Source organism: Dyella solisilvae, from assembly GCF_003351225.1.
In the GTDB taxonomy this organism is placed as follows: domain Bacteria; phylum Pseudomonadota; class Gammaproteobacteria; order Xanthomonadales; family Rhodanobacteraceae; genus Dyella; species Dyella solisilvae.
This window is the reverse complement of the sequence record NZ_QQSY01000009.1, coordinates 50,062-94,699: the sequence shown is the minus strand read 5'-3', so window position 1 is coordinate 94,699 and position 44,638 is coordinate 50,062. Positions and strand designations below refer to the sequence as shown.

Genomic DNA, 44,638 nt, shown 5'->3' with positions numbered 1-44,638 from the left:
GGCTTTATCCCTCAAACGCCTTCCCATCCGGGAAGGCGTTTGTCTTTGTGCGCGAGAAAAATCCGCGCATGCAAAGGCGCCCACATCACGCCTCTGCGCGCGCCGCGTCGCTCACCACGTGCGTCCACCAGGCGCACCGCGCGCTGTAGGAGCGCACCCTGCGCGCGAAACGCGCCTACCCCAGGGCAATCACTACCGCCGCACGCCAGATGGATCGCCTATGATGCGAAACTCATCTGATCGTAATTTCCGCGGAGCATCCATCCCGTGTTCGTCCACGTCGAAACTCGCCATCGCCAGCACGTGCAGTGGGCCACTGCGCTGCTGGTGGTCGTGTGCGTGATCAGTTTCGTGGGACTGGCGCTGATGCCCGGGCCCCAGCGGATGTCGATGTGGCTCGAATGGGGCACGGTGCCGGCGAACATCTTCGATGCCAAGCAGCCGATCCTTCCGCAGTTGCACGACCCGGCGCTGCTGCGCCTGTTCACCGCGCTTTTCATCCATCTGGCCTGGCTGCACCTGCTGGGCAACCTGCTGTTTTTGGTGATCTTCGGCATTCCCGCCGAGCGTGCACTCGGTTCGCTGCGTTTCCTGTCGCTGTTCCTGCTCGGCGGGATGATCGCCAACCTGGTCGGCGCCCTGTCGTTGGCCGGCGTGCGTTCCCCGATCATCGGTTGCAGCGGTGCGGTGTCGGCGGTGCTTGGCACCTATATCGCGCTGTTCCCGCGTGCGCGACTTGGACTGGTGGTGCCGCTGGGCTTGTACCTCGAATTCGTACGCATGCCGGCGTTCCTGTTGATCGGCATCTGGGTGTTGCTGCAATTGCTGTTCAGCTATGCCGGGCCGAGTTACGGCGCCGTGGTGTGGTGGACGCACATCGCCGGCTTCCTGTTCGGCGTCGTGTTTGCGCTTTTCTCGCGAGACGACATCGCGCGGCGCCTGCGGCGATAACATAATCCCCATGCGCAACAAGAAACTCTACAAAGTCACCTTCCTCCACCTGGGCAAATGCTACGAGCTGTACGCGCGGCATATCGCATCGAGCAGCCTGTGGGGTTTTACCGAAGTGGGCGAGCTGGTGTTCGAGCCTGCCGGAGAGGGCCTGCTGGTCGATCCGACCGAGGAGCGCCTGCGCGACGAATTCAAGGATACGCGCGTGCTGCATCTACCGATGCAATCGGTGGTTCGCATCGAAGAAGTAGAGAGCAAGGGCGCACTGGTCATCCGCGATGCCAGCGACGGCCAGAAGATCACGCCTTTCCCGATGCCGCCGCGCGGCCGCTGAGTCGCAGCCGACGGCGTCGCGGCTAGACGTGGTGCATCACCGCGAAGACGATCTCCACCACGATCAGGATGATGATCGCCAGTTCCAGCAGTTCGCCGCGCTTGCTTGAGGCTTCCTCATAGAGCGCGGCGTAGCTGTCGCGGATGATGGAAAGTTTCCGGTCGACCGCCTTGCTCACGTGCGGCACCCGGAACAGCTCCAGTGCCGAGGCATAGACGCGGGCCAGGTAAACGTCCTCGGTGACCTGCAGCGCGTTGTCGACTTTTTCAGTGACCTCGGTGACTTCAGCGACCAGCGTGTAAAGGTGTCGCGCGAGGTCGGCATAGCGGCGCGCCGCGAGGGGATTGGCCACGTTGTGGGTGGCCTCGACCAGGTCGTACATGCGCGGCAGTTCCGCGTCGAGCAGTTCGTCGTAATAGCGCATCTCGAGCAGCTGCGCGTTGGCGACCTCCAGGATGTCGACCACATCGGAGTCGTCGCCAGGCTCCATGATGAAGGCGCGGTCCCAGGTGAGGACGACCAGGTCGTCCGTGTAGTAGGTAAAGCGCTGTCGCAGCAGCTCCTGCCGCGCCTGCTCCGACAGGGCGCGTGACTCACCTGCCAGCAGCGGCACCAGGTCGAGTTCGTCGTGCAGGTTGGCGGTGCTGCTCACGCCTTCCAGCGCATGCACCAGGCCGAGTAGATAGTCCTCGTGCAGGGGTTCGAGGCTGGGGCGCCGCAGCGCAGGCCGCATGAGCTCCATGATCTGTTGGATCAGATCATTCCATGTCCTGGTTTCCGACGCGATTCCCAGCGCGGCATCCACCGCGTTGACCCGTCCGCTGAAAGCGGGCCAGGACAGGTCGTTGGCGGGCACGCTGATCGAGAAGGCGGCCACGCCGAATTCGTAGAGTCGCACTACCACGGAGGCCTGCAGCGGCTGGCCGTCCAGCTCGATGGTGAGCGGCGCAAGAGTCAGCTCCACCGGCGGTACACCGAAGCTCATCGCCTTGGGTGGCGCCGTGACCAGCCGGCCACGCGCGGCCATGGTGCGGGCGTGGCGCGCCCACAAAGCTTCGACAGCCGTCAGGTCGATCGAGTCGGCAATGTCGACCAGGCGCATGGCGATGACCGACGCCCGATGTACGTGTGGCCGTAACTTGTCCATGCTGCCCGTCCCTGCCGAGATGCGGTGCGTCGCAGGCCCATTCTAGATCGCCACGATGACAGCCGGCTCAGCCGGCGGCGAGCCCATGGTGGCGGGAGAATTGGCGGAACAACCGCCGCGCCAGCGGGGTCGGCGCCACCTGCCGGAAGGTGTGGTGCGGATCGAAGCCTTCGCGGCGCATGTCGTGGTGCTTGCGATCGATATAGGCGCGCATCACGTCGGCATTGAATTCCGGATGGAACTGGCTGCTCATGGCGTTGGCGCCGTAGCGCACGAGGTGGTGCGGATCCCGTGTGGAGGAAGCAAGCACGGTCGCTCCCGCGGGCAACTCGAGCACGCTTTGTTCGTGCGTGGCGTGAGCCTTGAACGTGGCGGGGAACTGGCTGGCCAAGGCGTCGCTCCTGGCAGCATCGAGCAGATCGATGGCGACCGTGCCGATTTCGCGACCGCCGGGCAGGTAGTCGACGCGACCACCCAGCGCATGCGCCATCAGCTGATGCCCGTAGCACACGCCAAACATCGGCAGCGCTTCGTCCATGGCGTCGCGAATCCAGCCCGCCGTGCGTTCGCTCCAGGGCGCGCGCTCCGTGACCATGGCCGCGGAGCCGGTGATCAGCGCGCCGGCGACCTCCCGTGGCGGGGGCAAGGTTTCCCCGGCTTCGACGTCCACCACGCGTACGCGCTCCGGCGAGAGTTTCGCGCCAAGGCGGAACCAATGCGGGAAATCACCGTGGCGGGCACGGATGGGGTCGGGAGCGCGACCGGTGCGGATGATCAGGACAGGTTTCATGCGATGGGACGACGATGGCATGGATCCGATGATGCTGATTCAGGCTGAACCGTGCTCGATCGGCGGTATCACGGTGAGCACTTCTTGCACCGTGGTGACGCCGCGCGCCACCTGCTCGGCGGCCGAGATGCGCAGTGGTCGCATGCCTTCGGCCAGCGCGGCGTGGCCGAAGTGGCCGAGATCCAGCTGGGCGGAGATCAGCCCCCGCAGGCGCGGCGACAGCTGCATCATCTCGTAGACGCCGGTGCGGCCCATGAAGCCGGTGTTGCGGCATTCCAGGCAGCCCACCGGCTTGAACACCTTCTCCGGCAACGGCAGCGACCATCCATGGGTCATCGCCGTCCATTCGTGCGGATCCTGCGTGGTTTCCGCCTTGCAGTGCGGGCACAGCGTGCGCACCAGGCGTTGCGCCACCACGCCGGTCAGCGTGGACTGGATCAGGTAGTGCGGCACGCCGAGATCGAGCAGACGCGTGACGGCGCTTGGTGCGTCGTTGGTGTGCAGCGTCGACAGCACCAGATGGCCGGTGAGCGAGGCCTGCACCGCCATCTGCGCGGTTTCGAGGTCGCGGATCTCACCCACCATGATGATGTCCGGGTCCTGGCGCAGCAGGGTGCGCACACCGGCGGCGAAGTCCAGGTCGATCGCCGGCTGGACCTGCATCTGGTTGAAGTCGCCGGAGACCATTTCGATAGGGTCTTCCACCGTGCACACATTGAGTTCGGGCGTGGCCAGGTGCTTGAGGGTGGAGTACAGCGTGGTGGTCTTGCCCGAACCGGTGGGGCCGGTCACCAGCACGATGCCGTGCGGACGCTCCACCATCGTGCGCCAGATCTCCGCCTCGCTGGCGGAGAAGCCCAGCTGCGAGAAATCCTTGGCCACGATGTCCGGGTCGAAGATGCGCATCACCACCTTCTCGCCGAACGCGGTGGGCATGGTGGAGATGCGCAGTTCCACTTCGCGCCCGCTGGCCGAGCGGGTTTTGATGCGGCCGTCCTGCGGGCGGCGCTTTTCGGCTACGTCCATGCGCGAGAGGATCTTGATGCGCGCCGTCACCGCGGTCATTACCGGCGGCGGCAGCTCGAACACCTTGTGCATCACGCCGTCGATGCGGAAGCGCAGCTGGCCCGCCTCGCGGCGCGGCTCGATGTGGATGTCCGAGGCGCGTTGCTCGAATGCGTACTGCAGCAGCCAGTCGACGATGTGCACGACATGCCGGTCGTCCGCGCCCACCTCGCCGGTCTTGCCCAGCTCCACCAACTGTTCGAAGTTGAGGATCGCGGAGGAGTCGTAGCCGGAGCCCTTGGCGTCCTGCGCCAACTGGATCGAGCGCTGGACGCCGTAGAACTCCAGCAGATAGCGGTTGATGTCCAGCGGATTGGCCACCACGCGCTTCACGTCCCGGCGCAGCATGTGCGAAAGATCGGCGGCCCAGGCGTGATCGAACGGCTCGCACGAGGCGAAGGTGACCTCGCCCGGCGCCACCGCCACCGGCAGGATGCGATGCCGCTCGGCGTAGGCGCGGCTGACCACCTGGGTCACCGCGGCCACGTTGATCTTCATCGGGTCGATCTTCAGGTACGGCAGCTGCGCGTGGCCGGCGAGCCACTCGGTCAGCACTTCCAGGCTCAGTGGTCGTCCCGGGTCGCGCTGGCTGGGCAGCTTGGCGTTGGCCACCAGCACCAGCGGGTGCAATTCCACCGTCGCGCGGCCGCTGCGGTTGCCCATCCGCACCTGCTTGGCGTCTTCGGCCAGCAGGAAGCCGTCCACCACCAGGGTGGCCAGCACTTCATCAAGGGCCAGCCGGGTGCGGCGCCCAAGCAACGAGACGGATTGCGGTGAAGCGGCCATGTACCGTGATCTCCCTGTTGAATTTCGCCGAAAATCCAGCGGCGAAAGCGGTCCCGGCTATACTAACCCGCTTTATTGAAGCCCACGGGAAGCCATGTCCGCGCGCACTTTCCAGGATGTGATCCAGACCCTTAACCGCTATTGGGCGGCGCAGGGTTGTGTCTTGCTGCAGCCACTCGATACCGAGGTTGGCGCCGGCACCTTCCACCCCGCCACCTTCCTGCGTGCGCTCGGCCCCGAGCCCTGGTCGGCGGCCTATGTGCAGCCCTCGCGCCGTCCCACCGACGGCCGCTACGGCGAAAACCCGAACCGCCTGCAGCATTACTACCAGTACCAGGTGGTGATGAAGCCTAACCCGGACAACATCCTGGACCTGTACATCGGCTCGCTGAAGGAGCTGGGCCTCGATCCGCTGGTGCACGACCTGCGCTTCGTCGAGGACAACTGGGAATCGCCCACGCTGGGCGCCTGGGGCCTGGGCTGGGAAGTGTGGCTCAACGGCATGGAAGTGACCCAGTTCACCTACTTCCAGCAGGCCGGCGGACTGGAGTGCCGTCCCGTCACCGGTGAGATCACCTACGGTCTCGAGCGCCTGGCGATGTACCTGCAGAACGTGGACAACGTCTACGACCTGGTGTGGACCGAGGGTCCGCACGGCAAGGTGACCTATGGCGACGTGTTCCACCAGAACGAAGTGGAGCAGAGCACCTACAACTTCGAGCACGCCAATGTGCCCGAACTGCTGCGCTGGTTCGACGTGTGCGAGGGCGAAGCCAACAAGCTGATCGCCGCCAACCTGCCGTTGCCTGCCTACGAGCAGGTGATGAAGGCGAGCCACACCTTCAACCTGCTCGATGCGCGTCGCGCCATCAGCGTCACCGAACGCCAGCGCTACATCCTGCGCGTGCGCACGCTGGCGCGCGCCGTGGCCGAGGCCTATGTGGCGCAACGCGAGAAGCTCGGTTTCCCGGGCCTGAAGAAGAACCAGAAGGAGCAGGCCGCATGAGCGCCGCCACCAAGCCGCTGCTGATCGAACTGGGCACGGAAGAGCTGCCGCCGAAGGCGCTTGATGAGCTTTCGCAGGCGTTCCTGCGTGGTGTGTGCGATGGCCTGGCCAAGCGCGGCGTGGAAGCGTCGCTGGATCACGCGGTGCGCTACGCATCGCCGCGTCGTTTGGCCGTCCATATTCCGTCGGTGGCGGTGAACCAGCCCGAGCAGAGCATCGAGCGTCGCGGTCCGGCGGTGAATGCCGCGCTGGACGCCAATGGCCAGCCGGGCAAGGCGCTGCAGGGCTTTGCGCAATCGTGCGGAGTCACCGTCGAGCAGCTGGAGAAGCTCGAAACCGACAAGGGCTCGTGGTTCGTGTTCCGCGCGGTCAAGCCTGGCCAGCCGGTCGCCGCGCTGCTGCCGGAGATCGTGGAAGAAGCGCTCAAGGGCCTGCCGATCCCCAAGCCGATGCGCTGGGGCGATCACGACTACAGCTTCGTGCGCCCCGCGCACTGGCTGGTGATCCTGCACGGCGCCGACATCATTGATGGCGAGGTGCTTGGCCTGAAGAGCGGCCGCAAGTCGCGTGGCCATCGCTTCATGCATCCGCATCCCGTGCACGTGGTCGATGCTGACAGCTGGCTCGACGCGATGCGCGCGGCAAAGGTGATGGCCGATCCGGCCGAACGTCGCCAGAAGATTCACGAGGAGATCGCGCGCGCGGCGAAGGAGACCGGCGGCGTGCCGCAGCTCCCCGATTCGCTGCTGGACGAGATCGCCAACCTCACCGAATGGCCGATGGCCATCGCCTGCCAGTTCGATCGTGAATTCCTCGCCGTGCCGCCCGAAGCGCTGGTCACCACCATGGAGACCAACCAGAAGTTCGTGCCGGTGTTCGACGCCGAGGGCAAGCTCACCGAGCACTTCATCGGCGTGGCCAACATCGAGAGCAAGCAGCCGTCGGAAATCCGCAAGGGCTACGAGCGCGTGATCCGTCCGCGCTTCGCCGACGCCAAGTTCTTCTGGGACGAAGACCTGAAGACGCCGCTGGCCGGTTACCAGGATCAACTGAAGAACGTAACCTACCAGCAGGCGCTGGGCAGCCTGTGGGACAAGAGCGTGCGCGTGGCCGAACTGGCGCGCATCATCGCCAACCGCGTCGACGTGGACGCCGGCGAAGCGACGCGCGCCGCGGCGCTGAGCAAGTGCGACCTGCTCACCCGCATGGTCGGTGAATTCCCCGAACTGCAGGGCGTGATGGGCCGCTACTACGCCGCTCATCATGGCGAGGCAAAGGAAGTGGCCAATGCGCTGGATAGCTACTATCAGCCGCGTTTTGCCGGCGACGCCATCGCAGGCGGCAAGGTGGGCCAGGTGCTCGCCGTGGCGGATCGCCTCGACACCCTGGCCGGCATCTTCGCCGTCGGCCTCAAGCCCAGCGGCAACAAGGATCCGTTCGCGCTGCGCCGCGCGGCGCTGGGCCTTGCCCGCACCCTCGTGGAAGGCGGCCTGGACCTGGACCTGCGCGGCAGCTTCGTCGAAGCACTGGAGCTGCTTCCCGAAGCGGCTCTCGCCGCGGGCCTGAAGCCCGGCAAGGACGGCAAGGCGCCGGTGCTCGATGCCGGCAAGCGCCGCGCGGCGCTGACGGACGAACTGGTCGACTTCGTGTTCGAGCGCCTGCGCGGCTATTACGCCGAGCAGGGCTTCAACGGCGAACAGTTCGAGGCGGTACTGGCGGTGGCGCCGGCCACCTTGGTGGATTTCGATCGCCGGCTGCGCGCCGTGGCCGAGTTCGGGCGTCGCCCGGAGGCGTTGAGCCTGGCGGCCGCCAACAAGCGCGTGGCCAACATCCTGCGCAAGCAGGCCGAGGAAGCTGGCGCGGCCCCAGTGGGCAGCCACGTCGACCCGGCGCACTTCGAAGCCGATGCCGAGCGCGCGCTGGCGGCGGCCCTGGACAGTGCCAAGGCGGACACGGCCTCGCCGTTGCAGCAGGGCGACTATGCCGCCGTACTGACGCGACTGGCGCAGTTGCAGGCGCCGGTCGACGCGTTCTTCGACAGCGTGCTGGTCAACGCGGAGAATCCGGCAGTGCGCGCCAACCGCCTGGCCCTGCTGGGCCAGCTCAAGGCGCAGTTCGGAGCCATCGCAGATATCGCCCGCCTGTAAGCCAAGGCGGGTGTCCCAACAAAAAACGGCAGCCGCGAGGCTGCCGTTTTTGTTTGCATGCGGTGGACGCGATGCTCAGCCGATGGTCTGGCGACCGCGCTTCACGCGCTCGTGCAGGCGCTGGTTGAACGACACCATGGCGGAGGCGTCGACGTCGGTGCCGCCCGGGCCGAGAATTTCGTACAGGTCGGCCAGCATGTCGGCGTTGTCGGCCAGGGTCAGGCGGCTTTCGGCCAGATCGAGCTCCGACTGCAGGATGCGCAGCGCCGTGTTCAGGCGGTGCGGATCCATCGCCATGCCAGTGGCGTTGAGCGTATCGGCCGCGGTGCGCAGCTTGGAACGATGGCGGTTGGCCGACATCTCGGCGTTCGGCAGTTCCTCACCCGAGGCGATGGCGTCAGTGGCCTGGATCTGGCCTTCGCCTGCCACCAGCCACACCAGCGAGATGCCCAGGGTCTTGGCCAGGGTGACGCAGCGCGCGCGGGAGGGGTCGGTATTGCCGTCGCGCCAGCTGCGCACGACGCCCTCGGAAAAGCCGCACATACGCGCGATCTCGGTGACGCTGCCCACGCGCTGGATCAGCACCTTGATGCGATCAGCGAAGGTGGTCGCGGGCTCATTCATCGTAATTTTTTGCATATTCATCGCAGTTTCCAGGCGGATGGCGACAAGTTGTAATGAGCGTGAACCGGGAATTGATGATTCAGCGTGACGCAAGCATAAAAGCAGCGTTGACTGCCGCACGATCTTTCGCAGTTTCGCATTTAATTGGAACCGGCTGCCCCCTCGGAGCAACTTCTGCCGCCTCCAGACAACGCAACTGCGCGAAATAGGTAACCACTCGCTCCGGGACTCGTTCAGCTGACAGACAGGAAATTTGCCCTGCTATGCCTTTCCAACCAGTCACATACGGCTGCGAACTGCCATCTCTGGCGCTGTTGCAGTTCAGCCAGCAAGCTTTTGTACCGTAAGATACCCTTCAATATTCTTACGAAATGCGCGCACGGACCATCCTCCGCAGGGCTTCACGGTTTCGGTTGCGTAGATCCCCGCGCGCCGCTGACGTAAGGCTTGCGCTGACATCGACCGGGCGCAGTGTGCTGCGAAACGCCGCTCCGAAACATTACGATCTGTTAATTCGCGCTGGCGGGCGGAAGTTGTCCGCCGGAGCAGGCCGAAGGCGTCATCCTGCGCCCCGTGGGGCGTGGCGCAGCGGCCTTGAGCATACGCAAGCGCATGGCGCGAACTTTTACAAGTCCTTGTCTTTGGACTATTCTGGGAGCTTCCCCCGAGGAGAGTCGAGGCGTGTTGGGCGCCTGATGGTTCTCGCGCTTAGCCCTGACAATCGATAGAGGTTTTCACATGCGCAGGTTGGTTTGGTCGCTGATGTCGGTCGCGGCACTGGCTCTTGCCGGTTGCGGCAATTCTTCCGAGTCGTCCCAGAACGCCACGCAGGGCGGAGAGACGGCCGCTACCACCGGTTCGGCTACCCCCGCCAAGGCCAATGCGATCACCGGTCAGGTGACGCTCCGCGACGCCGCCCAGGTGTCGGCTGACGCCAAACTGCAGCTCACTCTGATCGACGTGTCCACGCAGGACGGCGGTCCGCTGGCCACCAAGACGGTGACCCCGGCCAACACCTTCCCGCTGTCGTTCGAGCTGGAATTCAACCCTGCCGACGTCAATCCGGCCGGCCTGTACGTGCTGAAGGCCGACCTGGTCGACGGCGACCGTCATTACACGCCGCCGCTGCAGACCCAGGTGCTGACCAAGGGTGCGCCGATGCAGGTGAACATCCAGCTGGTGGCCGAGCAGACTGCCGGCGAGAAGGAACTGGCTGCCTTCACCGCCGTGCAGAAGCAGATCGGCGGCATGAAGATCACCCCGGGCACCAAGCTGGAAGACAAGGTCTCGCGCAGCTGGCAGCTGTTCCGTGAAGCCGGTGAAGTGAAGTTCATCCGCGAGCAGGTGGACTACGGCGACAAGGGCTTCACCAGCACGGATTACGCCTTCAAGGACGGCAAGCCGTGGGTGGTGGTGCAGCAGAAGAAGTCCAGCCAGGACGCCAAGCCGAGCTCGACCTCGCGCGCCGCCTGGGCTCAGGACGGTTCGCTGGTGCTGAAGACGGTCGAAGCCGGCGGCAAGACCAGCCCGCTGAGCGACGACGATGCCGCCAGCCTGCAGAAGCAGGCCCTGGCCATCCTGAACCTGGCGACGGGCGGCAAGGGCAAGTAAGCCTCCGCTGAAGTTGCCGAAAAAAGCCGCCCGCACCTGCAGGCGGCTTTTTTTATGGCCAGTATCCAGCCGTTCGTAACGCGTACCGCCTTTTGGTACTGCGGCCGATGCGTGACACAGCACGACGCGCAGGTTGTTGCAGGGCGTTCGCTCCCAACAAAAAGGCCGCCCGTTTGCACGGGCGGCCTGATCGTCTCGGCTGGCGATCGCCTTAGAAGGCGTACTTCACGCCGACGTTGAGGCTGTCGTACTTCTGGCTGCTGTCGCTGAAGCGACCATTGAAGCCCACCCAGCCGGACAGCGCCTGGTTGAACTGCGCGCTGAGGCCAAGATCGGCCGTGCCCCAGTTCTTGTCCGGGCTGAAGCCGACCAGGCTGAAGCTGCCCGGCATGCTGTTGAGGCCCGCCGTCACCAGGCGCGGATCGGCCTTGTCGTCGTGGTTCCAGGCCAGTTCGGCGTAGGGCGCCAGCATGACGTTGCCAGCCTGCCAGTGGCCCTCAAGGCGCCAGCCGAGGGTCGTCAGGAACTGGTCGCGCTGCTGGCGGCCGAACCACATGGCGCTGCTGTCGTTGCCGTTTTCGTTGTAGCCGTTGACCTTGACCGTCTGCCAGTCGATCGTGGCGAACGGGCCAGTGCGCAGGCTGGAGACGTCGAACCACCAACCGCCGGTGAAGCCGCCGCCCAGGTGGTTGCCGTCGGCCTTGCCGGTCTCGGTGCGGGTGTAGCTGCCCAGCTGGATGCGACGCTCGATATCCGAGAAGTTGTCCTGGCCGAAGTCGACGTAGCCGCCGATGTAGCCGCCACCCTGGTGGTAGAACAGGTAGCCCAGGCCCGACAGGTCCTGCAGCTTGTAGCCGCCGCCGCTCTGGTAGTCGGCGTTGTGCTGGCCGATGTTCAAGGACATGCCGGCGTTGAAGTTGTCGTTGACACGTACGTCCGTGCCCAGCGTCAGGTTGACGTTGTCGCTGGTGGTCCGCGGCGACTGGGTGGTGCCGTCGAAGCGCTGGTAGCCGTAATCGACAGCGGCGAACACGCGCGTGTCGCTACCCTGCGCGTCGGCCAGCATCTGGTTGCGGATGGTGCGGTTCTGCGCGTCGATCGACGAGAGCGGCGCCTCGGCCAGCAGCGAGGCGTAACCCGGGGCATTGATGATCGACATCACGTACTGGCCGAGCATGACGTCGGCTTGCGTCGTCGGGTGCACGCCGTCGGCGAACAGGTAGGTCTGCTGGGCGCCGGCCGGGTAGTGGTAGAGGAAGAGCCCGCTGGTGGCGCCTTGCGGACCGCACACCACCGAACTGGAGCCGGCGCCGCACGCCGGGTCGGTGACGTTGGTGAAGCCGAACGCGCCCGGGTTGGCCGCCACCTCATCGATCAGCAGGAAGGTGTTGGCCGGGATGATGTTGAGGCCATTGTTGCTGAGCTGCGAGATGCCGGTCTGCAGCACATTGTTGTAGACGATCGAAAGCTGGGTGGCGGCCGCCTGGGTGGCTGCGCCTGCGGCGATGCTCTCGGGCGTCTTGCCGATGTCCGGCAGGTTGTACACCACCACATACTTCGCGCCCGCTGCCTGCAGGTTGCCCAGCAGCTTCACTTCCGTCTGCGCCGCTGCGATCGCGCCGGCGGAGATCACGTTGGCGTCGGTGTACGCGCCGGTCAGATAGAAGATGTCGTTGGCGCCGCCCCACATCTGGTACAGCGTATGCGGGTCGGCCTTGCCACCGGTGATGCCGAAGTACTGCTGCATCTGCTGCGGAATGTTGAGGATCGGCAGCGTGGTGGCGTTGTTGACGAAGCCGGCGCCGCCGTAGGCGTAATCGGTGCCGCCCTGGATCGACGGCCCGGTGGGGAAGCCCAGGGCCTTGGCCACGTTCTCGGCGGCGGTGGAGCCGGGGTTGGTGGTGAAGCGCTGCGGCGTCTGCAGGCTGGGGTCCAGGATCAGCGAGACGTTGCCGGCATCGCTCAGGCTGTCACCGAAGACCACCACGTTATTGAAATTGTTGTTGGCCGCGAACGCATGAGAGCTGAAAAGCAGGGCGGCGGTGATGGCGCCGGCCATAAGACGAATACGGGGCATAGGGGAACGCTCCTGGGCAATAAGGCCAATTGTTACCTCATCGTTACGTTAATGCACACCGTACGTGGCCGCATGCTGCGGCGCATCGCGACTGGTCAGTACTGCGAGTGGGGTCACGCCTGAACGGGGAGGCGCACGCCCCCCGCGCGCCCGAAGGCCCTCATGCGAGGGCCCTGGCGCAGTGATGGCGTCGTTGTGCCGAGGTCGCGCACCCGGAGGTGCGCGCCCTGTGGGAGATGGTCCGGCTTAGCGCTTCATGGCGCGCGACAGCGCGTCGGCAAAGGCGCTGTTCGATGGCGCCGCCGCCGCGGCGGGCTTGGGCGCGCCGCCGCTCGGGCGCGGACCACGGCTGTCGCGCTGGCCGCCACGGGCATCGTTGCCGCCGGCCGGCCGGCCACCACGGGCCTGCTGGCCCGGCTCGTCGTCCAAGCGCATGGACAGGCCGATGCGCTGGCGCGGCAGGTCGACCTCCATCACCTTCACCTTGACGATGTCGCCGGCCTTCACCGCTTCACGCGGATCCTTCACGAAGGTGTGCGACAGCGCCGAGACGTGCACGAGGCCGTCCTGGTGCACGCCGATGTCGACGAAGGCGCCGAACGCAGCCACGTTGGTGACGCGGCCTTCCAGCACCATGCCGGGACGCAGATCCTTCAGGTCTTCCACGCCTTCGGCGAAGCTCGGCGCCACGAACTCCGGTCGCGGATCGCGCCCGGGCTTCTCCAGTTCCTTGAGGATGTCGCGCACCGTCGGCAGGCCGAAGGTCTCGTCAGTGAACTGCTCGGCCTTGAGGCCGCGCAGGAAGCTGGTGTCGCCGATGATGGAGCGCACCTCGCGACCGCACTGGGCGATGATGCGCTCAACCACCGGATAGGCTTCCGGATGCACCGCGCTGGCGTCGAGAGGGTTGTCGCCGCGGGGCACGCGCAGGAAGCCCGCGCATTGTTCGAACGCCTTGTCGCCCAGGCGCGGCACCTTGAGCAGCGCCTTGCGGTTGGCGAACGGGCCGTTGGCGTCGCGGTGCTTCACCACGTTATCCGCGACGCTGGCGCTCAGGCCCGCCACGCGCGAAAGCAGCGCGGCGGAGGCGGTATTCACGTCCACGCCCACCGCGTTCACGCAGTCCTCGACCTTGGCGTCGAGCGCACGGGCCAGCTTCACCTGGTTCACGTCGTGCTGGTACTGGCCCACGCCGATCGCCTTCGGCTCGATCTTCACCAGTTCCGCCAGCGGATCCTGCAGGCGGCGCGCTATCGACACGGCGCCGCGCAGGCTCACGTCGAGATCCGGGAATTCCTTGGCCGCGGTTTCGGACGCCGAATACACCGACGCGCCCGCTTCACTCACCACGATCTTCGACAGCTTGTGTTCCGGATGCGACTTGGCGAGCCCCTTGATCAGTTCGCCCGCTAGCTTGTCGGTTTCGCGCGAGGCCGTGCCGTTGCCGATCGCGATCAGGTCCACGCTGTGCTTCTGGCACAAGCGCGCCAGAGCGGCGAGCGATTCGTTCCACTGGCGGCGCGGCTCGTGCGGGTAGATGGTGTCGGTGGCCAGCAGCTTGCCGGTGGCGTCGACCACCGCGACCTTCACGCCGGTGCGGATGCCCGGGTCCAGGCCCATCACGCTCTTGGCGCCGGCCGGCGCGGCAAGCATGAGATCCTTGAGGTTGTCGCCGAATACGCGGATCGCTTCGTCCTCGGCGCCTTCGCGCACGCGGCCGAACAGGTCCAGCGTCAGGTGCAGGTGCAACTTCACGCGCCACGTCAGGCGCACCGTTTCGCGCAGCCATGCGTCAGCCGGACGGCCACGATCGAGGATGCCGGCGCGCGATGCGACGCGGCCTTCGCCTTCCAGATGGCCCTGCTCCATGTCGAGCGCAGGCGCCAGTTCGAGTTCAATCACGCCTTCGTTGCGTGCGCGCATCAGCGCGAGCAGGCGATGTGAAGGAATCTTGCCGATCGGTTCGACGTGGTCGAAGTAGTCGCGGAACTTCGCGCCTTCGTTCTCCTTGCCTTCCACCACCTTGGCGCGGATCTGGCCCTTGTCCCACAGCCAGTCGCGCAGTTCGCCGAGCAGCGAGGCATCTTCGGCGATGCTCTCCATCAGGATCGCGCGCGCGCCGTCGAGCGCGGCCCGCACGTCGGCCACGCCCTTTTCGGCGTCGACGAACGAGGCGGCAAAGGCTTCCGGCGACTTCGAGGGATCCTCGCGAAGACCGGTGGCGAGCGGCTCGAGCCCTGCTTCGCGCGCGATCTGCGCCTTGGTGCGACGCTTGGGCTTGTACGGCAGGTAGAGGTCTTCCAGGCGCGCCTTGGTGTCGGCGCTGAGGATGTCGCCCTTGAGCGCGTCGGTCATCTTGCCCTGTTCTTCGATGCTGGAGAGGATCGCGCTGCGGCGCTCTTCCAGCTCGCGCAGGTAGCGCAGGCGCTCTTCCAGCAGGCGCAGCTGGGTGTCGTCGAGACCGCCGGTGGCTTCCTTGCGGTAGCGCGCGATGAACGGCACGGTGGCGCCGCCGTCGAGCAGATCCACCGCGGCATGGACCTGATCCGGCTTGGCGGCGATGTCCTGGGCAATACGTTGTTCGATGCTGAGCATGAGGCTGAAGCGATTCCTGTGCGTTCGACGAGGCGGCGTGCCGACGTCGCGGCATGCCGAACTGTCGATCATAGCAAGTCGTTCCGGCGCTTATCCCCGGGTGACCGGCGCCTGGTCCGGACGCAGCGGGAGGTCGTCGTCGGCGCGCAGTTGATCGTCGCTGCCGCCGTATTCCGTGGCGACCCGATGGACGCGCGGCCAGTGCCGCGTGTGCAGCGGTCGCGGGTCACTGGCATGCGCGAACGGCATGAAGACGAGGGCGGGCCGCGGCGAGCTGCGAGGCGAGGTCAGGTGGGCGTCCGGTGCATGCCACAGGCTCATCGCCGCAAGCACCGCCACGATCATCACCAGAGTGATGGCGGCGGCCAGCCAGCGCACGGGGGCAGGCGGGCGCGGAATGGGAACAGTCGGCGTGTCGGCCGTCGTCTGGTCGGGGCTGATGTCTGGCGCATCGGGAGCTTCGGCGGGGGCCGGCGCTGGCGCCGCCGCGATGCGCCTCACGTCGCCAATGAAGCGATACCCGAGGCTGTGCACCGTGGCGATATAGCGGGGCGAGCCGGCGCAGTCGCCCAGGCTGCGGCGCAGTTGCGAAATCACGCGGGTCAGCACGCTGGGTGTGACGTGACGATGGCCCCAGGCGGCATCCAGCAGCTCGTCCTTGCCGACGACCTCGCCGGCCTGCTGCAAGAGCACCACCAGCACCGAGTACGCCTTCGGCTCGACCGAAAGCGCCACGCCGGCGCGTTCGAGGCGATGGGCTCGCGGCTCCACGACGATGTCGTCGCAGTGATAAATCCAGCCGCTGTCAGCGTGAATCTGGGCCATGACCTTGTCTGGTGCGGCCCCCCTGCAACGGGAAGCTTGCGCCCATAGGACACGACGCGCATCACCCATAGGTCATAACTGGCCTGCACGCGAACGCGCATCGCCGAGGGCATCAGCCTAGGTCACATGCCACAGGCGTCGCGACTGCCATTGGTCATCGGGACGATGACGTGATGCAGGAACGAACCAATGGACGACTGGATGCAATCATCCCGTTAACCTGGTGTTCCACACGCGTCACGCGCGTCGCGCGCAGCGTGCGAGACCGTCTCAGCGTGGGGTAACTCCTACGCCTTCTCACCGGGTCGCCAGGATGCGTGAAAACGCATCCCGGCGTTGATGAGCGCGCACGACGTCAGGCGCTGATTGAGCCGTGACGCTGGTTGTTGTTCGAGGCATTCGCCACTGTCTCGCCCGCACGGCCATTGAGCACCAGCGTCTGCGCGAGCATGTCGTGCAGGCCCTGTTTGCGCTGCGTCCAGGCCACCATCAGGAAGCCGATGCACATGATGAAGGCGCTGAGCAGCTTGCCGAAATAGCGACCGGTGGCGCGGCCGAAGCCAATGCGCTTGCCGTCAAGGTCGGTGACGCGGATGCCCAGCGCGCGCTTGCCCAGCGTGGCCTGCCACACGGAGCTTTCGCACAGCGCGAAGTACAGCCAGGTGAGCACGGTCTGCGCCAGCAGCGCCGGGCCAAGCGCCTGGAAATACGTATCGAACGCCTGCAGCGCGAGCTGCACATCATTGCCGGCGGCGAGCTTGGCCTGCAGATAGGTTTCCGCGGCCTGGTTCGCGCCGAACAGGCTGCTCAGCAGCATGTTGGGGACCCACAGCACGAGCGCATCGAGGATGTACGCGGCCACCCGCTTCCAGAAGCCGGCGTAGTCGGTCAGCACCGCCTCGCTGGCGAAAGGCGCCGCGGCGACGAACGACTCGTCGGGCGTCGGTGGGGTGAACGCAGGAGGCGCAGCGCGCACTTCGTCGGGAAACAGACTCGATAGCGGCTGCCAGTCGGTGAGGCCTTCGTGCCAGCCCAGGTCGTCGGGACTGACCTGGCCGCTGCGCAGCCATTGGCGCACGTCCACTTCCTTGTAGGGGCCGTGTCGCTCGCCGTCCCGACCGATCCAGAATTCCATGGTGCGCTCCCGAGTGTGCCAGCAAGCGCACATGATGCCATGCGCGCATGATTTCCGGCTGCGACGGCCGGGCGGGAGATCAGGCCGCGTCGCGACGCTTCAGGTGCACCAGCAGCAGCGAAATCGCTGCGGGCGTGACACCGCTGATGCGCGCCGCCTGGCCGATGGTTTCGGGCTGCACGCGCTTGAGCTTGAGCAGCACCTCGGCCGAAAGGCCGCGCACCTTGTCGTAGTCGAAGCCGTTGGGGATCGCGGTCTGCTCGTGGCGACGCTGGCGCTCGATCTCCTCGCGCTGGCGGTCGAGATAACCGGCGTACTTGGTCTGCACCTCGACCTGCGCAGCGACGTCATCGTCGCTGACCGCGGGGCCGATGCCTTCCACCGAGGTCAGCTTCGCGTAGTCGAGCTCGGGGCGGCGCAACAGGTCCAGCGCGTTGGTCTCGCGGCTGAGCGTGATCCCCAGCTGGCGCTCGACGTTGGCGCCCAGCCCGTTGCTCGGCGCAGCCCAGATGGCGCCGAGGCGCTGCGTTTCCTGCGCCACGGCGTCGCGCTTGGCGCGCAGGGCGTCATAGCGCGCTTGTGGCACGACGCCGAGGCGATGGCCGGTCTCGGTAAGGCGCAGGTCCGCGTTGTCCTCACGCAGGTGCAGGCGGTACTCGGCGCGCGAGGTGAACATGCGGTACGGCTCGATGGTGCCGTTGCTGGTCAGGTCATCGATCAGCACGCCGATGTAGGCCTCGTCGCGGCGCGGATACCACGGCGCCTCGCCCTTCACCGCGAGCGCCGCGTTGAGGCCGGCGATCAGGCCTTGCGCGCCTGCTTCCTCGTAGCCGGTGGTGCCATTGATCTGGCCGGCGAAGTACAGGCCCGGGATGGTCTTGGTTTCCAGCCACGGGTGCAGGCCGCGCGGGTCGAAGTAGTCGTATTCGATGGCGTAACCCGGCCGCGTGATGTGCGCGTGCTCGAAGCCCTTGATCGAGCGCACCAGCGCCAGCTGCACGTCGTAGGGCAGCGAGGTGGAGATGCCGTTGGGATACACCTCGAAGGTGTCCAGTCCTTCGGGCTCGATGAAGATCTGGTGCGAACTCTTCTCGGCGAAGCGCACCACCTTGTCCTCGATCGAGGGACAGTAGCGCGGGCCGATCCCCTCGATCTGGCCGCTGTAGAGAGGGGAGCGGTCCAGCGCTCCGCGGATCAGCTCATGAGTGTGCTCGCTGGTGTGGGTGATCCAGCAGCTGACCTGGCGCGGATGCTCGTCGCGCGAGCCCAGGTAGGAGAACACCGGCGCCGGATCGTCTCCCGGCTGCTCTTCCAGCCCGGTGAAGTCGATGCTGCGCAGGTCGATGCGGGGCGGCGTGCCGGTCTTGAGGCGGTCGGCGGCCACCGGCAGTTCGCGCAGCTTCTGAGCCAGCGTGCTGGCCGGTGGATCGCCCGCGCGGCCGCCGGCGTACTGCGCCTGGCCGATGTGGATCTTGCCTGCGAGGAAGGTGCCGGCGGTCAGCACCACCGCCCGGGCTTGGAACTTCAGGCCCATCTGGGTCACGACGCCGGTGACGCGGCCGCCCTCGAGGATCAGGTCGTCCACCGCCTGCTGGAACAGCTCCAGCTGTGGCTGGGTCTCCACGATCCGGCGGATCGCCGCCTTGTACAGGGCGCGGTCGGCCTGGCAGCGCGTGGCGCGCACGGCCGGGCCCTTGGAAGCATTCAGGGTTCGCCATTGGATGCCAGCCAGGTCCGCGGCGTGGGCCATGGCGCCGCCGAGGGCGTCGATCTCCTTCACCAGATGACCCTTGCCGATGCCGCCAATGGCCGGGTTGCAGCTCATCTGGCCGATCGTCTCGATGTTGTGGCTGAGCAGCAGGGTGCGCGCGCCGGTGCGGGCCGAAGCGAGCGCGGCCTCGGTGCCGGCATGGCCGCCGCCGATCACGATGACGTCGTAGGGGGTGGGATGAAACATGACAAGCTGCCCCGGAAGCGCAGGAGTGGACCAAAAACGACGCTAATGGTAACGCCACCGGGGTCGCCCCGCCGCTGGCATGCTTCCTGCTTTACCTGACGTGCACTTTCACGGGCAGACGCTGCGCGACAACGCGCGCCGAGATCGAACGACAGGGGTTCGATTGCGTGCCGGGAGAGGAAGCGAGACGGCGCCCCTCGGGGCGCCGTCGTTTTTTTCTGGCCCCGCTGCGCCGATGGCGCGCATTCGAGCCTGGATAAGATCTGGCGCCCGGCGGTCTCAGGAACAGGGGGAATCCAGGATGACCGTGTTGCCGGGCGCCAGAAACTGAAAATTCTGCGCCGATGCGGCGGTGCGTCTGCCGCGTCGTGGGTTGGATATTCAGGCCTTTCGCGTGAACGTGGAGTGACTAAAACGCTCGTTTGTGCCGGTTCACGGCACCTGCTGACGCGCAGCGTCATTCCGTGATCCATGCCCTTTTGGAGTGTGATGTGCATCACATTGCTGGCACGGGCGTTGCATTCCCTCGTTGGCCAACCGAAAGGCAACCGAGAGGGGGACTCACGTCATGGATCTGAGTTTTGATTTCGAGCCGGTTTACCACCACCACGACCTGCTGATCGAGCTGGGCCTCGTCGAGATGGCCATGGAGCATCTGGATGCGCGCAGCGAGAACGAGCGCCAGGTCTTACGCCCGCGGCTGATCTCGCGGATGAGCCGCCTGCGCGACGAGCTCAAGCGCCTCGAGGCGTGACGGCGCGCGCCATGGGCGCGACCGGTGATGTATTTGGATGTCCAGACGTCCGTTCGTAGTAAGGCGTCGTTGTACCCGGGCCAAAGCGCCCGGTTTCAGGGGTCATGGTCGAATCCGGCCACCCCTCCCGATCATGAGCTTACGCCCGGGTGCCCCGTCGTCGACGGGATGCACTCGGGCGCACTTCTTTGCGCGAACGAAGAGCGCTCCTGCAGGCGCCGCGCGTGGCCGGTGGCCACGCACGGCAGCTGAGCCGGTCCCTAGCCCTGAAGCATGCTCTGCACGATTTCGGTCAGGTTGCGCGACAGGCCGGGATGCGCAGCGAGTGCGGCGATGGCCGATCGCGCTGCGGCATGCCGAGTCGGTTCCAGGCGCTGCCAGCCGTTGAACGCGGTGGCCAGTCGCGCCGATACCTGAGGGTTGAGCGCATCGAGCTGGCGCAGCCGTTCGGCCAGTAACTGGTAACCGCTGCCATCCGGACGATGGAAGCCATCGGGGTTGCTGCGCGCCCACGCGCCGAACAGGGAGTTGACGCGGTTGGGGTTCTTCAGCGTGAACGCCGGATCGCTTTCCAGCTGGCGCACGCGTTCCAGCACCACGGCGCCCGGCAGCAGGGCCTGCACCGAGAACCACTTGTCCATCGCCAGCGGATTGTCGGCGTAGCGTTCGCGGAAGTGCGCCAGTGCGGCATGCGCCTGGGGGGCGTCGCCGCGCACCAGCACGGCGAGCGCGCCAAGGCGATCGGTCATGTTGGGGGCGTTGTCGTATTGCAGCGTGGCGAGGCCATGCGCGGCCCAAGGGTCGATGCGGGCAAGCAGCTCCAGCACCCGTCGCTTGAGGCGGCGTCGCGCCTGGCTGGCGGCATCGAGTTCGAGGCTGGTGTGCGCGGCCAGCGCGGTGTAGCGCTGTTCCAGGGTCTCGCGGCCGATGCGCAGTGCGAGGTGTTCCTGCAGCTGCTGGCGTAGCGCATGGACATGCGAGGGATTGACCTGGCGCTCGCGCTCGGACAACTCGATTTCGCCGGGCGGCGTAAGCAGGTCGGCAAGCAGCGCGGCATCCACCGAGGTATCGCCGAACAGCGCCGACAGCGCCTCGCACCAGGCATCCAGGGCGGCGGAGCTGTTGCCCTCGCGCAGGTTGTCGTACGCGCGCGCGGCGAGTTGCTGGCCGGCCTCCCAGCGGTTGAAGCCGTCCGGATCGTGGCGCAGCAGCAGCGCGAGATCCGCCGGCGCGTAGTCGCACTCGAGGATCACCGGGGCCGAGAAGCCGCGCAGTAGCGACGGCACCGGCGCCGCCTCGACCTGCTCGAACACGAACGATTGTTCCGCCTTGTCCACCACCAGCACGCGCTCGCTTGCCCCGGCATCGGCGCCGTTGCCGGCGAGATGCAACGGAACCATGCGGCCGCGGGGATCGAACAACGCCAGCTTCACCGGAATCGGCAGCGCCCGCTTGTGCGGTTGGCCGGGCGTGGGCGCGGTGTGCTGCGAAAGCGTGAGCGTATAGGTGCGATGCGCTGCGTCGTAGCGACCGCGTGCAGTCAGCCTCGGCGTGCCGGCTTGCGCATACCAGGCCAGGTAGGCGCCCAGGTCGATGCCGTTGGCGTCACCCAATGCGCCGAGAAAATCTTCCAGCGTCGCTGCCTGGCCGTCGTGGCGCGAAAAATACTGGTCCATGCCACGGCGGAATCCGTCACGACCCAGCCGCCCGGCCACCATGCGCACCAGCTCCGAGCCTTTCTCGTAGACGGTGGCGGTGTAGAAGTTGTTGATCTCGCTGTATTGCGCGGGGCGCACCGGATGCGCCAGCGGGCCGGCGTCCTCCGGAAACTGCGCGCGGCGCAGCAGGGCCACGTCCTCGATGCGCTTGAGCGCAGGCGAGTTCATGTCCGCCGAGAACTGCTGCTCGCGGAACACCGTGAGGCCTTCCTTCAGCGACAGCTGGAACCAGTCCCGGCAGGTGACGCGATTGCCGCTCCAGTTGTGGAAGTATTCGTGCGCGACCACCGCTTCGACCGCACGATATTCCTCGTCGGTGCTGGAGTCAGGGTCGGCCAGCAGGTATTTCGCGTTGAAGATGTTGAGGCCCTTGTTCTCCATCGCGCCCATGTTGAAGTCATGGGTGGCCACCACGTGGAACACGTCCAGGTCGTACTCGCGACCATAGGCCTGCTCGTCCCAGCGCATGGCGCGCTCGAGGGCATCCATCGCATAGCCGCAATGCCTGATCGCGTCGGCCTCGGCCCAGATCACCAGCTGCAACGGGCGGCCACTGCCAGTCACGTAGTCGCGCTCGATCTTCTGCAGGCGACCGGCCACCAGCGCGAACAGGTAGCTGGGCTTGGGGTGCGGATCAACGAAGCGCGCCCAGTGGCGGCCGTCGTCCAGTTCGCCATGGCCGTCGGGATTGCCGCCCGCCAGCAGCACGGGGAAGCGCTCGCGGTCGGCGCGCAGCGTCACCGTGTAACTGGCCAGCACGTCAGGGCGATCGAGGAAGAAGGTGATGTGGCGGAAGCCCTCGGCTTCGCACTGGGTGAGCAGGAAGCCGGTCTCGCGCGATCCGGACAGGTACAGGCCTTCCAGCGCGGTGTTGGCCGCCGGAGTCACCCGAACGCGCGTTTCCAGCACGCTGCCGTCGCGGGCGCCATCCACTTCGAGCACGTTGTCCTGATAGCGCCAGGCACTTTCGGGCAAGGGCTGGCCGTCGAGCTGGATGTCGAGCAGCGTCAGGCCCTCGCCATCCAGGCGCAGCGGCGCGGGGCCGGTCGGATCGCACGCCAGCTGCAGCCGCGAGGTGACCTCCGTGGCGTCGATGCCCAGGTCGAAGGTCAATTCCACGCGCGATACGCGCCAGGCCGGGGCCTGGTAGTCGCTGAGCCGGATCAGGGTGGGGGATGCGTCGCTACGGTTCGTCATGCCGGCAGCTGGGGCTTGGTCATTGGATCAGGCTAACATGCGGCCCTTTCCAGGCAGGACAAGTCGATGGCGCAGTTTCTTGCAGAACGCGGCCGGTTGGGGGCCCACGAGATCGTGGCGCTGGCCGACCCTGCACGCGGCCGCCGGCTGCGCATTGCGAGGCGTGGCGCGACTCTGCTGAGTTTCGACGTGGCGGTCGGCGAGGGCAGCCGCGATATCGCCGACGGCTATCGCGACGCGGGCGAGCTGGACACCAGGCCTAGTTCGCGTTTCGCCGTCATGGCGCCGTTCGCCAATCGCATCCATGACGCACGCTGCGTGTTTGATGGGGCGCCGCACGACTTTCAGCCGGGCGTGGAGGGTGCTTCGCGCGCCGCGCGCCACGGGTTCGTCCGTGGCGTTGATTTCGAGATCACCCAGCTCAGCGCCGACGACAGCGCCGCCCGCGTCACCTTCACCACGCAGGCGATCCGCCCCGGCGTGCACCCGGGTTATCCGTACGCGATCGACCTGTCGGTGACCTATACGCTGGATGCATCCGGCCTCACCCTGGAGGCCGTGATGCGCAACGTGGGGCAGCAGGCTGCGCCCTGCTTCTTCGGCTGGCATCCGTATTTCCGCCTCGGCGACGGCCCGATCGACCGCTGGGAGCTGCAGGTTCCCGCGGACACCGTGGTGCGCACCGACGCCGACTTCATCCCGCTGCCGGGTGACGCCGCGCGCGTGCCGATGGCGCAGGAGCCGTCGCTGGATTTCCGCCAGCTCCAGCCGATCGGCGCGCGCGAGCTCAATGTTGCCTACACCGACCTTGTCGCTGACGCCGATGGCCGCGCACGCACGCGCCTGCGTGATCCCGACAGCGGTCTGGCCATCGCGGTGTGGCAGCGGTCCGGCGTGATGCTCGCCTTCACCGCCGATACGGTGACGCGCGACGTGCGCCGCTCGGTGGCGCTGGAGCCGATGGAAAGCTGGGCCGACGCCTTCAATCGTCCTGACTGCGCCGCTGCGATCCGCCTCGAAGCGGGCGCGGAGCGGCGCTATACCTGTGGTGTGGAGATCGAAAGCCCATGAGCCAGCCTGTCCTTCACGCGGCGCTTCCCAGTTTTGCGAACGTGCAGGAGGCGGCGGCGCGCATCAAGCCGTATGCGGTGGTGACGCCGGTGCTGCGCAGCCAGGTGCTGAACGTGTTGAGCGGCGCCGAGCTGTCCTTCAAGTGCGAGAACCTGCAGCGCGGCGGCGCCTTCAAGTTTCGCGGCGCCTGCAATGCCGTGTGGTCGCTGGATGATGAGCAGGCCGCGCGCGGCGTGGTCACGCATTCCTCGGGCAACCATGGCAATGCGCTGGCGCTGGCGGCCGCAACGCGCGGCATTCCCGCGCACGTGATCGTGCCCGACGGCGCCGTGCGTACCAAGGTCGAGGCGATCGAGCGCGCCGGCGCGATTCTGCATCGCTGCGCGAACAACCAGGCCGCGCGCGAAGCCAAGGCCGAGGAAGTACGCGCGGCGACTGGCGCCGAACTCGTGCACCCCTACGCCGACGCGCGGGTGATGGCCGGGCAGGGCACCGCCGTGCTGGAACTGCTGCAGCAGGTCGGCGGCCTGGATGCGGTGATCACGCCGGTGGGCGGCGGCGGCCTCAATGCCGGCACCGCCATCGCGGCGCATGGCGTGTCGCCGCAGATCGCGGTGCACGGCGCGGAGCCGACTGGCGCCGACGACACGGCACGTTCGCTGGCGGCGGGCCAGCGCGTGGGCCCCTTCGTGCCCGACACCATCTGCGATGGCCTGCGCACGCTGGTCGGCGAGGCCAATTTTGAGGCGCTGCGCATGCATCGCGTCGAAGTGACCACCGTCACCGACGAAGAGGTCATCGCTGCGATGCGCTTGCTGTGGAACGAGCTGAAGATCGTGGTGGAAACCTCGAGCGCCACCGTGTTGGCCGCGGTGCTGAAGCGCCCGGAGCGCTTCAAGGGGCAGCAGGTGGGATTGATCCTCACGGGTGGCAATGTCGATATCGACGCGTTGCCTTGGTAAACATCGCCCTCAACACCTTCGTCATTCCCGCTTTGGCGGGGATGACGCAGGAAATAGGTCTTCCTGAATTGTGACGATGAGCCGCGCTCAGCCGCGTCGCAAACGCAGCCCACTCACCGCGACCAGTCCCGACAACACGAACGCAATCCCCAGCGTCTCCATCGCGCTCGGCCGTTCGTGCAGGATCACCCAGGCGAGCAGCACGCTGACGATCGGAACGCCAAGGCTGGCCAGCGTCGCCACTGCGGTGGGCAGGCGGTGCAACACCAACAGCCACAGGCCCCAGGCGATGCTGGAGGCCATCACCACGCTGTAGGCCAGTCCGCCCACGAAGGCCCAGTTCCATTCGATCGCGCGCTGCGGCACGCACAGGGCAATCACGACCAGCGCGAGCGAGCCCAGCAGCATCTGCCAGGCGGTCAGGTTGAGGGGCGTCGGGCCATGGCGCTGGAACATGCGCTTGCTGAGCACCGTGCCCATGGCCCACGCCGCGCCGCCGCCGATGGCCAGCAGCGTGCTGCCCGGATTACCCAGGCCATGCCAGGGTTCGATGATGCAGGTGAGGCCGATGGCGGCGAGGCCCAGGCCCAGCCAGCGACGCGGGGTGAGTCGTTCGTCGAGGATCACCCACGCCAATAACACAGCCCAGAACGGCATGGTGTAGGCGAGCAGGGCTACGCGGCCGGCGCCGCCGTTCACCAGCGCCCACTGGCCCAGGCCCTGGAACGCGGTGGTCTGGCACAAGCCGATCAGCGATGTGGGCAGCAGCGGCGGCGGACGCAGCGGCTGGCGCAGCACCAGCAGCGCGCCGAACAACACCAGCGCGCCGAGCACGTAGCGGATCGCGGCGAAGTCGAACGGCCCCGCATGCGCGAGCACCTGCTTCATCACCACCCAGCTGTAGGCCCAGATCAGGATGGTGGCCAGCAGCGCGAAGACGGCGCCGCGTGTGTGCGCTGAGGTGGTCATGGATGGTCCAGGTGACGGGGAAGCGCGCGCCGGGTCGGACCCTTGTTCCACACGCATGGGTGGGATAGCGTCGAGGCTTGCCTGGAAAACCGCAAGAGGATGGGCATGGCCGGTACGAGTTCATGGAACGCACCCGTGGCCTGCGCCGGATTGGCTGCCGTCATCGGCCTGCTGATCCGGTTCCCGCTGCTGTGGCGGATGACGGAGACCGGAGAAGTCTCCCTGCTCAAGGCGTTGCCTGTGGTGGTCGGCGCGCTGTCCTTGCTGATCGGCAGCCTTGCCTTGCTATGGCGCCGCCAGGGCTGGGGCAGGCTGTTCATGGTGGCCGCCATCGCGTTGCTGGCGGCTATGTTCGGTTTGACCGGCGTGCTGTTCTCGGTCTGGCTGTGGTTGGGGATGCTGGCCGCACTGGGCGGCGCGGCGATTGGCCTGCGCAGCAAGCCCGCACTGTGAAGGAATGACGCCATGGCATCGAAGGCCACCAGCAAGACACGCTGCCCCTGGGGCAACAGCCCGGACATGCACGACTACCACGACACCGAGTGGGGCGCGCCATTGCATGACGACCAGATGCTGTTCGAATTCCTCTGCCTGGAAGGCGCGCAGGCAGGGTTGTCGTGGCGAACCATCCTGCTCAAGCGCGAGCACTACCGCCGTCTGTTCCATGACTTCGAGATCGCCCGCGTCGCCGCGATGAAGGACCGCGAGCTGGAGAAGCTGCTGCTCGATCCCGGCATCGTGCGCAATCGCCTGAAGGTGTACGCCGCGCGCGACAACGCGATCGCCGCGCTGAAGGTGATCGACGAACACGGCAGCCTCGATGCTTACCTGTGGTCATTCGTCGACGGCAAGCCGATCCGCAATCGCTGGACCGGTCAGGGCGACGTGCCGGCAAGCACTCCGGTGTCGGATCGCATGAGCAAGGAACTGAAGAAGCGCGGCTTCCGCTTCGTGGGCACCACGATCTGCTACGCCTTCATGCAGGCGACCGGCATGGTCAACGACCATGTAGTGAGCTGCTTCCGCTACAAGCAGGTGTGATCAGTGATGCCGGCGTCCATCCATGGAATGCGGTAGCCGCTGCGGCTCGCGCGCGTAACGGTGGGCCTCCTCCAGCAGCCACTCGCGGAACGCGCGTAGCGCTGGGTGCTGCGCCGAGCGTGGCGGATAGACCAGGTAGTGCGCGTAGTCGGCGCGGAGCCGTCGCCGGCTGAGCAGCACCAGTTGCCCGGACTCCAGCAGCGGTCGCGCCATGGTGAGGCGGCCGAGCCCGATGCCCATACCTTCGACCGCGGCGTGGTGCAGCGTTTCGGTGTCGTCGAAGTGCGCCACGTAGCGCTCGGGCGGCGTGCCACCGAAGGTGCGGAACCATTTCGCCCAGACATTCTCCAGGTCGTTCAGCAGGGGCCACTCGGACAGGTGCTTCAGCGTCGGGCGTCCCAGTCGCGCGATGAGGTCGGGGCTGACGATCGGTGTGAGCCAGTCATCAAACAAGTGCTCGGCCCGGACACCGGGCCATTCGCCGGGACCAAAGCGCAAGGCGGCGTCGACCGATTCGCGCTCGAAGTCGACCAGCGCGGGACTCGACAGCAGGTTGAGCTGCAGATGCGGATGCGTGGCGATGAAGTCGCCGAGCCGCGGCACCAGCCAGCTCGAGGCAATCGATGGCATCACACTGACGGTGAGTTCATCGGCCGGCGGCGCGCTGAACTCCTGCAGCGCACGTTCGATCGACTCGAACTGCGGCCCCACCATTTCCAGCAGGCGCGTGCCCTCCGGCGTGAGGTCGACGCCCCGAGGTCCGCGCACGAACACGCGCTGGCCGAGCCGGTCCTCGAGCCCGCGAATCTGGTGGCTGAGCGCGCTGGTGGTGAGGTGCATGTGCCTCGCCGCGAGCGAGAGATTGCCGGTGCGGGCTGCGATGACGAAGCCCTGCAAGGCAGTGAGCGGCGGTCGACTCATGTTGAGGTCGCCTCATACCTGGATTGCGAAATTCTCGCTTTTTGCCAGTGTGCGGTGGGTCTAGTGTCAGGGCTGCCCAAAACACGGGTGTTGTCTGAGGAACACGATCATGTTGCTTATCGGCCTGCCCTTATCCAAAGCACCGGCGACGGCATCCGCCACGGCTCGTGTGGAGCCGCGCAGCGACCGCGCCACCACTGACAATCTAGTCCAGCAGCCATATAAAGAACGTCATGACTGGAGCGCGCCGGTCGATGGCCTGGGCCATTACATCGACAGCCGCCTGAGCGGCGAACTGTTCCGCATCGATTGACGGCGACGCGGTGCCGGCGGCGCGCAGCGCGCCCGCCGGCCGCGGCTTCAGCGGCGGCGCGATCCGCGCAGGCTGTTGAGCGAAAAACTGGCGATCTCGCCACCACCAGGCAGCCGGCGTGACTGCCCCGGCGGCGGCCCCCAGGCATGCGCGGTGACCACTTCCCAGGTAGCCGGAATGCGTCCGTCGACGCGCATTGTTTCGTAGGCGGCCAGCATGCGCTGGTAATGGCGCTTGCCGAGCAGGTGACGCTCGCGCTCGCGGTCGGCATTGGTGGCTCCCAGGCCTTGCAGCTCCTTGAGCAGCATGCGCGGCTCGCTGTAGGTGAGCGTGTAGCGATCCACGTCCAGCACCGGGTCGCGCAGGCCAGCGTTGATCATGGCGTCACCAAGGTCGTGCATGTCCAGGAAGCGGCTGACGTGGGGCTGCTGGTCGGCTTCCGCCCACGCCGCGCGTAATTCCTTCAGGGTGTCCGGACCAAAGGTGGAATACACCAGGAGGCCGCCCGGCTTGAGCACACGCACGCATTCACTGAACAGCGCGGTCAGGTCATCGACCCACTGGAAGCACAGGTTGGAATGCAGCACGTCCACGCTGTGGTCGGGCAGCGGCAGCGAGGTGGCTTCCGCGCACACGCGCTGGAACGGCTTGAGCCAGCTCGCGTGCTTCCTGGCCGCGCGCAGCATCGGCAGGGCGAGATCCATCGCCACCACCTGCGCCTTCGGATAGCGCTTGCGCAGCAGTGCGGTTCCGCGGCCGGTGCCGGCGCCCACGTCGATCACCCGCTCGGGCGTCTCCAGGTAGAAGCCGAGGCGATCCAGCAGCAAGGTCTGCACTTCGCGTTGCAGCGCGTCGTGCTGTTCGTAGGTGTTGGCGGCGCGGCCGAAGTTGCGGCGCACCTGGCGCTGGTCGAAATGCGATGAGCTCATGAAAGACTGTCCAGCAGCGGCGCCAGCCCTTCGGCGACTTCCGCAGCGTAACCAAAGAAGGGCGCGTGACCGGCGTGGGCGATTTCCACGAAGCGGCCGCGGGACTGCTCGGCCGACCACGCCATCGCCGCGGGCGGCACGATGCGGTCGCGGCGGCCGGCGATCCATGCGCTGGGCACGGCAAGGCCGGCCAGATCAGCGCGGCGATCGCTGGTTTCCAGAATGCGGATGCCTTCCTGCAGCACGCGCAGGTCGGGTTCGCCGCGGGTGAAGATCAGGCTGCGCAGGTGGCGCACCTCGGCCATCGGGTCGCGGCTGCCCATGGCCTCCAGCGCCATGAAGCGTTCCAGCGTGCCGTGGTAGTCGGTTTCCAGGTCATCGGCGAGCTGGCGCACCAGCTTGGGGTCGCTGCCATGCGGCCAGTCCTCGCTGCGAGAGAACTTCGGCGTACCGTCGATGACGCCCAGACCAAGCACGTTGTGCGGATGCTCCAGCGCGCCGGTCATCGCGATCAGGCCGCCGAGCGACCAGCCGATCCAGATCGCCGCCGGGGTGCGCTCGGCGATCGCCTGGGCGCAGGCGGAGGGCTCCAGCGGCAGCGTGCTGTCGCGCGAATAACCGTGGCCGGGCAGGTCGACCACGTGCAGCGTGCAGCGGTTGGCCAGCACCTCGCACAGCGGTTCCATCATGCCGCCGTGCATGGCCCAGCCATGCAGGAGCACCACGGGGATTTCGCCGTGGCCGTGGGTCTCGATGTGCAGGGTCAAAGTGCCTGCTCCCCGTCGGGGAGAAGGTGACCCGAAGGGGCGGATGAGCCCCCTGAAGGGGGTAAAGGGCGGGTGCTCGAGAAGGCGTCGCCAAGTGCAGGGCTTTCGCTAGGTTGGCCCCTCACCCCAGCCCTCTCCCCAGCGGGGAGAGGGAGCAGAGCGGCGGGCGCGAGGTTCTTGTCCAGCGCGCCGCGCTCGTCGAACACGAAGCAGTCGCCGCGCCAGTGCGCGCCGTCGGTTTCCTCGAAATATTTCAGGATGCCGCCTTCCAACTGGTACACGCGCTCCATGCCGATGTCCTGCATGTGCAGCGCCGCCTTTTCGCAACGAATGCCGCCTGTGCAGTAGGACACCACCGTCTTGCCCTCATAACGCGCGCGGTCGGCGGCGAGGGCGGCGGGGAGTTCGGTGAAGCTGGCGATGCGGTAGTCCACAGCATCGGCGAACAGGCCCACATCGGTCTCGTAGTCGTTGCGCGTATCCAGCAGCACGACTTCGCGGCCCTCGTCGTCACGGCCCTGTGCCAGCCAGCGCTGCAGCGTCACCGGCGCCACGACCGGCGCGCGCGAGCCTTCCGGCCGGATCGCCGGCATGCGCATGGTGATGATCTCTTTCTTCAGGCGCACGCGCATGCGGCCGAACGGTACGGCATCGGACACCGACACCTTCGGCTCCAGTCCGGCGAAGCGCGGGTCTTCGCGCAGCCAGTTCATGAAGGCGTCGATCGGCTCCTGCGCACCGGCGAGGAACAGGTTGATGCCCTCCGGCGCGAGCAGGATGGTGCCCTTCAGCGCCAGCGCTTCGCAGCGCGCGTGGATGCGTTCGCGCAGCGCCGGAAGGTCGTCCAGGCCGACGAATCGATAGGCGGAGAGATTGATGATGGACATGGGGGGATGGGTACGGCTGAAGAGGCCATTATACGGGGCGGGGCGCGGCGACCCGGGACAGGGCCTCCAGCAACCGGTCCACGTCCGCCTCCTCGTGGGCGGCCGACAGCGTGATACGCAGGCGCGACTTGCCCTGGGGCACCGTTGGCGGGCGGATCGCGGTGACCAGGAAACCCTGCTGCTCCAGCGCCTTGGAGGCATCGAGGGCGGTCTGCGCGTCGCCCAGCAGCAGCGGCTGGATGGCGGTGGGCGAGGGCATCAACGGCAGGCCCAGCTGGCTCGCGCCGTGGCGGAAGCGGGCGATCAACGCCTGCAGCTTCTCCCGTCGCCAGTCTTCGGTCAGGGTCAGTTTTACGGCCGCCAGGGTGGCGGCGGCCAGCGCTGGGGGCATCGCGGTCGTATAGATATAGGTGCGGGCCGACTGGACCAGGCCTTCGATCAGCGCCGCTGAGCCGGCCACGAAGGCGCCGCTGCAGCCCAGCGCCTTGCCTAGGGTGGCCATCAGCACCGGCACGTCGTCCTGGCCAAGGCCCGCCGTGGTGACGCTGCCTTCGCCTTGCGGCCCCAGTACGCCCAGTCCGTGCGCATCGTCCACCATGAAGGTGGCGCCTTCGCGGCGACAGAGGCCGGCAAGTTCGCCCAGCGGCGCGATGTCGCCGTCCATGCTGAACACGCCATCGGTGGCGAGCAGCGCGGCGGCGTCGCCCTGGCTGGCGAGCTGGCGCGCTGCGCCATCGACATCGGCATGCGGATAGCGACGTAGCGTGGCGCCGGCCAGCTGGGCGCCGTCGAGCAGGCAGGCATGGTTGAGCTTGTCCTGCACGCACAGGTCGTCGCGTTGCAGCAACGCCTGCATCACGCCGAGGTTGGCCATGTAGCCGGTGGAGAACAGCAGGGCGCGTTCGCGCCCGGTCCATTCGGCGAGCGCTTCTTCCAGCGCCGCGTGTTCGCGGCGATGGCCGCCGATCAGGTGGGCGGAGCCGCTGCCCACGCCCGACTCGTCGGCGGCCTTCTTCAGCGCGGCGACCAGCGTGGGATGCTGGGCGAGCCCGAGGTAGTCGTTGGTGCAGAAGGCCAGCAGCCGGCGACCCGCGCTATGCACCCAGGCGCCATCGGCATGGTCGATGGTGCGCAGGCGCCGCAGCAGGCCGGCTTGCGCTCGTTCGGCGCTGTGCCGGGCCAACCGTTCAGTAAGTGAGGGGCGCGTCATGGGCGTCGCAACAACGCCTCATTCCTCATCATCCCCGCTTCCGCGGGAATGACGGTTTGAGCGAAGTGTCTCGTATCCCGGCACCGCGTCTCACGCAGCCGCGCTGCAACCGCAGCCATGACCGCATCCGGCGCTATCGGCTTCCATGATGTCCGCATGCACGGTGTTGGCTTCCTCCACCACCTCCAGCGAATGCAGGTCCAGACGCTTGAACAGCGCGCGGTCATGCTCCACGTCCGGGTTGCCGGTCGTGAGCAGCTTCTCGCCGTAGAAGATCGAGTTGGCGCCGGCGAAGAAGCACAGCGCCTGCACGGCGTCGTCCATCTGCTGGCGGCCGGCGGACAGACGCACCATCGAGGCTGGCATCAGGATGCGCGCGACCGCAATGCTGCGCACGAACTCGAACGGATCCAGCGCCTGCACGCCGTTGAGCGGCGTGCCTTCCACCTGCACCAGCTGGTTGATCGGCACCGATTCCGGGTGCTCGGGAAGGTTGGCCAGCGTCTGCAGCAGGCCGGCGCGCTGCTCGCGCGTCTCGCCCATGCCGACAATACCGCCGCAGCAGGTCTTCAGGCCCGCTTCGCGCACGTGTTCGAGCGTGTCCAGACGATCCTGGTACTGGCGGGTGTGGATGATCTCGCCGTAGAACTCCGGCGCGGTGTCCAGGTTGTGGTTGTAGTAGTCCAGACCGGCCTGCTTGAGCGTTGCGGCCTGTTCGCCGTTGAGCATGCCCAGCGTGGCGCAGGTTTCCAGGCCCAGGCCCTTCACCGCACGCACGATCTCGGCCACCTTCAGCACGTCGCGGTCTTTCGGGCTACGCCACGCGGCGCCCATGCAGAAGCGGGAGGCGCCGGCGTCCTTGGCTGCCTGCGCGCGCGCCACCACGGCGTCCACGCTCATAAGCTTCTGCGCTTCCACGCCAGTGTCGTAGCGCGCGGCCTGCGGGCAGTAGGCGCAATCCTCGGGGCAGCCGCCGGTCTTGATCGAGAGCAGTGTGGACACCTGCACCGCGTTGGGATCGTGGTGCTCGCGGTGCACCGAATGCGCGCGATGCAGCAGTTCATTGAACGGCAGCGCGAACAGCGCGGCCACTTCGGCGCGGGTCCAGTCGTGGCGGATCGGTTGGGCCATGGCGACAGCTCTGGGGAAGGAATTTGCGACAGTGTGGCAGGGCATTCCGCTCTGTCAACTTTTGCGGCATTAGTGAAGTTTACGATGCGTCGGCGTATGGCTGGCGCTACCATCGATGCATTCACTCCACGGAGCCGCCGGCATGAGTGCAGGACAGGGCAGCGCGGGCAATGTGCTTGCCGCCATCTGCAGTTTGTTCATTCCCGGCCTGGGCCAGCTGGTGCAGGGCCGATTCTGGATCGCCCTGGTGATGTTCGTGCTGGCGGCGATCCTGTGGATTGTCTGGCTAGGCTGGATCATCCATCTGTGGTCGATCCTCGACGCGGCCATGTTCAAACCCAAGAGCTGAGCGGAGATCCGGCGCATGGAGGCGCTTTCCTGGTGGCGGCCCGCGGCGCATGCGCTGGGCCGCTTCGTACTTCCCCTGCATTGCCTGCTGTGCGGCGCGCCGGGCGACGATGGCCTGGACCTGTGCCGTGACTGCGCCGCCGAGCTGCCGCGAAATCGCAGTTGTTGCGCGCGTTGCGCCCTGCCGCTGGCCGAGCCCGCGGCGCTGTGCGGCCAGTGCCAGCGACGAACTCCGCCGTGGGACGCGGCCTGGGCGCCGTTCCGTTATGCATGGCCGCTGGATCGGCTGGAATCTCGCTTCAAGTTCGGCGCCGATCTGGCCGCCGGCCGGGTGCTGTCCACGCTGTGGTGGCGCGAACCGCTTCCGCTCGCGCTGCCGCAACTGATCGTGCCGGTACCCCTGCATCGTCAGCGCCTGCGCGAGCGCGGCTACAACCAGGCGTTGGAGTTGGCCCGTGCGTTGGCGCGTGGATGGCGCCTGCCGCTGCGTCACGATGTGCTGCAACGCATTCGACAGACCGATGCGCAGACCGAACTGGGCGCCATCGCGCGCCGGCGCAACGTGCGCGGGGCCTTCGCCGTCCGCGACGGAATTGCCTTGCCCCCGCATGTCGCGCTGCTCGACGACGTGTTCACCACCGGTGCGACCCTGGCCGAATGTGTGCGCGCGCTGAAGCGTGCCGGCGTCGCGCGGGTCGACGTCTGGGCATTGGCGCGCGCGCCGTCGAGTGTGGCCGGCTAACTGGGGTGAATCGAACGCAACAGCTCGGACAAACCGTTCCACAGCAGTTGCATGCCGATGCAGAAGATCACGAAGGCGAACAGCCGCATGGTGATCTTGGTGCCGATGTTGCCTAGCAGGCGTTCCAGGTCGCCGGCAAAGCGCACGCACACGTAAATGCTGGCGCACAGGATGACCAGCGCCGCCGCCACGCCGGCGAAGTGACCCGGCGCGGGGCCGCCGCGTGGGGAGCCGGTGCCCAGCGCGATCGCCACGGAGATCGAGCCCGGTCCCACCGTGAGCGGCATGGTCAACGGATAGAACGCCTTGGAGGCCAGCGAACCCGTATGGGGGCGCGCCTTGAGCTGGGCGGCTTCCTCGCTCTCGTCCTCATCGGGCTTCTGCAGCAGGTTCCAGCCGGCCGTGGCGATGATCACGCCGCCGGCCACGCGCAGCACCGGAATCGAAATGCCGAAGAACGACAGCACGTAGGCGCCGATCAACAATGATCCAAGCAGGATGGCGAAACTGTTGGTGGTGATGCGCCAGGCCAGCTCGGTGCGCTCGGCCGGCGTGGCGTCGGGGATCATGGTCAGCACGATCATCGCCGATGCTGGCGGATTGATGATCGGAAACAGGCCAGTCACCAGCAGCAGGAAGGTCTGCGTGAATTCCTGCAACATGGCTCAGGACCTCGCGGCTGTTGGTGCGGGCATGCGTCCATCGTCCATGGCGACTACAGCGAGGTGCTCGGCGAGGGAAGTTCCTCGCCAGATCCGCTGCAGGTGCGCGGCGCGTCACCCGCGAGCGTGAAAGTCGCGTCCTTCAGTCCCTTGCCCCAGAACTCGTTGCCCAGGTCGTCGGCATAGCGCGCGCCCGAGGCGGCCATGGCATGAGGCAAGACCAGCGTCTTGCCGCTGAAAGTGAGCGTCACCTGCTCCGCGGTGAAGTGTCCGGTCACCGCCAGCTCGCCGCACTGGTAGGCATACACGTGAACGGCCGGCGTAGTGGCGCCAGGCGTGGTGTCCGGCGCGGAGGTCGCCGCGGCCGGCGCCTTGGTGGTTGGCGCACTGGCGGCCGCGCGCTCGGACGGGTTGTCGTCAGGCGACTGGCAGCCGGCGAGCATCAGCAGCAGCGTGGCCGTCCACAGTCGGCGGGGGATGGGCATGGTCGATTCCTCGGCGAAGGGCCGGGGTGGCGCCGGCGTGCGTCACCGCAGGATCGTTCGCTTCAGGTGGCTGCCGCGTGAAGGACCCGTTAAGCCGCATGTGCCGGCTTTACGCCATTACCGGTATTTCTACGGTATTTCTTCACAGGGTTCGGGTGTCAAATGACCCTCTGGCCCACAGGCCGGATCCCCGTCGACCACGTCTCATCCCTAGCAGGGGGCGCCCATGTCCACCGTCGCTGAGCAGCAGGGTCCCAAGACCACCGAACAGAAGGCCGCGCGCCCTACGCGAAGCCGCAAGGCCAAGCCAAAGCAGGCGCCATCGGAGCTGTTGCCTTCGACCCCCAACTCGCAGGCGACGCTGCTGCGCCCGCCGGCCGAGCGGCAGGCCCTGGCCAAGACCCTGCGGGAACGCTGCCCGCGCAAGACGCTGGGGGGCTGGAAGGCGCCCGCCGACCGCCGCGACCCGGTCGATATCCTGATTGAAACCTCGCAAGGACGCGTGGAGTCGCTGGTGCCGATCCGCTACGCGCGCATGATGGCCTCGCCGTTCGCCTTCTATCGTGGCGCCGCCGCGTTGATGGCCAACGATCTGGCCAGCGCCGCGCGCACCGGCATCGACCTGCAGATCTGCGGCGACGCCCATCTGGTCAATTTCGGCGGCTTCGCCACGCCGGAACGCGAGCTGGTGTTCGACATCAATGACTTCGACGAAACCACGGTCGGCCCGTGGGAGTGGGACATCAAGCGCCTGTGCGCCAGCCTGGTGGTGGCCGCCCAGGCCAACGGCTTCACCACCAACGATGGGCGCGACATCGCCTGGGAGGCGGCCGCGGCCTATCGCGACCACATCGCGAACTACGCGCAGATGCCGTTGCTCGATGCCTGGTACGACCACATCGACTTGCAGGATGTGATCAGTCGCATGCAAGACGAGCAGATGAAGAAGCTCACCAACAAGATCGTGCGCAAGGCGGTCGAACAAACGGCCCATACCAAGGAGTTCGTGAAGTTCACGGTGGCCGGTGGCTCGCCGCCGCGGATTCTGGACCAGCCGCCGCTGATCTATCACGACGTATCGATCGACAACATCGTCAGCGCCGAAGATCGCGCCAAGGCATTCCACCATTATGGGCAATCGCTGCTACCGGAACGGCGCGTGCTTCTCGATCGCTTTGAAGTCGTCGATTCGGCCGTCAAGGTGGTGGGCGTGGGCAGTGTGGGAACCTACTGCGGCATCATCCTGTTGGTGTCGGGCAACGGCGACCCCTTGTTCCTGCAGTTCAAGGAAGCCCGCGCCTCGGTGATCGATCCGTTCATTGGCAAGAACGTCTATCCGCACCAGGGCCAACGCGTGGTGGCTGGCCAGCGCCTGATGCAGTCGGCCAGCGATTTGTTCCTGGGCTGGACCGAGGGGCCGCGCCGCCACTTCTACATTCGCCAGCTGCGTGACGCGAAGATTTCGCCCCAAGTCGAGCTGATGAGCGCCGCCAACCTGCGGCGCTACGGACGCCTGTGCGCCCATACGCTGGCGCGTGCGCATGCGCGCTCTGGCGATGCTGTGCTGCTGTCGGCCTACTTGGGCAAGAGTGACAGTTTCGCCGACGCCATCGCCTCGTTCTCCGTGGCCTACGCTGCACAGAACGAAAAGGACCACGCGGCGATGGTCAAGGCGGCACGCGAGGGACGCATCGACGTAGCGTCCTTGCACTGATCCCGTGCGACCCGCGCGCCTTCACCGAACGTGAAGGCGCGCGTGCACGCCGTCTGCCGAGTACTGCCCGCAGCCCTCGCGCGGATTCGGTTCGCGCCCAGGCGCGCACCTGAAGAACTTTTCCACCTGCCGTCCTGTCGATGATCGGGCGTGCCGAGCGGCCCGCCGGGCTGCGGCTCACCGAGGAGAAGGGCATGAAAAGGAAGCGATGGATAGGCAGGGGTTTCTTCTGCCTGGTGTTGGCGGTGGGCGCAGTGCATGCCGATGGAACAGGCAGCGTGGCCGTGCCCGAACGTATTCCCGACAGTTACGCACAAGCGGCCCAGCGGATCAGTGTGGCGCCGGGGCGCAAGCTCAACCTCCGTTGTGAAGGCAACAGAGGGCCGACGGTGTTGCTGGAGGCGGGCTCGCATGCCGACACCACCACCTGGTTCAGGTTGCAGCCGCTGTTGGCGGCATCGACGAAAGTGTGCTCGTACGATCGCGCCGGTTATGGCTTCAGCGACGAAGGTCCGCAGCCGCGTAGCCTCGATGCGGATGTGTCCGATCTTCATGCGCTCATCCATCACGCCGGGTTGGCGACGCCGCTGGTGCTGGTGGGGCATTCGCGTGGCAGCAATATCGTGCGGCTCTACGCCGAGCGCTATCCCGCTGACGTCGGTGCCCTGGTCCTGCTCGACCCGCCCGCGCAGGACATCGCGGCCTTTGCGCCCGATTGGGCCAAACAGGAGCAGGCGGTGAACGACGAACGCTACGCCTTCATCCGCCAATGCGCGACTGGCGCCGAGCATCATCAGCTGGCGTCCCCGCCGCCGCCGTTGCAGCGTTGCGTTGCCGCCGCCAATCCGCTCGCCAGCGACAAGGTCAACGCGGCCACGTTCGCCTACAAGAGCACTCCCGCCTTCTGGCGCACGCTGCTGTCCGAGCTGCAGGACAATGCGGTCGTGTTCGGTCAACCGGTGTCGTCGCAGGAGCACCACGGCGCCATGCCGCTGATGGTGCTGACGGCTTCCGACACCTATGCCGACCTGTCGTCCGACGTGCGCCCCTCCCTGGAGGCGGCCAGGGACAAGACCCAGGCGCAGATTGTGGCCACCTCCACACGCGGCCAGCGGGTGGTCGTCGACCAAAGCTCGCATGACATCCAGTTGGACCAGCCGCAGGCGGTCGTCGATGCGGTGGTGAGGGTGACGCAGCAAATGGGCGCTGCTGGCCGATGAGCTGGCGAGCGCCGCGTTCCGTGGCGCCCGTCACCGAATCGCTCGACGCAATGACGGCTACGCCGGCCAGAGCGATGGCGCGGACGTCACCGCGCGCCTATGCTCGCCGGATCGAACCCTGGAAGCGTCCACATGAAACACCGGCGATGGCTGTGCTTGTCACTGATGGTGGGCCTCACCGTGTCGGCGAACGGCGCGGCGTCGCCCGAGGCGCCCGTGCTCAAGTGCGAGGTGGGCCCGGTGAGCCGGCAGTTTGGTGACACGCCGTGGCTGGTCTACAGCTGCGAGGACGCCAAGTCGCTGGTGGTGGTCGCGGCGCCCGGCAATCCCGTCATGCCCTTCTTCTTCTTCCTCAAGCATTCGCAGAACGGCTACACGGTGCGTAGCGAAGGCACCGGCGACAAAAGCGTGACCGACGCGGCTGCGGCGGATCTGTCCCAGTTGAGCGATGAAGAGATTGCCGCGCTCATCGCGGAAACGCAGAAGGCAACGCTTCGCAAGTGAGTGCTGACGGGGCGACGTCAAGAAAACCGGAGCGACCCAATCGACGCGATCGCTCCGGACCGTCGTAGCAACCTGTTTGATGAGTTACTTCAGATCGAGCTCGCGCAGCAGCTGGGTGCCGAGGATCTCGCGCATCGACTCGCGATCCATCGCGCCCTTCTCGCGCTGATCCATCGAGCCCATGGTCTTGGCCATCACTGCATCGGTCTCGTCGCTGCGGTCCAGCGCCGCCATGTTGGCGAAGGTGACGGCCAGCACCAGGTCCGCGTCCTGCGGCGTACGCGGTTGCGCGCGGTAGACGGTGTAGCCGGTGATCAGGCCAGCCTTCTTCATCGCCTCCATGTTCGCCTTGTACGGTCCGTCAAGGAATTTCATGTAGTTGTTGAATTGGCCAGGCTTGATCCTGACGAAGGTCACTTCACGAACCGGGCCTTCCTTGTAGGGCCTCGCTTCCTGTGCTGTTGCCGGTCCCAGGATCGCGAGCATGAGCAGTGACGCGACGAGCAACGAGTGCCGTTTCATGGTCTTCCCCTTGGCTGGGCTGCGCGCATGTGCAGCGAGGGCGGACGCTACGCGCCACCATGGGTGGTGTCAACGAGAGCGCGGGCTACGATTTGAAGCGACAGCGTGGCGTCAACCACGCTGTATCAGCGTTGTTACAACTCGCGTTTGGACGTCCATAAGAATGGCTGTCAGGTGCAAGCTAATGGTCGGCGGACTGTGCGCTGTCGCGTGGCTTGCGCCGGGTGCGCGGGTCCTTCACGGCGCTTGCGCGATGCTTGCGCCGGGTGGCGTCGACGGCGACACGGCAGGGAATGCAGGTGAACCGACGGCCCGGCGCGCCTTGTCGTGACGGCGGCCGGCTGCGCAGCCTGACGCCTTCCCATCATCCGAGGAGGTGCCCCATGTTGAACTGGACCGAATATCTCAAGGAACTCCTGTCGCGCATTGGTGAAATCGGCAAGCTCAGCCCGGACACCGTGGGCGGCTATCAGATGCTCAGCAACGCCGGCAAGAAGACGGGGCATCTGGATGCCAAGACTCGAGAACTGATCTCGCTGGCGGTGGCGGTCACCACACGGTGCGACGGTTGCATCACGGTGCACTCCGCCGCGGCGCTCAAGCAGGGCGCCAGCAGGGAGGAAATCGCCGAAGCCCTTGGCGTGGCGGTGGCCATGAATGCGGGCGCGGCGTTGGTCTACTCCGCGCGTGTCATGGACGCGGTCGCGGCGCACGAGGGAAAGTCTTCGTCCTGATGGCCGTCGATGGGAAGATGGAAGGCCGGCGACATCGGTATTCCATGGAGACCCGCAGCCATGTTCCAACGCAGGGCCATCGAACGTCATCCCCTCGATGCCGATGGCATCAAGCTGTACACCATCGCCGCGACGGCGCGTCCGGTCGCGCTTTCGGCCTACCTGCCGCAGCTCGCGCGGATGAAGCAGGCCCGGCCGATCGACTGGCGTGCGACACCGGCTTTTGCGATCTGCCACGACGGAGCCAGCGCGCGTTATCTGGTGCTTGGCTGGTGGGGCAACGACAACGAGATGTTCGTGGCGGTCGCGGTTGAGCAGGAACGCGGCTGGATCGAGGACGCTGCGCGCTATTCCTTCTGCCTGTGGGACATGGAAGTGATGTGGCACGAGCGCAACGCGTTCGTGGAGCGCATGTATGGCGCCGAGCCGAGCCTGGCGGCATATCGGGCGAGCCACTTCGTGCAGGCTTGAGTGCGCCGGCCGGGCGGAGGCTACATCTGACCGCTGGCGATCGCGCTGGCCGCGGCGCGCTGCTGCATCAACTCGCGCTCGCGCACGTTCTGGGTGAGCGCGGCGGCGCGTTGGAATTCTTCTCTGGCCTCCGCATGGCGACCGAGCCTGCCCAGCAACTCGCCGCGCACGCTGGGCAGCAGGTGGTAGTGGCGTAGCCGGGGTTCGTCGACCAGCGCATCCACCAGGGCCAGGCCGGCTGCGGGGCCAAATGCCTGCGCGTGGGCCACCGCGCGATTGAGCGAGACCACCGGCGAAGGCATGCGAAGCGCCAGCGTGTCGTAGAGTGCGGCGATCCGCGCCCAGTCCGTTTCTTCGGCGAAGTGCGCACGCGCGTGGCAGGCGGCGATGGCCGCCTGCAGCGCATAGGGACCTTCGGCGCCGCCGAGAACCTCAGCGCGTTGCAGCGAGTCGAGGCCGCGGCGGATCAGCAACTGGTCCCAGCGCGCGCGATTCTGCTCGCCCAGCAGGATCGGTTCGCCGTTCGGGCCGCTGCGCGCTGCGGTGCGCGACGCCTGGATTTCCATCAGCGCAACCAAACCGTGCACTTCCGGCTCGCGTGGCGCCAGTCCAGCCAGCACGCGGCCCAGCCGCAAGGCCTCCTCGCACAGCACCGGGCGCATCCAGTCCTCGCCCGCGGTCGCCGCATAACCCTCGTTGAAGATCAGGTAGACCACTTCCAGCACCGAGGCCAGCCGCACGCTCAGCTCGTCGCCGCGCGGGACTTCGAATGGCACGTTGGCCTCGCGCAGGGTGCGTTTGGCGCGGACGATGCGTTGAGCCACCGTGGGTTCGGGCACGAGGAAGGCGCGGGCGATTTCAGGGGTGGAGAGGCCGCCGAGCAGCCGCAAGGTCAGCGCGACACGTGCCTCCGTGGCGAGCACCGGATGGCAGGCGGTGAACACCAGGCTCAACAAGTCATCGCCGATCGGATCGTCGAGCATGGCATCCGGGTCTCCCACGGTCTGCGTCAGCTGATCCTCGATATCCCGCGTGAGTTCGTCTTCCTTGCGTCGGTGCAGCGCATGCCGCCGCAGCTGGTCGATGGCGCGGTGCTTGGCCGTGGTCATCAGCCAGGCGCCGGGATTGCGCGGCACGCCGATGGTGGGCCACTGCTCCAGGGCTGCCACCAATGCATCCTGGGCCAGCTCTTCAGCCGTGCCGACATCGCGCACGATGCGGGCCAGCCCCGCGATCAACCGGGGAGACTCGATGCGCCACACGGCGTCGATGGTGCGATGGATGTCGGCGGCGCTCATGACATCCGATCACAACACCGCACCCCGTGTGGCGCAAGTGAGGTCTGTCGATGGCTTACTTCGCGGCGGCCATCACCATCCAGTTCACGCCGAAGCGGTCGCGCAGCATGCCGAAGCGGCTGGCGAAGAAGGTCTGGCTCAACGGCATGGTGACTTCGCCGCCGTCGGCGAGGGCGTTGAAGCTGCGCTCCGCCGAGGCGTCGTCCTTGGCCGTGAGCGACAGCGAGAAGCCCTGGAAATTGGGCTTGCCCCCGCATTCGCCGTCCGAGGCCATGACCACGGACTCGCCAATGCGCACGCTGGCGTGCATGACCTTCTCACCGTTGGGTTCGTTGGGGCCGCAGCCCTGGGCAGGCTCGGGGCTGTCCTTGAAGCGCATCAGCATCATGGTCTGGGCGCCGACTGCGTTGGCGTAGAAGGCAAGGGCCTCTTCACAACGGCCATCGAAGAACAGATAAGGTTGAATCAACATGGAATGTCCTCTGGTTGTGCTCAGTTCGATCCGGTGATCTGCGCACGCATGCGTGCTTCCTGCTCGCGAAGTTCCGGGGTGAACTCCGCGCCGAAATCCTCCGCTTCAAATACGCGGCGAATTTCGACTTCCGAGGGCATGCCCTCGAAGGGGTTGGGCGCACGCTTGAGCCACTCCACCGCCTCTTCCAGCGAGGCGCACTGCAGCAGCCAGAAGCCGGCGATCAGCTCCTTGGTTTCAGCGAACGGGCCGTCGATCACCGTGCGCTGGTTGCCCTCATAACGGATGCGCGCGCCGCGCACGCTCGGATGCAAGCCCTCGCCGGCCAGCATCACGCCGGCCTTGACCAGTTCTTCGTTGAAGCGGCCCATCTCCGTGAGCAGCTTCTCGCTGGGCATCTCGCCCGCTTCCGAGGCGCGGGTGGCCCGTACCATGGCTATGAATCGCATAGATCGTCACTCCTGTGGGGGTTGTGGCCGCCGGTAGGCGACCCTCTTCCTGACGACGAACCAGACCCGTCGATTTCGACAAGCTAGTGCGAACCCCTTCTACACGGCGTGGACGAAGGCGCACATGAGCGAGCGTGCGCAAAAGGCTTGCGTGGGGATGACGCCATGGAACTGCTGGTCGCGCGCCAGGTGCGCTTCCAACGTAGGCGTGGTGGCTTTAGCGCACGGCCAGCGCCAGCACGATGCCGATCCACAGCGCCATGCCGAGCCAGTTGTTGTTGCGGAACGCCCACAGGCAGGCGTCGCGATCGCGACCCTGGATACGCCACATCTGCCAGCCGAACAGCCCGGCGGCGGCCAGCAGGCTCAGCCAGTACGGCCAGCCCAGCGAGGCGCGCTGGCCCACGAACAGCATGGCCAGCAGGAAGGTGGCGATCAGGATGCCGAGGATCGGCAGGTCGGCGTCGCCAAACAGGATGGCGGTGGACTTGGCGCCCGCCTTGATGTCGTCGTCGCGATCCACCATCGCGTACTGGGTGTCATAGATCACCGACCAGACGATGTTGGCGATGAACAGCAGCCACCCCACGGCGGGCACCGAGTTGGACACGGCCGCGAACGCCATCGGGATCGACCAGCCGAATGCTGCGCCCAGCACCACCTGTGGCATGTGGGTGTAGCGCTTGGTGAACGGGTAGATCGCGGCCAGCGCCGCGCCGGCGAACGATAGCTGGATGGTGAGTCGGTTGGTGAACAGCACCAGCACGAACGAGAACACCAGCAGGCTGGCGAACACGCTCAGCGCCTCGCGCGGCGTGACTCGCCCGGCGGCGATCGGGCGGCCCGCGGTGCGTGCCACCTGGGGATCGAGCTTGCGGTCCGCGAAATCGTTGATGGCGCAGCCAGCGGCGCGCATGGAGAACACGCCCAGCGTGAAGATCACCAGCAGCTTCACCGGCGGGAAGTCCGCGGCGGCCAGCCACAGCGCCCACCAGGTCGGCCACAGCAGCAACAGGGCGCCGATCGGGCGGTCCATGCGGGTCAGCACGAGATAGTCTCGCGCCTTGCTGCGATAGGGCGCCGGCAGGCGCTCCAGCAACCAGTCCAGCACGCGGGTGGCGCGGGTGGAGCTGTCCGCAGGCTGCGCCGTGCCCGTTACTCGCGTCGCCACACCGGGGCGCAGGCGCGGGGCGCTGGTGATCGGCAGTTTGCGTTGCTGGCGCTTGCGGGATATGGGAGCCATCCGCCAAGTTTAGCGTGGCCGGGAGGCGGCAGTGGCGTGACGCAGCGCCGATTTATCCTGCGCAGGCTGTCGCAGCACGGACACACCGCGGCTTACACTGTGCGGACCCACTCGGACTGGACCGAGCCATGCCCCAGGCCCTGAGCCACATCGCGCTGATCGTCAGCAATCCCACGCGCAGCGCGCACCTGCTGACCGGCGTGTTCGACGACGCGCGCATCCTTCGCGAGGAAGACCCGAACGATTCGCATCCTGAAGTGATCGTCTGGTTGGCGGGGCTCGAGTTCGCGCTGATTCGTGGCCAAGGCCCCGCTGCGCGCAACGGTGACCACATCGCGTTCCGTGTGAGCAAGGCGGAGCAGTTAGCGTGTGCGGGTAGGCTGGATGCGCTGGCGCTGGATTATCAGATGGCGCGGCATGATACGGCGCTGTACTTCAGCGACTACGACAATCATGTGTTTGAGTTGGATGTGGTTGATGAGGGTGAGCAGTCGGCGGTTGGGTAGCAGATTCGGTTTTTCGGTATCGCCGAGAATGCTCGACGGGGCCAGGCGTATGCCGCTTTCGCGAACCTACCTAGCTCGTCATCCCTACGGAAGTGGAACGGAGCGTGACGCGCGCCGTTCGCGTCGCCCTTCCCGGCTCGTCATCCCAGCGAAGGCTGGGATCCAGTGACTTTGCTCTTCGCTTTCGGTTTGGCGACTCCGCGACCAGGCTCGCCTGCGGCGGGCTTCCGCTCGTCTGCCGACGAGCGGGTCACTTTTCTCTGCTTGGCCAGAGAAAAGTAACCAAAAGAGAGGCCACCCCGATGGCACGCCTTCCGGGCCACAGGCCCGGAAGGGTCGCGGGCGGGT

Annotated in this window: 43 protein-coding genes; 19 read left to right on the top strand and 24 right to left on the bottom strand. The window is 66.7% G+C overall.

Annotated elements, in window-relative coordinates:
* Nucleotides 1-267: 267 nt before the first annotated feature.
* Complete coding sequence (locus tag DVT68_RS19665) at nt 268-951, top strand: rhomboid family intramembrane serine protease (protein WP_114826914.1); 684 nt, start codon at nt 268-270, stop codon at nt 949-951.
* Nucleotides 952-961: 10 nt separating this feature from the next.
* Entirely contained in the window at nt 962-1,285 is a 324-nt protein-coding gene (locus DVT68_RS19660; protein WP_114826913.1) for a DUF1820 family protein, read from the top strand.
* A gap of 22 nt (nt 1,286-1,307) precedes the next feature.
* Here DVT68_RS19660 and DVT68_RS19655 read toward each other — a convergent pair whose 3' ends face one another.
* The 3 genes from DVT68_RS19655 to tfpB all read right to left on the bottom strand — a co-directional run bounded on the left by DVT68_RS19655 (nt 1,308) and on the right by tfpB (nt 5,073).
* Entirely contained in the window at nt 1,308-2,432 is a 1,125-nt protein-coding gene (locus DVT68_RS19655; RefSeq protein WP_233523569.1) for a hypothetical protein, read from the bottom strand.
* 67 nt (nt 2,433-2,499) lie between these two features.
* Nucleotides 2,500-3,222 (bottom strand): glutamine amidotransferase, encoded by a 723-nt coding sequence (locus DVT68_RS19650; protein WP_114826911.1) that lies wholly within the window; start codon nt 3,220-3,222, stop codon nt 2,500-2,502.
* A 39-nt stretch (nt 3,223-3,261) separates the two neighbouring features.
* Nucleotides 3,262-5,073 carry a type IV pilus assembly ATPase TfpB gene (gene tfpB, locus DVT68_RS19645; RefSeq protein WP_114826910.1) on the bottom strand — a complete coding sequence of 604 codons (1,812 nt, stop codon included), beginning with the start codon at nt 5,071-5,073 and terminating at the stop codon, nt 3,262-3,264.
* Nucleotides 5,074-5,167: 94 nt separating this feature from the next.
* On the opposite strand from tfpB, the gene glyQ reads away from it, so the two are divergent.
* Together glyQ and glyS are read left to right on the top strand one after the other, a co-directional pair.
* Complete coding sequence (gene glyQ, locus DVT68_RS19640) at nt 5,168-6,079, top strand: glycine--tRNA ligase subunit alpha (RefSeq protein ID WP_114826909.1); 912 nt, start codon at nt 5,168-5,170, stop codon at nt 6,077-6,079.
* Nucleotides 6,076-8,226, top strand: a complete 2,151-nt coding sequence (gene glyS / locus DVT68_RS19635) for a glycine--tRNA ligase subunit beta (protein ID WP_114826908.1) — start codon at nt 6,076-6,078, stop codon at nt 8,224-8,226. Before glyQ ends, glyS begins: the two co-directional genes overlap by 4 nt.
* Before the next feature lie 75 nt (nt 8,227-8,301).
* Here the strand turns inward: glyS and DVT68_RS19630 are convergent, their stop codons facing one another.
* On the bottom strand, nt 8,302-8,871 hold the full coding sequence (locus tag DVT68_RS19630) for a helix-turn-helix domain-containing protein (RefSeq protein ID WP_114826907.1): 570 nt from the start codon (nt 8,869-8,871) through the stop codon (nt 8,302-8,304).
* A 717-nt stretch (nt 8,872-9,588) separates the two neighbouring features.
* On the opposite strand from DVT68_RS19630, the gene DVT68_RS19625 reads away from it, so the two are divergent.
* Nucleotides 9,589-10,461 (top strand): DUF1481 domain-containing protein, encoded by an 873-nt coding sequence (locus DVT68_RS19625; RefSeq protein ID WP_114826906.1) that lies wholly within the window; start codon nt 9,589-9,591, stop codon nt 10,459-10,461.
* Nucleotides 10,462-10,672: 211 nt separating this feature from the next.
* Here the strand turns inward: DVT68_RS19625 and DVT68_RS19620 are convergent, their stop codons facing one another.
* The 5 genes from DVT68_RS19620 to mnmG form a co-directional block, all read right to left on the bottom strand.
* Nucleotides 10,673-12,538 carry an autotransporter outer membrane beta-barrel domain-containing protein gene (locus DVT68_RS19620; protein ID WP_114826905.1) on the bottom strand — a complete coding sequence of 622 codons (1,866 nt, stop codon included), beginning with the start codon at nt 12,536-12,538 and terminating at the stop codon, nt 10,673-10,675.
* Between the two features lie 246 nt (nt 12,539-12,784).
* A complete protein-coding gene (locus DVT68_RS19615; RefSeq protein ID WP_114826904.1) occupies nt 12,785-15,133 on the bottom strand; it encodes a Tex family protein in 2,349 nt (782 codons plus the stop codon).
* A 90-nt stretch (nt 15,134-15,223) separates the two neighbouring features.
* Nucleotides 15,224-15,958, bottom strand: coding sequence for a winged helix-turn-helix domain-containing protein (locus tag DVT68_RS19610; protein WP_158543553.1), 735 nt, complete (start codon nt 15,956-15,958; stop codon nt 15,224-15,226).
* Nucleotides 15,959-16,313: 355 nt separating this feature from the next.
* Nucleotides 16,314-17,093: an RDD family protein gene (locus tag DVT68_RS19605; protein WP_114826902.1), complete on the bottom strand. Its 780-nt coding sequence runs from the start codon at nt 17,091-17,093 to the stop codon at nt 16,314-16,316.
* Nucleotides 17,094-17,172: 79 nt separating this feature from the next.
* The gene (gene mnmG, locus DVT68_RS19600) at nt 17,173-19,050 is read right to left on the bottom strand and encodes a tRNA uridine-5-carboxymethylaminomethyl(34) synthesis enzyme MnmG (RefSeq protein ID WP_114826901.1); all 1,878 of its coding nucleotides are present in this window, start codon (nt 19,048-19,050) and stop codon (nt 17,173-17,175) included.
* Nucleotides 19,051-19,618: 568 nt separating this feature from the next.
* Here mnmG and DVT68_RS19595 point away from each other — a divergent pair.
* Nucleotides 19,619-19,804: a hypothetical protein gene (locus tag DVT68_RS19595; RefSeq protein WP_114826900.1), complete on the top strand. Its 186-nt coding sequence runs from the start codon at nt 19,619-19,621 to the stop codon at nt 19,802-19,804.
* A gap of 260 nt (nt 19,805-20,064) precedes the next feature.
* Here DVT68_RS19595 and pepN read toward each other — a convergent pair whose 3' ends face one another.
* Complete coding sequence (gene pepN, locus DVT68_RS19590; RefSeq protein WP_114826899.1) at nt 20,065-22,719, bottom strand: aminopeptidase N; 2,655 nt, start codon at nt 22,717-22,719, stop codon at nt 20,065-20,067.
* A 66-nt stretch (nt 22,720-22,785) separates the two neighbouring features.
* Here pepN and DVT68_RS19585 point away from each other — a divergent pair, with 66 nt between their 5' ends.
* Entirely contained in the window at nt 22,786-23,790 is a 1,005-nt protein-coding gene (locus DVT68_RS19585; RefSeq protein WP_114826898.1) for an aldose 1-epimerase, read from the top strand.
* Complete coding sequence (locus DVT68_RS19580) at nt 23,787-24,752, top strand: pyridoxal-phosphate dependent enzyme (protein ID WP_114826897.1); 966 nt, start codon at nt 23,787-23,789, stop codon at nt 24,750-24,752. Before DVT68_RS19585 ends, DVT68_RS19580 begins: the two co-directional genes overlap by 4 nt.
* An 87-nt stretch (nt 24,753-24,839) precedes the next feature.
* Here the strand turns inward: DVT68_RS19580 and DVT68_RS19575 are convergent, their stop codons facing one another.
* A complete protein-coding gene (locus DVT68_RS19575; protein WP_114826896.1) occupies nt 24,840-25,721 on the bottom strand; it encodes a DMT family transporter in 882 nt (293 codons plus the stop codon).
* A 105-nt stretch (nt 25,722-25,826) separates the two neighbouring features.
* On the opposite strand from DVT68_RS19575, the gene DVT68_RS19570 reads away from it, so the two are divergent.
* Entirely contained in the window at nt 25,827-26,174 is a 348-nt protein-coding gene (locus DVT68_RS19570) for a hypothetical protein (RefSeq protein WP_147281777.1), read from the top strand.
* A 12-nt stretch (nt 26,175-26,186) separates the two neighbouring features.
* Nucleotides 26,187-26,762, top strand: coding sequence for a DNA-3-methyladenine glycosylase I (locus DVT68_RS19565; protein ID WP_114826894.1), 576 nt, complete (start codon nt 26,187-26,189; stop codon nt 26,760-26,762).
* Here the strand turns inward: DVT68_RS19565 and DVT68_RS19560 are convergent, their stop codons facing one another.
* The gene (locus DVT68_RS19560) at nt 26,763-27,683 is read right to left on the bottom strand and encodes a LysR substrate-binding domain-containing protein (RefSeq protein ID WP_114826893.1); all 921 of its coding nucleotides are present in this window, start codon (nt 27,681-27,683) and stop codon (nt 26,763-26,765) included.
* 109 nt (nt 27,684-27,792) lie between these two features.
* Between DVT68_RS19560 and DVT68_RS19555 the strand changes: the two genes are divergently transcribed.
* Nucleotides 27,793-27,996: a hypothetical protein gene (locus DVT68_RS19555; RefSeq protein WP_114826892.1), complete on the top strand. Its 204-nt coding sequence runs from the start codon at nt 27,793-27,795 to the stop codon at nt 27,994-27,996.
* Between the two features lie 47 nt (nt 27,997-28,043).
* Here the strand turns inward: DVT68_RS19555 and bioC are convergent, their stop codons facing one another.
* The 5 genes from bioC to bioB all read right to left on the bottom strand — a co-directional run bounded on the left by bioC (nt 28,044) and on the right by bioB (nt 32,920).
* The gene (gene bioC / locus DVT68_RS19550; RefSeq protein ID WP_114826891.1) at nt 28,044-28,925 is read right to left on the bottom strand and encodes a malonyl-ACP O-methyltransferase BioC; all 882 of its coding nucleotides are present in this window, start codon (nt 28,923-28,925) and stop codon (nt 28,044-28,046) included.
* Complete coding sequence (gene bioH, locus DVT68_RS19545) at nt 28,922-29,692, bottom strand: pimeloyl-ACP methyl ester esterase BioH (RefSeq protein ID WP_114826890.1); 771 nt, start codon at nt 29,690-29,692, stop codon at nt 28,922-28,924. The genes bioC and bioH overlap by 4 nt, the downstream gene beginning before the upstream one ends.
* Nucleotides 29,689-30,579: a sulfurtransferase gene (locus DVT68_RS19540; protein ID WP_114826889.1), complete on the bottom strand. Its 891-nt coding sequence runs from the start codon at nt 30,577-30,579 to the stop codon at nt 29,689-29,691. Before DVT68_RS19540 ends, bioH begins: the two co-directional genes overlap by 4 nt.
* A 28-nt stretch (nt 30,580-30,607) precedes the next feature.
* Nucleotides 30,608-31,789 carry an 8-amino-7-oxononanoate synthase gene (gene bioF / locus DVT68_RS19535; protein ID WP_114826888.1) on the bottom strand — a complete coding sequence of 394 codons (1,182 nt, stop codon included), beginning with the start codon at nt 31,787-31,789 and terminating at the stop codon, nt 30,608-30,610.
* Nucleotides 31,790-31,879: 90 nt separating this feature from the next.
* Entirely contained in the window at nt 31,880-32,920 is a 1,041-nt protein-coding gene (gene bioB / locus DVT68_RS19530; protein WP_114826887.1) for a biotin synthase BioB, read from the bottom strand.
* 142 nt (nt 32,921-33,062) lie between these two features.
* Here bioB and DVT68_RS19525 point away from each other — a divergent pair, with 142 nt between their 5' ends.
* Together DVT68_RS19525 and DVT68_RS19520 are read left to right on the top strand one after the other, a co-directional pair.
* Complete coding sequence (locus DVT68_RS19525; RefSeq protein ID WP_114826886.1) at nt 33,063-33,269, top strand: hypothetical protein; 207 nt, start codon at nt 33,063-33,065, stop codon at nt 33,267-33,269.
* A 15-nt stretch (nt 33,270-33,284) separates the two neighbouring features.
* Nucleotides 33,285-34,010 carry a ComF family protein gene (locus DVT68_RS19520; protein WP_114826885.1) on the top strand — a complete coding sequence of 242 codons (726 nt, stop codon included), beginning with the start codon at nt 33,285-33,287 and terminating at the stop codon, nt 34,008-34,010.
* Here DVT68_RS19520 and DVT68_RS19515 read toward each other — a convergent pair.
* Together DVT68_RS19515 and DVT68_RS20595 are read right to left on the bottom strand one after the other, a co-directional pair.
* Nucleotides 34,007-34,672, bottom strand: coding sequence for a MarC family protein (locus DVT68_RS19515; RefSeq protein WP_114826884.1), 666 nt, complete (start codon nt 34,670-34,672; stop codon nt 34,007-34,009). The genes DVT68_RS19520 and DVT68_RS19515 overlap by 4 nt on opposite strands.
* Nucleotides 34,673-34,725: 53 nt before the next feature.
* Nucleotides 34,726-35,157 (bottom strand): MliC family protein, encoded by a 432-nt coding sequence (locus DVT68_RS20595; protein WP_199536151.1) that lies wholly within the window; start codon nt 35,155-35,157, stop codon nt 34,726-34,728.
* Between the two features lie 226 nt (nt 35,158-35,383).
* Between DVT68_RS20595 and DVT68_RS19505 the strand changes: the two genes are divergently transcribed.
* The 3 genes from DVT68_RS19505 to DVT68_RS19495 all read left to right on the top strand — a co-directional run bounded on the left by DVT68_RS19505 (nt 35,384) and on the right by DVT68_RS19495 (nt 38,595).
* Nucleotides 35,384-36,871, top strand: coding sequence for a DUF2252 domain-containing protein (locus DVT68_RS19505; protein ID WP_233523568.1), 1,488 nt, complete (start codon nt 35,384-35,386; stop codon nt 36,869-36,871).
* A gap of 194 nt (nt 36,872-37,065) precedes the next feature.
* A complete protein-coding gene (locus tag DVT68_RS19500) occupies nt 37,066-38,091 on the top strand; it encodes an alpha/beta fold hydrolase (RefSeq protein WP_114826920.1) in 1,026 nt (341 codons plus the stop codon).
* A gap of 132 nt (nt 38,092-38,223) precedes the next feature.
* Nucleotides 38,224-38,595 (top strand): hypothetical protein, encoded by a 372-nt coding sequence (locus DVT68_RS19495; RefSeq protein ID WP_147281776.1) that lies wholly within the window; start codon nt 38,224-38,226, stop codon nt 38,593-38,595.
* An 84-nt stretch (nt 38,596-38,679) separates the two neighbouring features.
* Here DVT68_RS19495 and DVT68_RS19490 read toward each other — a convergent pair whose 3' ends face one another.
* Nucleotides 38,680-39,117, bottom strand: a complete 438-nt coding sequence (locus DVT68_RS19490; protein WP_147281775.1) for a hypothetical protein — start codon at nt 39,115-39,117, stop codon at nt 38,680-38,682.
* A 383-nt stretch (nt 39,118-39,500) separates the two neighbouring features.
* Here DVT68_RS19490 and DVT68_RS19485 point away from each other — a divergent pair, with 383 nt between their 5' ends.
* Together DVT68_RS19485 and DVT68_RS19480 are read left to right on the top strand one after the other, a co-directional pair.
* Nucleotides 39,501-39,851 carry a carboxymuconolactone decarboxylase family protein gene (locus tag DVT68_RS19485; protein WP_114826881.1) on the top strand — a complete coding sequence of 117 codons (351 nt, stop codon included), beginning with the start codon at nt 39,501-39,503 and terminating at the stop codon, nt 39,849-39,851.
* Nucleotides 39,852-39,911: 60 nt separating this feature from the next.
* Nucleotides 39,912-40,322, top strand: coding sequence for a hypothetical protein (locus DVT68_RS19480; RefSeq protein WP_114826880.1), 411 nt, complete (start codon nt 39,912-39,914; stop codon nt 40,320-40,322).
* A 20-nt stretch (nt 40,323-40,342) separates the two neighbouring features.
* Here DVT68_RS19480 and DVT68_RS19475 read toward each other — a convergent pair whose 3' ends face one another.
* The 4 genes from DVT68_RS19475 to ubiA form a co-directional block, all read right to left on the bottom strand.
* A complete protein-coding gene (locus DVT68_RS19475; protein ID WP_114826879.1) occupies nt 40,343-41,620 on the bottom strand; it encodes an RNA polymerase sigma factor in 1,278 nt (425 codons plus the stop codon).
* A gap of 55 nt (nt 41,621-41,675) precedes the next feature.
* The gene (locus tag DVT68_RS19470) at nt 41,676-42,092 is read right to left on the bottom strand and encodes a VOC family protein (protein ID WP_114826878.1); all 417 of its coding nucleotides are present in this window, start codon (nt 42,090-42,092) and stop codon (nt 41,676-41,678) included.
* A gap of 20 nt (nt 42,093-42,112) precedes the next feature.
* A complete protein-coding gene (locus tag DVT68_RS19465) occupies nt 42,113-42,541 on the bottom strand; it encodes a YciI family protein (RefSeq protein ID WP_114826877.1) in 429 nt (142 codons plus the stop codon).
* Nucleotides 42,542-42,758: 217 nt separating this feature from the next.
* Nucleotides 42,759-43,784: a 4-hydroxybenzoate octaprenyltransferase gene (gene ubiA / locus DVT68_RS19460; RefSeq protein ID WP_114826876.1), complete on the bottom strand. Its 1,026-nt coding sequence runs from the start codon at nt 43,782-43,784 to the stop codon at nt 42,759-42,761.
* A 128-nt stretch (nt 43,785-43,912) separates the two neighbouring features.
* Between ubiA and DVT68_RS19455 the strand changes: the two genes are divergently transcribed.
* A complete protein-coding gene (locus DVT68_RS19455; protein WP_114826875.1) occupies nt 43,913-44,290 on the top strand; it encodes a VOC family protein in 378 nt (125 codons plus the stop codon).
* The last annotated feature ends 348 nt before the right edge of the window (nt 44,291-44,638 follow it).

Excerpts from the sequence above, each read along its gene's own strand:
- pepN (WP_114826899.1), bottom strand. The coding sequence starts at position 22,719 with ATGACGAACCGTAGCGACGCATCCCCCACCCTGATCCGGCTCAGCGAC.
- DVT68_RS19515 (WP_114826884.1), bottom strand. The coding sequence starts at position 34,672 with ATGTTGCAGGAATTCACGCAGACCTTCCTGCTGCTGGTGACTGGCCTG.
- DVT68_RS19500 (WP_114826920.1), top strand. The coding sequence starts at position 37,066 with ATGAAAAGGAAGCGATGGATAGGCAGGGGTTTCTTCTGCCTGGTGTTG.
- DVT68_RS19475 (WP_114826879.1), bottom strand. The coding sequence starts at position 41,620 with ATGAGCGCCGCCGACATCCATCGCACCATCGACGCCGTGTGGCGCATC.
- glyS (WP_114826908.1), top strand. The coding sequence starts at position 6,076 with ATGAGCGCCGCCACCAAGCCGCTGCTGATCGAACTGGGCACGGAAGAG.
- DVT68_RS19595 (WP_114826900.1), top strand. The coding sequence starts at position 19,619 with ATGGATCTGAGTTTTGATTTCGAGCCGGTTTACCACCACCACGACCTG.
- tfpB (WP_114826910.1), bottom strand. The coding sequence starts at position 5,073 with ATGGCCGCTTCACCGCAATCCGTCTCGTTGCTTGGGCGCCGCACCCGG.
- DVT68_RS19470 (WP_114826878.1), bottom strand. The coding sequence starts at position 42,092 with ATGTTGATTCAACCTTATCTGTTCTTCGATGGCCGTTGTGAAGAGGCC.
- DVT68_RS19560 (WP_114826893.1), bottom strand. The coding sequence starts at position 27,683 with ATGAGTCGACCGCCGCTCACTGCCTTGCAGGGCTTCGTCATCGCAGCC.
- DVT68_RS19655 (WP_233523569.1), bottom strand. The coding sequence starts at position 2,432 with ATGGACAAGTTACGGCCACACGTACATCGGGCGTCGGTCATCGCCATG.
- DVT68_RS19555 (WP_114826892.1), top strand. The coding sequence starts at position 27,793 with ATGTTGCTTATCGGCCTGCCCTTATCCAAAGCACCGGCGACGGCATCC.
- DVT68_RS19605 (WP_114826902.1), bottom strand. The coding sequence starts at position 17,093 with ATGGAATTCTGGATCGGTCGGGACGGCGAGCGACACGGCCCCTACAAG.
- DVT68_RS19660 (WP_114826913.1), top strand. The coding sequence starts at position 962 with ATGCGCAACAAGAAACTCTACAAAGTCACCTTCCTCCACCTGGGCAAA.
- ubiA (WP_114826876.1), bottom strand. The coding sequence starts at position 43,784 with ATGGCTCCCATATCCCGCAAGCGCCAGCAACGCAAACTGCCGATCACC.
- DVT68_RS19525 (WP_114826886.1), top strand. The coding sequence starts at position 33,063 with ATGAGTGCAGGACAGGGCAGCGCGGGCAATGTGCTTGCCGCCATCTGC.
- DVT68_RS19455 (WP_114826875.1), top strand. The coding sequence starts at position 43,913 with ATGCCCCAGGCCCTGAGCCACATCGCGCTGATCGTCAGCAATCCCACG.
- DVT68_RS20595 (WP_199536151.1), bottom strand. The coding sequence starts at position 35,157 with ATGCCCATCCCCCGCCGACTGTGGACGGCCACGCTGCTGCTGATGCTC.
- DVT68_RS19575 (WP_114826896.1), bottom strand. The coding sequence starts at position 25,721 with ATGACCACCTCAGCGCACACACGCGGCGCCGTCTTCGCGCTGCTGGCC.
- DVT68_RS19490 (WP_147281775.1), bottom strand. The coding sequence starts at position 39,117 with ATGAAACGGCACTCGTTGCTCGTCGCGTCACTGCTCATGCTCGCGATC.
- DVT68_RS19540 (WP_114826889.1), bottom strand. The coding sequence starts at position 30,579 with ATGTCCATCATCAATCTCTCCGCCTATCGATTCGTCGGCCTGGACGAC.
- DVT68_RS19650 (WP_114826911.1), bottom strand. The coding sequence starts at position 3,222 with ATGAAACCTGTCCTGATCATCCGCACCGGTCGCGCTCCCGACCCCATC.
- DVT68_RS19610 (WP_158543553.1), bottom strand. The coding sequence starts at position 15,958 with ATGGCCCAGATTCACGCTGACAGCGGCTGGATTTATCACTGCGACGAC.
- DVT68_RS19520 (WP_114826885.1), top strand. The coding sequence starts at position 33,285 with ATGGAGGCGCTTTCCTGGTGGCGGCCCGCGGCGCATGCGCTGGGCCGC.
- DVT68_RS19485 (WP_114826881.1), top strand. The coding sequence starts at position 39,501 with ATGTTGAACTGGACCGAATATCTCAAGGAACTCCTGTCGCGCATTGGT.
- DVT68_RS19585 (WP_114826898.1), top strand. The coding sequence starts at position 22,786 with ATGGCGCAGTTTCTTGCAGAACGCGGCCGGTTGGGGGCCCACGAGATC.
- DVT68_RS19565 (WP_114826894.1), top strand. The coding sequence starts at position 26,187 with ATGGCATCGAAGGCCACCAGCAAGACACGCTGCCCCTGGGGCAACAGC.
- bioC (WP_114826891.1), bottom strand. The coding sequence starts at position 28,925 with ATGAGCTCATCGCATTTCGACCAGCGCCAGGTGCGCCGCAACTTCGGC.
- DVT68_RS19505 (WP_233523568.1), top strand. The coding sequence starts at position 35,384 with ATGTCCACCGTCGCTGAGCAGCAGGGTCCCAAGACCACCGAACAGAAG.
- DVT68_RS19480 (WP_114826880.1), top strand. The coding sequence starts at position 39,912 with ATGTTCCAACGCAGGGCCATCGAACGTCATCCCCTCGATGCCGATGGC.
- bioF (WP_114826888.1), bottom strand. The coding sequence starts at position 31,789 with ATGACGCGCCCCTCACTTACTGAACGGTTGGCCCGGCACAGCGCCGAA.
- DVT68_RS19620 (WP_114826905.1), bottom strand. The coding sequence starts at position 12,538 with ATGCCCCGTATTCGTCTTATGGCCGGCGCCATCACCGCCGCCCTGCTT.
- mnmG (WP_114826901.1), bottom strand. The coding sequence starts at position 19,050 with ATGTTTCATCCCACCCCCTACGACGTCATCGTGATCGGCGGCGGCCAT.
- DVT68_RS19580 (WP_114826897.1), top strand. The coding sequence starts at position 23,787 with ATGAGCCAGCCTGTCCTTCACGCGGCGCTTCCCAGTTTTGCGAACGTG.
- glyQ (WP_114826909.1), top strand. The coding sequence starts at position 5,168 with ATGTCCGCGCGCACTTTCCAGGATGTGATCCAGACCCTTAACCGCTAT.
- bioB (WP_114826887.1), bottom strand. The coding sequence starts at position 32,920 with ATGGCCCAACCGATCCGCCACGACTGGACCCGCGCCGAAGTGGCCGCG.
- DVT68_RS19570 (WP_147281777.1), top strand. The coding sequence starts at position 25,827 with ATGGCCGGTACGAGTTCATGGAACGCACCCGTGGCCTGCGCCGGATTG.
- DVT68_RS19625 (WP_114826906.1), top strand. The coding sequence starts at position 9,589 with ATGCGCAGGTTGGTTTGGTCGCTGATGTCGGTCGCGGCACTGGCTCTT.
- DVT68_RS19495 (WP_147281776.1), top strand. The coding sequence starts at position 38,224 with ATGAAACACCGGCGATGGCTGTGCTTGTCACTGATGGTGGGCCTCACC.
- DVT68_RS19630 (WP_114826907.1), bottom strand. The coding sequence starts at position 8,871 with ATGAATATGCAAAAAATTACGATGAATGAGCCCGCGACCACCTTCGCT.
- DVT68_RS19465 (WP_114826877.1), bottom strand. The coding sequence starts at position 42,541 with ATGCGATTCATAGCCATGGTACGGGCCACCCGCGCCTCGGAAGCGGGC.
- DVT68_RS19615 (WP_114826904.1), bottom strand. The coding sequence starts at position 15,133 with ATGCTCAGCATCGAACAACGTATTGCCCAGGACATCGCCGCCAAGCCG.